This is a genomic window from Enterobacter cloacae complex sp. ECC445 (genome assembly GCF_021892025.1).
In the GTDB taxonomy this organism is placed as follows: domain Bacteria; phylum Pseudomonadota; class Gammaproteobacteria; order Enterobacterales; family Enterobacteriaceae; genus Enterobacter; species Enterobacter chengduensis.
In genome coordinates this window covers 113,642-158,242 of the sequence record NZ_JAKLRZ010000020.1, presented here as the reverse complement: position 1 = coordinate 158,242, position 44,601 = coordinate 113,642, and the positions used below count along the sequence as shown (strand labels likewise).

The 44,601-nt window shown below is 57.3% G+C and carries 35 protein-coding genes (1 of these 35 running past the window's edge); 20 read left to right on the top strand and 15 right to left on the bottom strand.

Translation table 11 applies throughout. The annotated features are described in order from the left end of the window. Positions 1 to 158 precede the first annotated feature (158 nt). Genes murB through L6R44_RS16030 form a run of 3 tightly spaced genes read left to right on the top strand, consistent with a single transcriptional unit; the run spans position 159 to position 3,155 of the window. A complete protein-coding gene (gene murB, locus L6R44_RS16040) occupies positions 159 to 1,187 on the top strand; it encodes a UDP-N-acetylmuramate dehydrogenase (protein WP_237424752.1) in 1,029 nt (342 codons plus the stop codon). Beyond that, entirely contained in the window at positions 1,184 to 2,146 is a 963-nt protein-coding gene (birA, locus tag L6R44_RS16035) for a bifunctional biotin--[acetyl-CoA-carboxylase] ligase/biotin operon repressor BirA (protein WP_237424751.1), read from the top strand. Before murB ends, birA begins: the two co-directional genes overlap by 4 nt. A 16-nt stretch (positions 2,147 to 2,162) precedes the next feature. Next, entirely contained in the window at positions 2,163 to 3,155 is a 993-nt protein-coding gene (locus L6R44_RS16030; RefSeq protein WP_237424759.1) for a glycosyl hydrolase family 8, read from the top strand. Between the two features lie 59 nt (positions 3,156 to 3,214). On the opposite strand, the gene bcsG is transcribed toward L6R44_RS16030, so the two are convergent. From bcsG to bcsE, 3 genes are read right to left on the bottom strand one after another with little or no spacing between them, the layout of a single operon-like run. Then, a complete protein-coding gene (gene bcsG, locus L6R44_RS16025; protein ID WP_032644640.1) occupies positions 3,215 to 4,894 on the bottom strand; it encodes a cellulose biosynthesis protein BcsG in 1,680 nt (559 codons plus the stop codon). Then, positions 4,887 to 5,084 carry a cellulose biosynthesis protein BcsF gene (bcsF, locus tag L6R44_RS16020; RefSeq protein ID WP_024908822.1) on the bottom strand — a complete coding sequence of 66 codons (198 nt, stop codon included), beginning with the start codon at positions 5,082 to 5,084 and terminating at the stop codon, positions 4,887 to 4,889. The genes bcsG and bcsF overlap by 8 nt, the downstream gene beginning before the upstream one ends. Next, positions 5,078 to 6,640, bottom strand: coding sequence for a cellulose biosynthesis c-di-GMP-binding protein BcsE (bcsE, locus tag L6R44_RS16015; RefSeq protein ID WP_032644639.1), 1,563 nt, complete (start codon positions 6,638 to 6,640; stop codon positions 5,078 to 5,080). The genes bcsF and bcsE overlap by 7 nt, the downstream gene beginning before the upstream one ends. Before the next feature lie 171 nt (positions 6,641 to 6,811). On the opposite strand from bcsE, the gene bcsR reads away from it, so the two are divergent. The 9 genes from bcsR (at position 6,812) to L6R44_RS15970 (ending at position 22,671) form a co-directional block, all read left to right on the top strand. Continuing rightward, positions 6,812 to 7,000 (top strand): cellulose biosynthesis protein BcsR, encoded by a 189-nt coding sequence (gene bcsR, locus L6R44_RS16010; RefSeq protein ID WP_008503237.1) that lies wholly within the window; start codon positions 6,812 to 6,814, stop codon positions 6,998 to 7,000. An 11-nt stretch (positions 7,001 to 7,011) separates the two neighbouring features. Next, positions 7,012 to 7,764 (top strand): cellulose biosynthesis protein BcsQ, encoded by a 753-nt coding sequence (gene bcsQ / locus L6R44_RS16005; protein WP_032644638.1) that lies wholly within the window; start codon positions 7,012 to 7,014, stop codon positions 7,762 to 7,764. Further along, positions 7,761 to 10,376 (top strand): UDP-forming cellulose synthase catalytic subunit, encoded by a 2,616-nt coding sequence (bcsA, locus tag L6R44_RS16000; RefSeq protein ID WP_237424750.1) that lies wholly within the window; start codon positions 7,761 to 7,763, stop codon positions 10,374 to 10,376. Before bcsQ ends, bcsA begins: the two co-directional genes overlap by 4 nt. Before the next feature lie 10 nt (positions 10,377 to 10,386). Continuing rightward, complete coding sequence (gene bcsB / locus L6R44_RS15995; protein WP_237424749.1) at positions 10,387 to 12,807, top strand: cellulose biosynthesis cyclic di-GMP-binding regulatory protein BcsB; 2,421 nt, start codon at positions 10,387 to 10,389, stop codon at positions 12,805 to 12,807. A 6-nt stretch (positions 12,808 to 12,813) separates the two neighbouring features. Beyond that, on the top strand, positions 12,814 to 13,920 hold the full coding sequence (gene bcsZ / locus L6R44_RS15990; protein ID WP_237424758.1) for a cellulose synthase complex periplasmic endoglucanase BcsZ: 1,107 nt from the start codon (positions 12,814 to 12,816) through the stop codon (positions 13,918 to 13,920). Continuing rightward, positions 13,902 to 17,384 (top strand): cellulose synthase complex outer membrane protein BcsC, encoded by a 3,483-nt coding sequence (gene bcsC / locus L6R44_RS15985; RefSeq protein WP_237424748.1) that lies wholly within the window; start codon positions 13,902 to 13,904, stop codon positions 17,382 to 17,384. The genes bcsZ and bcsC overlap by 19 nt, the downstream gene beginning before the upstream one ends. Positions 17,385 to 17,503: 119 nt before the next feature. After that, positions 17,504 to 19,510 carry a biofilm formation regulator HmsP gene (gene hmsP / locus L6R44_RS15980; protein WP_237424747.1) on the top strand — a complete coding sequence of 669 codons (2,007 nt, stop codon included), beginning with the start codon at positions 17,504 to 17,506 and terminating at the stop codon, positions 19,508 to 19,510. Between the two features lie 159 nt (positions 19,511 to 19,669). Next, positions 19,670 to 20,956 carry a dicarboxylate/amino acid:cation symporter gene (locus tag L6R44_RS15975; RefSeq protein WP_032644632.1) on the top strand — a complete coding sequence of 429 codons (1,287 nt, stop codon included), beginning with the start codon at positions 19,670 to 19,672 and terminating at the stop codon, positions 20,954 to 20,956. A 227-nt stretch (positions 20,957 to 21,183) separates the two neighbouring features. Further along, positions 21,184 to 22,671 (top strand): M16 family metallopeptidase, encoded by a 1,488-nt coding sequence (locus L6R44_RS15970; RefSeq protein WP_032644631.1) that lies wholly within the window; start codon positions 21,184 to 21,186, stop codon positions 22,669 to 22,671. A 61-nt stretch (positions 22,672 to 22,732) separates the two neighbouring features. Here L6R44_RS15970 and L6R44_RS15965 read toward each other — a convergent pair whose 3' ends face one another. Beyond that, a complete protein-coding gene (locus L6R44_RS15965; protein ID WP_237424746.1) occupies positions 22,733 to 23,662 on the bottom strand; it encodes a sugar kinase in 930 nt (309 codons plus the stop codon). A 229-nt stretch (positions 23,663 to 23,891) separates the two neighbouring features. Between L6R44_RS15965 and pdeH the strand changes: the two genes are divergently transcribed. Further along, on the top strand, positions 23,892 to 24,665 hold the full coding sequence (gene pdeH, locus L6R44_RS15960; RefSeq protein ID WP_032644629.1) for a cyclic-guanylate-specific phosphodiesterase: 774 nt from the start codon (positions 23,892 to 23,894) through the stop codon (positions 24,663 to 24,665). Positions 24,666 to 24,730: 65 nt separating this feature from the next. Then, positions 24,731 to 26,773: an AsmA family protein gene (locus L6R44_RS15955; protein WP_032644628.1), complete on the top strand. Its 2,043-nt coding sequence runs from the start codon at positions 24,731 to 24,733 to the stop codon at positions 26,771 to 26,773. 59 nt (positions 26,774 to 26,832) lie between these two features. On the opposite strand, the gene L6R44_RS15950 is transcribed toward L6R44_RS15955, so the two are convergent. The 3 genes from L6R44_RS15950 to L6R44_RS15940 all read right to left on the bottom strand — a co-directional run bounded on the left by L6R44_RS15950 (position 26,833) and on the right by L6R44_RS15940 (position 30,393). Then, complete coding sequence (locus L6R44_RS15950) at positions 26,833 to 28,155, bottom strand: MFS transporter (protein ID WP_032644627.1); 1,323 nt, start codon at positions 28,153 to 28,155, stop codon at positions 26,833 to 26,835. A 260-nt stretch (positions 28,156 to 28,415) separates the two neighbouring features. Then, complete coding sequence (gene yhjD / locus L6R44_RS15945) at positions 28,416 to 29,441, bottom strand: inner membrane protein YhjD (RefSeq protein ID WP_237424745.1); 1,026 nt, start codon at positions 29,439 to 29,441, stop codon at positions 28,416 to 28,418. 52 nt (positions 29,442 to 29,493) lie between these two features. Continuing rightward, positions 29,494 to 30,393: a LysR family transcriptional regulator gene (locus tag L6R44_RS15940; protein WP_032644625.1), complete on the bottom strand. Its 900-nt coding sequence runs from the start codon at positions 30,391 to 30,393 to the stop codon at positions 29,494 to 29,496. Between the two features lie 119 nt (positions 30,394 to 30,512). Here L6R44_RS15940 and L6R44_RS15935 point away from each other — a divergent pair, with 119 nt between their 5' ends. Continuing rightward, positions 30,513 to 31,271 (top strand): SDR family NAD(P)-dependent oxidoreductase, encoded by a 759-nt coding sequence (locus L6R44_RS15935; protein ID WP_237424757.1) that lies wholly within the window; start codon positions 30,513 to 30,515, stop codon positions 31,269 to 31,271. A gap of 173 nt (positions 31,272 to 31,444) precedes the next feature. After that, positions 31,445 to 32,047 (top strand): response regulator transcription factor, encoded by a 603-nt coding sequence (locus tag L6R44_RS15930; RefSeq protein WP_032644623.1) that lies wholly within the window; start codon positions 31,445 to 31,447, stop codon positions 32,045 to 32,047. Here the strand turns inward: L6R44_RS15930 and L6R44_RS15925 are convergent. Together L6R44_RS15925 and L6R44_RS15920 are read right to left on the bottom strand one after the other, a co-directional pair. Continuing rightward, positions 32,026 to 32,364: a lysozyme gene (locus tag L6R44_RS15925; protein WP_237424744.1), complete on the bottom strand. Its 339-nt coding sequence runs from the start codon at positions 32,362 to 32,364 to the stop codon at positions 32,026 to 32,028. The genes L6R44_RS15930 and L6R44_RS15925 overlap by 22 nt on opposite strands. A gap of 71 nt (positions 32,365 to 32,435) precedes the next feature. After that, a complete protein-coding gene (locus tag L6R44_RS15920; RefSeq protein ID WP_237424743.1) occupies positions 32,436 to 32,975 on the bottom strand; it encodes a GNAT family N-acetyltransferase in 540 nt (179 codons plus the stop codon). Positions 32,976 to 33,123: 148 nt separating this feature from the next. Between L6R44_RS15920 and L6R44_RS15915 the strand changes: the two genes are divergently transcribed. After that, entirely contained in the window at positions 33,124 to 34,713 is a 1,590-nt protein-coding gene (locus L6R44_RS15915; protein ID WP_237424742.1) for an STY4199 family HEPN domain-containing protein, read from the top strand. A gap of 61 nt (positions 34,714 to 34,774) precedes the next feature. On the opposite strand, the gene L6R44_RS15910 is transcribed toward L6R44_RS15915, so the two are convergent. The 4 genes from L6R44_RS15910 to L6R44_RS15895 all read right to left on the bottom strand — a co-directional run bounded on the left by L6R44_RS15910 (position 34,775) and on the right by L6R44_RS15895 (position 40,207). Further along, complete coding sequence (locus tag L6R44_RS15910; protein WP_237424741.1) at positions 34,775 to 36,424, bottom strand: alpha,alpha-trehalase; 1,650 nt, start codon at positions 36,422 to 36,424, stop codon at positions 34,775 to 34,777. Positions 36,425 to 36,623: 199 nt separating this feature from the next. Next, on the bottom strand, positions 36,624 to 37,805 hold the full coding sequence (locus tag L6R44_RS15905) for a glycoside hydrolase family 5 protein (RefSeq protein WP_237424740.1): 1,182 nt from the start codon (positions 37,803 to 37,805) through the stop codon (positions 36,624 to 36,626). A 135-nt stretch (positions 37,806 to 37,940) separates the two neighbouring features. Beyond that, complete coding sequence (gene gorA, locus L6R44_RS15900; protein WP_237424739.1) at positions 37,941 to 39,293, bottom strand: glutathione-disulfide reductase; 1,353 nt, start codon at positions 39,291 to 39,293, stop codon at positions 37,941 to 37,943. Positions 39,294 to 39,364: 71 nt separating this feature from the next. Beyond that, positions 39,365 to 40,207, bottom strand: coding sequence for a 23S rRNA (adenine(2030)-N(6))-methyltransferase RlmJ (locus L6R44_RS15895; RefSeq protein WP_047652937.1), 843 nt, complete (start codon positions 40,205 to 40,207; stop codon positions 39,365 to 39,367). Positions 40,208 to 40,414: 207 nt separating this feature from the next. Between L6R44_RS15895 and prlC the strand changes: the two genes are divergently transcribed. Then, positions 40,415 to 42,457: an oligopeptidase A gene (gene prlC, locus L6R44_RS15890; RefSeq protein ID WP_237424738.1), complete on the top strand. Its 2,043-nt coding sequence runs from the start codon at positions 40,415 to 40,417 to the stop codon at positions 42,455 to 42,457. A gap of 7 nt (positions 42,458 to 42,464) precedes the next feature. Continuing rightward, positions 42,465 to 43,229, top strand: a complete 765-nt coding sequence (gene rsmJ / locus L6R44_RS15885) for a 16S rRNA (guanine(1516)-N(2))-methyltransferase RsmJ (RefSeq protein ID WP_237424737.1) — start codon at positions 42,465 to 42,467, stop codon at positions 43,227 to 43,229. Positions 43,230 to 43,297: 68 nt separating this feature from the next. On the opposite strand, the gene uspA is transcribed toward rsmJ, so the two are convergent. Continuing rightward, positions 43,298 to 43,735 (bottom strand): universal stress protein UspA, encoded by a 438-nt coding sequence (gene uspA / locus L6R44_RS15880; RefSeq protein WP_003861223.1) that lies wholly within the window; start codon positions 43,733 to 43,735, stop codon positions 43,298 to 43,300. 283 nt (positions 43,736 to 44,018) lie between these two features. On the opposite strand from uspA, the gene uspB reads away from it, so the two are divergent. Next, complete coding sequence (uspB, locus tag L6R44_RS15875; RefSeq protein ID WP_003861224.1) at positions 44,019 to 44,354, top strand: universal stress protein UspB; 336 nt, start codon at positions 44,019 to 44,021, stop codon at positions 44,352 to 44,354. A 54-nt stretch (positions 44,355 to 44,408) separates the two neighbouring features. Here the strand turns inward: uspB and pitA are convergent, their stop codons facing one another. Then, positions 44,409 to 44,601, bottom strand: partial view of an inorganic phosphate transporter PitA gene (gene pitA / locus L6R44_RS15870; protein ID WP_008503116.1) — the final stretch only. The gene runs 1,307 nt beyond the window's last position; 193 of the gene's 1,500 nt are visible here — the last part of the coding sequence; its start codon lies beyond the right edge, outside the window; its stop codon occupies positions 44,409 to 44,411.

Sequence of the window (44,601 nt, the reverse complement as noted above, 5' to 3'; positions counted from 1 at the left end):
GGTCTCCCCATGTGAGAGTAGGGAACTGCCAGGCATCAATTAAGTGAAGAGGCCATCCGGAAGGATGGCCTTTTTGCATTTCTGCGCTATACAAACTAATCCCCCAACGCCCTGCTTATACGGTAAACTACCTGCGTTTTTGCATCAGGATAGCGTCTATGAACCACTCCCTTAAGCCCTGGAATACCTTTGGCATTCAACGTAATGCTAATCAAATTGTACGTGCCGATACCGCACAGCAGCTGCTGGATGCATGGCAACGCGCAACAGAAAAAAACGAACCCGTACTGATTCTGGGCGAAGGAAGTAATGTCCTGTTTCTCGACGATTTTGCGGGCACGGTAATCGTTAACCGCATTATGGGAATTGGTATTGAAGAGCGTGCAGATAGCTGGCATCTGCACGTGGGCGCTGGAGAAAACTGGCATCATCTGGTGCAATTTACCCTCGAAAAGGGGATTGCGGGTCTGGAAAACCTTGCGCTTATCCCGGGCTGCGCCGGATCGTCACCCATTCAGAACATCGGTGCCTACGGCATCGAACTGAAGCATGTCTGTGAATACGTCGACTGCATCGAACTGGCGACCGGAACGGCGACGCGTTTAACGGCAGAACAGTGCCGTTTTAGCTATCGTGACAGTATCTTCAAACATGAATATCAGGATCGCTACGTGATTGTCGCCGTGGGCCTGCGCCTGTCGAAGAACTGGCAGCCCGTACTGACCTACGGGGATTTAACGCGTCTCGACCCGTCTACCGTTACCGCTCGCGACGTTTTTGACTCGGTTTGCCATATGCGGATGACCAAGCTTCCCGACCCGAAAGTAAATGGAAATGCCGGAAGCTTCTTCAAAAACCCGGTTATCAGCGGTGAAAATGCGGAACGCTTTCTTGAAGAATGGCCAACCGCGCCACATTACCCTCAGGCGGATGGCAGCGTGAAGCTGGCTGCCGGATGGCTTATCGATCAATGCCAGCTAAAGGGCACTTCAGTCGGCGGCGCAGCCGTTCACCGACAGCAGGCGCTGGTGCTGATTAATCAACGCGATGCGACCAGCGACGATGTGGTACAGCTGGCGCATTATGTGCGTCAGCGCGTGGGCGAAAAGTTTAACGTCTGGCTGGAGCCAGAAGTCCGCTTCATTGGCCGCACTGGTGAAGTTAATGCCGTGGAGGCTATTGCATGAAGGACAATACGGTCCCGTTAACCCTGATTAGCATCCTGGCGGACGGTGAATTTCATTCCGGCGAGCAGCTGGGTGAGCAGTTGGGTATGAGCCGCGCCGCCATTAACAAGCATATCCAGACGCTCCGCGACTGGGGTGTCGATGTGTTTACGGTTCCCGGAAAAGGCTACAGCCTGCCGGAGCCAATTCAGTTGCTGGATGAAGACACAATACGTAGCCAGATTGGGCACGGCAATGTGGCGGTGCTGCCTGTGATCGACTCGACGAACCAGTATCTGCTGGATCGTCTGCCTGAGCTGAAATCCGGCGATGCCTGTGTTGCTGAATATCAGCAGGCCGGTCGCGGCCGTCGTGGCCGCAAGTGGTTTTCACCCTTTGGTGCCAACCTCTATCTGTCCATGTACTGGCGACTCGATCAGGGCCCGGCCGCTGCCATTGGCCTGAGTCTGGTCATCGGCATCGTCATGGCGGAGGTGCTTCACGATCTGGGTGCGGATCGGGTGCGTGTTAAATGGCCTAACGATCTGTACCTCAACGATCGTAAACTTGCCGGTATTCTGGTCGAACTGACGGGAAAAACGGGCGATGCGGCACAAATCGTCATTGGCGCTGGCCTCAATATGGTGATGCGCAATGTCCAGAATGATGTGGTGAATCAGGCCTGGACTAACCTCCAGGAAGCGGGGATCGCCATCGATCGTAACACCCTTGCCGTGCGTATGATTAAAGAGCTGCGCAGCTCGCTCACGCTTTTTGAGCAGGAAGGGCTGGCACCGTTCCTGTCTCGTTGGGAAAAGCTGGATAACTTCATCAACCGCCCGGTGAAACTGCTGATTGGTGATAAAGAGATTTACGGCATTTCCCGCGGTATTGACGCTCAGGGCGCGCTGCTCCTTGAAAAGGATGGCGCGATCAAACCCTGGATGGGCGGTGAGATTTCCCTGCGGAGTGCCGAATAACCGGATGGAGTGAATGATGCGAAAACCCGTCTGCATGACGCTTGCCGTCATGATGAGTGTGCTGTTCTCACCTCTCTCTCAGGCGGGTCAGGCCTGGGAGAGTTACAAGGCCCGCTTTTTCAAACCGGAAGGCCGCATCGTTGACACCGGCAATGGCGGCGTATCGCATACGGAAGGTCAGGGTTTTGCCATGATGATGGCGGTGGCTAATGACGATAAAGCCACGTTCGACAAGCTCTGGCAATGGACAGACAGCAAGCTGAAGAACAAAGAAAACGGTCTGTTTTACTGGCGTTATAACCCCGCAGAGTCCAATCCGGTTGCTGACAAAAACAATGCCGCCGATGGCGATGTGCTGATTGCCTGGGCGTTGCTCAAAGCCGATGCCCGCTGGCATGACAAACGCTACAGCGCCGCATCGGATGCCATTACAAAAGCGCTCGTTACCCATAACGTTATCCGCTATGCGGGCTACCGCGTGATGCTCCCCGGCGTCGAGGGATTTAAGCTTGACGGCGAAGTGGTCCTTAATCCTTCCTATTTTGTTTTTCCGGCCTGGCAGGCCTTCGCCGGACGCAGTCATTTGCCGGTCTGGCGCGATTTGATTAAAGACGGGAAACGCCTGCTGGAAAAAATGGGGTCGGGTAAAGCGAATCTGCCCCCTGACTGGGTTTCGCTGGCATCAGGCGGCAAGCTGGCACCCGCCAAAGGGTGGCCGCCGCGGATGAGCTATGACGCGATTCGTATTCCGCTGTACGTTGCCTGGTCTGATAAGCAAAGCCCGCTGCTGGCCCCGTGGAAAGCGTGGTTTGGTCAATTCCCCCGCGAACAAACGCCCGCATGGGTTAACGTCACCACCAACGAATACGCTCCCTACATGATGGAAGGTGGCCTCCTGGCCGTACGTGATTTAACGATCGGCCAGCCATCCGGCGAACCGGAAATCACGGCAAAGGACGACTACTATTCGGCAAGCCTGAAAATGCTGGTGTGGATTTCCGCGCAATAATAACGCACTGAAAATCCCCTCTCCCCAATGGGGAGAGGGCTAGGGTGAGCGGAAACCCGTTACTGCGGATACGGCACCCAATCGCCGCCGTTCAGGCGAACGTAAGGTTTGTTCTGGTATTGAATCACGACCGCGTTGGCATTCTCTGAGACTTCTGCCGTTTGCGGCAGGTTGCTGGTGAGCTGGTCCCAGTTCACGCTATCTTCCACAAACAGCTTCCCGTCAACGGCGCGGGCAACCAGTTCTGAGATGGCCAGATAGCTGGTCGGCTGGGTGATTTCAATCGGTGCGCCCTGATGCGGTGCCTTCATACCAAAGAATTTAATACCTGCAGGTACGTTGGTAATCGACGGGCTTGGGATGTCACGCAGACCGGACACCTGCATTCTGTCGCCCTTCAGCGCGCCGCCGTGCTCTGGCACCACAACCACCATCACCTTACGGCCTGATTTTTCCAGCTCCGTGAAGAACGCGTCCAGCTCGTCGAAAAGTTTTTGCGCACGCACTTTATAATCTGCCGTTTTGCTCACGCCCGGGAAGTGGTTACCGTCGTGGAGCGGCAGGGTATTAAAGAACGTCGCGCTGCGCGGGTTGCTGTCCTTTTCGATGGTCTGCAGCCAGCGCTGCAGGACAGCGGTATCGTCATAGACGGGCGAACCGTCGAAGCCCAGCAGGGAGACAGGAAGGCCGGTTTGATCCATCAGCGGCGCCTGCATGCCACCCTCTTCGCGCACCTCTTTCAGGAAGTTACCGAACTGGCCGTTATGCCCCAGCATCAGATGCTGCGTAAAGCCCAGTTTTGAGAGATTATCGAAGAGGTAACACTGGTTTCCAGCCGGCTGGTACAGGTTTTTATGCGATGGCTGACCGCAGCTTGCACGCAGGAGACGAATCGCCGCCGGGCCGCTGTACGAGGTGGCAGAGTTGAAATCTTTAAACTGAATATCGAAATGCGACCACAGCGGATGAGACATCAAACCGGCGGCATCCACGTCGGCCCAGGAGAGCGAACAGATGTTAATCACCAGCAGCTCAAACGGCTGAGCATCCGCCGGCAGCGCATCCGGGAATTTCGTCTGTCGCTTATCTTCCGCGGTATAGAAGCTGGAAAGCCACGCATTGAGGTTGGTGGAGGTCGGCGGTGCGGTCTGGGTTGGAATATCACCCACCACAGGCGTATCGCCTGCCGTGGTCACGGTTGCCGCTGCGCTTCCCCCGGTGGTGGTCACCGTGGTTGTCGGCTGTCCGGCAGGCCACAGCGAAAAGCTTGGTCCCGCCAGCGTCAGCACGTTAAGCCAGATCATAATCGCGACGACAAATACCGTGACGCGGATCCACTGTGACAGGAACAGCCAGGCCACCAGCAGGACAAAGATGGCACCGATCATCTGCCAGTTAATAAAGCGCTCAACCAGATCGAGCATGTAGTCCGTACTGAAGCCCGCGACCTGTGACCCCTGGCTCATTATGCTGTCCGGACCCGGCAGCCAGGTATCGTGCCAGAACAGCGCAAAGCCAACGGGGATGGCCACCCAGTGACGCAAGCGATGCAGCCTGATATTCGGCAGAGGCATCAGCAGGAAGGCCATAAACACCAGGTTTAGAAGGGGATGGAAATTCAGGTAGCCTGCCCACAGCAGACCAAACTTCACCAGAAAGTAGAAGTTCCAGCCGGAAAGGCCGCGCCAGTATTGCCAGAGCGGCGAGGGTGACGAAGCGGTATAGGTAGAATTAGTCATGTTTTCGGTCTGCCTTGACGTGTGATGCCCGTGTCAGTGTTCCGGCTGGTTTTACATAGCGAGGTTTGATAAACAGCACTCTGGCCGTATCACGGATACGGCGAATGGAATGGCGCGCGTAGTAGCCAAGCGGGAAAAAGATCAGCGCACAGAATATAACCAGTTGAATAATATCGCTGATATTCATGATGATGCGTTCTCCGCGTTGTCTGTTAATAAGCGAAGGGGTTCCGGCACCCGACGCCAGATGTGTCCATCATGTCTGGCATTGAGGATCGGTTTGGCATCGCTTGCGATAGCGAGCGGTTTAGCCCATTGCTCAGGCTGGAGCGCACGCATCTGAACCAGCTCCGCGCTGATGGTATTATCTTCGAACCAAATCATACGGTTCGAGAAAATATCCCCGGTAGGCAGGGGGAAGATATGGTTAAGCGCCGTATCGAGATCGTTAACCCGGCAGAAGGACAAAAACAGCACCAGGCGATTGTCGCCAATGGTCATAATGTCCCCTGTACGGTTCGGGCGACATAAGGTGAGGGCCTGCTCAACGCGGATCCCCGGGACAGGACGCAGGGCAACCATGACCCCTTTCCCGTCAGCGGGAAGTAGCGTATTGCTCATCATGTTGCCGACGGCGTCGCAGAAGGTATCCCATTTTTGGTAACCACGCAGCTTCATCGGCTGCGTCATGGAGAGCAGCGTGGAAATATCTTCCGGTACGTGGCGGCTAAACTGCTGGCCCTGAACGCTTTCGATAAGCGTCAGGCAGCGTGATAACGGCGCATTCCAGGGGATAACCATGTTGGCGCCGCAGCCCAGAAGCAGACGCTCATCGGTAGCGCGCAGGCTGGTGTTATTTTCGCGAACGATAATTTTCAACGCACTGCCGCGCTGGCGGCGTAAGGTGTGTATCTGCCTTGCCAGCGTTTCAATCTGGTTATTCTGCATCAATGAGAAAATAAGCGTAGCCGCCTGAGTTGTGCGGGCTTCGTGGAAAAGGGCTTCGTTAGATTCAAACAGTGACCAGTTTTCCGACAGGGCGGGTGCCCCCTCTAACACCGCGATGTGGCTCAGGATGCGCTTTTCATCACTGCGCGGTTGCACCACGGTTTCTTCCTGCTGTGCCAGATGCCACTTACCTTCGATATGTTTCAGCGTAAGCTGTTGCCTGGCGCTCACGCCTTTTTCATTACACCAGAATGCAATATCGTAGAGATAGCTCCCCACCTGGTCACGTACGCTTGCCAGGCCGAAAAGAGAGCGATATTCGCCCATTAAAAGCGAGAACAGCTTGTCATTATTACTGCCGGGATTGACTATCAATAGCGTGCAATTTTGAAATTTTGCCCATTTATTGATTTTTTCCAGCCATGACAGCAGTTTTTCCGTAGGGATATTTTGCAGGACGTTATTTGCACATTTAAGAATCACTAAATAGTGATCCGGATCAATCGTGCACTGAACGTCGCGGGACAAAAAGTATAGACTATCCGCTTCCGCCGACATAGAAAATAAGCGCACCGTCTGGGGACCGCGATCGTTTTCCAGCGTGATAATTTTCTTCGGATCTTCGCCCATGCTAATGACGGCCACGCGGGAATCCTTATCCTGGGCCGCAATTGTCTGGTTTACCAGACTGATAGCATCTTCATTACGATCCGTATTAATCCACCAGACTCCTCCGACTGGCATGTGGCTCAATTCGTCCCATAATGACTGGATGCCAATAGAAAATATGGAGTCCACGGTGTCCCTCTTTTCGACTAATTTATCTGTATCTCAGTTTACTAGCGAAAGCGTAGAAATAAACCTAACATTGAAATTAAAGAACATCAGATTTAGCATGTAAATCAAATTTGATGGGCAGGAAGCCTCGCTACTTCTGATCTTGCGATTTTACTCAAAGGGATAGAAAGAATGGATAATAATGAGCCCGGTACCCCAGTCGACTCAACCCTGGGCTACACATTCCAGAACGATTTTCTGGCGCTGACGCAGGCCTTTTCTTTACCTGAAATAGATTACACCGATATTTCCCAGCGGGAACAGTTGGCCGCGGCTATTAAACGCTGGCCGTTATTAGCTGAATTCGCCCATCAACAATAAGGGAGCCATTGATGGCCATACTCGGATTACAGGGTGTCCGTGGGGGTGTGGGTACCACATCCGTTACCGCGGCGCTGGCGTGGTCATTACAGCTTTTAGGTGAATCGGTGCTGGTTATTGACGCCTGCGCCGATAATTTGCTGCGTATGTCGTTTAACGTCGATTTTAACCGTGAAGAGGGCTGGGCCCGCGCGCTGCTTGACGATAAGGACTGGCGGGATGCAGGTATGCGCTATACCTCGCAGCTTGATTTGCTGCCGTTTGGCCAACTGACCACCACGGAACGCGAGAATGAGGCCGCGTACCAGCGCCTGTTTTCGCAGTTCACGCTTGCGCTGCAGGACCTGAAAGAAAAGGGACACTATAAGTGGATCCTGCTGGATCTGCCGCACGGTGCCGGCACGCTGACCCGACAGCTCATCGCGCAGTGCGACCATATCCTCTCGATCGTTAACGTCGATGCCAACTGCCATATCCGCCTGCATCAGCAGGGGTTACCGCAAAATGGCCATATCCTGATTAACGATTTGCGCGTTGGCAGCCAGATCCAGGACGATCTGTATCAGGTCTGGCTGCAAAGCCAGCGCCGCCTGCTCCCCATTGTCATCCACCGTGATGAGGGAATGGCGGAATGCCTTGCGTCGAAACAACCGCTCGGCGAATACCGCAGCGATTCACTGGCGGCAGAAGAGATCCTGACGCTGGCTAACTGGTGTCTGCTGAACTTCGCCAACAGGGCGGAGCATGCAGGGAGTGCTGTATGAGTCGTCTCGCCAGCTGGTTACTCATCCCACCGGTCAGTTCGCGCTTGAGCGAGCATTACCGGCATTTTCGCCGACACGGTGCGTCGGCGTTTAGCGCCGCGCTCGGCTGTTTCTGGATGATTCTGGCCTGGATATTTATTCCACTCGAACACCCGCGCTGGCAGCGCATACGTGCACGGCACGATGAGCTTTATCCGCACATTAATCCCGATCGGCCACGGCCTTTGGATCCGGCGCGCTATCTCATTCAGGCCGCCTGGCTGGTCGTGACCTCGTCGCGAAGAGAACGCCAGACGCCGCACTGGCGCAGCTTCTCCCGCGTACAGCAGCTTCGCGAACGCTATCATCAGTGGCTGGATAAACTGCCTGACAGCGTGACCGACAGGACCAGCCATCTGGATAATCAAAAAGAGCTCGGGCACCTCCACCCGGGCCTGCGGCGTTTTATCCTCGGCGTGATTGTCGTGTTCTCGCTGATTCTGGCGCTGGTCTGCATTACGCAGCCTTTCAACCCGCTGGCGCAGTTCACCTTCCTGATCCTGCTGTGGGGCGTGGCGCTGCTGGTTCGCCGTATTCCGGGCCGCTTCTCGGCGCTGATGCTGATCGTGCTGTCGCTAACGGTCTCCTGTCGCTACATCTGGTGGCGCTATACCTCCACCCTGAACTGGGACGACCCGGTCAGCCTGGTGTGCGGCCTGGTGCTGCTGTTTGCTGAAACCTACGCCTGGATTGTGCTGGTGCTGGGCTATTTCCAGGTCATCTGGCCGCTCAACCGCCAGCCGGTTCCGCTGCCGAAGGACACCACGACGTGGCCAACCGTCGATCTCTTCGTGCCGACCTACAACGAAGACCTGAGCGTGGTGAAGAACACCATCTATGCCGCGCTGGGCATCGACTGGCCAAAAGATAAGCTCAAGGTCTGGATCCTCGACGACGGCAACCGTCCGGCATTCCGCCAGTTCGCGGAGGAGGTGGGTGTCGAATACATCGCCCGTCCGACGCATGAACACGCTAAGGCGGGGAACATCAACAACGCGTTGAAGTATGCCACCGGGGAGTTCGTCTCGATCTTTGACTGCGACCACGTGCCGACGCGCTCGTTCCTGCAGATGACCATGGGCTGGTTCCTGAAGGAGAAAGAGCTGGCGATGATGCAGACGCCGCACCACTTCTTCTCGCCGGATCCGTTTGAACGTAACCTTGGCCGTTTCCGTAAGACCCCGAACGAAGGCACGCTGTTCTATGGACTGGTGCAGGACGGAAACGACATGTGGGACGCCACCTTCTTCTGCGGCTCGTGTGCGGTTATCCGCCGTAAACCGCTGGATGAAATTGGCGGTATCGCCGTCGAAACGGTCACCGAAGATGCGCACACCTCGTTGCGCCTGCACCGCCGTGGCTATACCTCGGCCTACATGCGTATTCCGCAGGCTGCCGGTCTGGCAACGGAATCACTGTCGGCGCACATTGGCCAGCGTATTCGCTGGGCGCGCGGCATGGTGCAGATTTTCCGTCTCGATAACCCGCTGATAGGCAAAGGGCTCAAGCTGGCGCAGCGTCTCTGCTACGTCAACGCCATGTTCCACTTTCTGTCCGGTATCCCGCGGCTGATCTTCCTGACCGCACCGCTGGCGTTCCTGCTTCTTCACGCCTATATCATTTACGCGCCCGCGCTGATGATTGCGCTGTTCGTTCTGCCGCATATGATCCACGCGAGCCTGACGAACTCGAAGATACAGGGTAAATACCGCCACTCCTTCTGGAGTGAAATCTACGAAACGGTGCTGGCCTGGTACATCGCGCCGCCGACCATGGTCGCGCTGATTAACCCGCATAAAGGGAAATTCAACGTCACCGCGAAGGGCGGTCTGGTGGAAGAGGAGTACGTCGACTGGGTGATCTCCCGTCCGTATATCTTCCTGGTTTTGCTGAATATTGTGGGCGTCATTGTCGGCGTCTGGCGTTACTTTTACGGCCCGGAAAACGAAATCCTGACCGTCTTCGTGAGTATGGCCTGGGTCTTCTACAACCTGATTATTCTCGGTGGCGCGGTGGCGGTGTCGGTGGAGAGCAAACAGGTTCGTCGCGCGCATCGCGTTGAAATCTGCATGCCTGCGGCGATCGCCCGTGAAGATGGCCATCTCTTCTCCTGTACCGTGCACGACTTCTCAGACGGAGGTCTGGGGATCAAAATCAACGGCCAGGCGAAAGTGCTGGAGGGGCAAAAAGTTAACCTGCTGCTTAAGCGCGGCCAGCAGGAGTATGTCTTCCCGACGCAGGTTGTTCGCGTGGTGGGCAATGAAGTCGGTCTGCAGCTGATGCCGTTGACCAAAAAGCAACACATTGATTTTGTGCAGTGTACGTTTGCCCGCGCGGATACGTGGGCTCTCTGGCAGGACAGCTTCCCGGAAGATAAACCTCTGGAAAGCCTGCTGGATATTCTGAAGCTGGGGTTCCGTGGCTATCGTCACCTTGCAGAATTTGCCCCGTCGTCGGTGAAAATAATTTTCCGGTCACTTACTTCGCTGGTTTCCTGGGTCGTGTCGTTCATTCCTCGTCGTCCTGAGCGAGATGAGGCGAAGCAGGCGGACCCGGTTATGGCTCAACAATGATGATAACGCGATGAAAACTAAACTTTCCTGGTTATGTGCAGTGGCAATGGGGATGAATGTCCTCCCCGCAACAATGGCTAACGCCGCTCCTGATAACGCAGCGGCTACGCCTGCGCCAACGGTACCCGTCGTTGCGCAAGCAACCGATCCGGTTGTCACTGCGGCACCCGGTCAAACAGAAAACATCATGCCGAACCAGCCAACGGAGGGGAACACCCTGCCAGCAGACGGCCAGGTTATTGGGCAGGTGATGCCGGGCGTGCGGGGGGCAAATGCGCCCGTCGTCGCGGACAATGCGCCGTCACGGGACGTGAAGCTGACCTTTGCGCAAATTGCACCGCCTCCGGGCAGCATGGTGCTGCGCGGCATCAACCCTAACGGCGGCATCGAGTTTGGCATGCGCAGCGATGAGGTGGTCTCTAATGCGGTGCTGAACCTTGAATACACCCCGTCACCATCGCTGCTGCCGACCCAGTCTCAGCTGAAGGTCTACCTCAATGACGAGCTGATGGAGGTGCTGCCCGTCACCAAAGAGCAGCTGGGCAAGAAAACCCTGGCTCAGGTGCCGATCAACCCGCTGTTCATCACTGACTTTAACCGCGTCCGCCTGGAATTTGTCGGCCACTACCGCGATGTCTGCGAAAACCCGGCCAGCAACACGCTGTGGATGGACGTCGGGCGCAACTCCTCGCTGCAGTTGACCTACCAGTCGCTGGCGCTGAAAAACGATCTCTCCGCGTTCCCGGTTCCGTTCTTCGATCCACGCGATAGCCGTCCGCTCACGCTGCCGATGGTGTTTGCATCGTCCCCGGACGTGACCCAGCAGCTGGCGGCCACTATCGTGGCGTCCTGGTTTGGTTCACGCGCGGGCTGGCGTGGTCAGAGCTTCCCGGCGATGTATGACAAACTGCCGGACAGAAATGCCATTGTGTTTGCCACCAACGCAAAACGCCCGGCGTTCCTGCGCGATCATCCGGACGTCAAAGCGCCGACCGTAGAGATGATAAACCACCCGGACAACCCGTACGTGAAGCTGCTGGTGGTCTTTGGTCGTGACGATAAGGATCTGGTGCAGGCCGCAAAAGCGATTGCCCAGGGCAACGTCCTTTTCCGCGGCGACAGCGTGGTGGTGGATGAGGTCAAGCCGCTGCTGGCGCGTAAACCTTATGATGCGCCAAACTGGGTGCGTACCGACCGTGCCGTCACCTTTGGCGAGTTGAAAACCTATGAAGAACAGCTGCAGGCGACGGGGCTTGAGCCTGCGCCGATTAGCCTGTCGCTGAATTTGCCGCCGGATCTGTACCTGCTGCGTACCAACGGCATCGATATCAACCTGAACTACCGTTATACCGCGCCGGCCACCAAAGACAGCTCGCGCATGGATATCAGCCTGAACAACCAGTTCCTGCAATCCTTCAGCCTGCAAAGCACCCAGGATACCAACCGCCTGATGCTTCGCCTGCCGGTGCTGCAGGGGCTGCTGGATGGGAAAACGGATGTCTCCATTCCGGCGCTGAAGCTGGGTGCGATAAACCAGCTGCGTTTTGACTTCCAGTACATGAACCCGATGCCGGGCGGCTCGGTTGATAACTGCATCACCTTCCAGCCTGTGCAGAACCACGTCGTGATTGGCGATGAGTCGACCATCGACTTCTCGAAGTACTATCACTTCCTGGCGATGCCGGATCTGCGCGCCTTTGCCAACGCGGGCTTCCCGTTCAGCCGCATGGCCGATCTCTCTGAATCCATTGTCGTGATGCCAAAAGCGCCGAACGAAGAGCAGGTCACAACCCTGCTGGACGCCATGGCGACCGTGGGTGGACAAACCGGACTACCGGCAATTAACGTCACGTTGACGGACGATGGCAGCCAGATTCAGAACAAAGATGCTGACATCATGATAATCGGTACCATTCCGGATAAGCTCAAGGATGACAAACGTATCGATCTGCTGGTGAAAGCGGCCCAGTCATGGGTTAACACGCCGATGCGCCAGACCGAGTTCCCGAGCATTATGCCGGACGTGAACGACCGTCAGGCCAGCGTGCAGACGACGGTTACGTCTCAGGGGGCGATGGCCGCGGTGGTGGGCTTCCAGTCACCTTACAACGACCAGCGTAGCGTGGTGGCTCTCCTGGCGGACAGCCCGCGCGGATATGAACTGCTCAATACGGCCATGAACGACAGCGGTAAACGTGCCGCGATGTTTGGCTCCGTGTCGGTGATCCGTGAGTCCGGCGTCAACAGCCTGCGCGTGGGTGACGTGTACTACGTGGGCCATCTGCCGTGGTTCGAACGCCTGTGGTATGCGCTGGCTAACCATCCGGTTCTGCTCGCCATCCTGGCGGCGGTCAGCGTGGTCTTGCTGGCCTGGGTGCTGTGGCGTCTGCTGCGAATCATCAGCCGTCGTCGTCTGAATCCGGATGAGTAAGTTGTGATGAAAGCCTTTCGCTGGTGTGTATTAGCAGCGGTGATGCTGGCGGCGCTTCCTCTTCGCGCCGCCTGTACCTGGCCTGCCTGGGAGCAGTTTAAAAAGGACTACATCAGCGAGGGCGGGCGCGTCATTGACCCCAGTGACGCGCGCAAAATTACGACCTCGGAAGGGCAAAGCTACGCCCTGTTCTTTGCCCTGGCGGCGAACGATCGCAAAGCCTTTGACCAGCTGCTGACGTGGACGCGCGATAATCTTGCCGGCGGCGATCTCAACGACCATTTGCCTGCCTGGCTATGGGGTCAGAAAGAGAAAGAGACGTGGGCGGTGATTGATACTAACTCCGCCTCTGACGCCGATGTCTGGATTGCCTGGTCCCTGCTCGAAGCGGGTCGTCTGTGGAAACATCCCGACTATACCCGCACGGGTCAAGCGCTGCTGAAACGCATTGCCAGCGAAGAAGTGGTGAAAGTGCCGGGACTCGGCGCAATGCTGCTGCCGGGTAAAGTCGGTTTTGCCGATGAACACGCCTGGCGCTTTAACCCAAGCTATCTTCCTCCGCAGCTGGCGGCGTATTTCACGCGTTTTGGTACCCCGTGGGCCCAGCTGCGTGAGACCAATCTACGCCTGCTGCTGGAGAGTGCGCCAAAAGGTTTTTCGCCGGACTGGGTGCAGTATCAGAAGAACAGAGGCTGGCGTTTACAGCAGGACAACGCGCTGGTGGGGGGCTATGACGCCATCCGCGTGTATCTCTGGGTGGGCATGATGAGTGATAAAGATCCTCAGAAAGCCCGGCTGCTGGCGCGCTTCCAGCCGATGGCGACAAAGACGATAAAACGGGGTATGCCGCCGGAGAAAGTGGATGTCGCGACGGGGAAACGCACCGGCGACGGCCCGGTTGGGTTCTCAGCCGCTATGCTGCCGTTTTTACAACAGCGTGACGCTCAGGCGGTTCAGCGCCAGCGCGTTGCGGACCATTTTCCCGATAACAATGCCTATTACAGCTACGTGCTGACTCTCTTTGGGCAAGGATGGGATCAGCATCGTTTTCGCTTCACCGCAAAAGGTGAATTAATACCGGATTGGGGCCAGGAATGCGCAAGTTCACAGTAAATCTACTCACTTTATCGCTTGGCCTGGCGCTTATGCCGTGGGCCCAGGCCGCCAACTCTCCGCAGCAGAAACAGCTGCTGGAACAGGTTCGGCTGGGCGAATCGACACAGCGTGAGGATTTGGTTCGTCAGTCGCTCTATCGTCTCGAGCTGATTGACCCGAACAATCCTGACGTCATTGCCGCCCGCTTTCGCTACCTGCTGCGCCAGGGCGATAACGCCGGCGCGCAAAAAGAGCTGGATCGCCTGAAAGGGATTGCGCCGGGGTCGAGTGCGTACCAGTCATCACGCAACACGATGCTGCTTTCCACCCCGGATGGCCGCCAGCAGCTCCAGCAGGCGCGATTGCTCGCCACCACGGGACACACGCAGGAGGCGATTGCCGCCTATGACAAGCTGTTTGACGGCAACCCGCCGGGCGGCGACGTGGCAACGGAATACTGGAACGTCGTCGCGAAAGACCCCGCTCGCCGGAATGCAGCCATTAACCAGCTCAAGAAAATCAATGCCAGCAGCCCGGGGAATGCGCAGCTGCAGTCGACGCTGTCCCAGCTTTTGTTCCAGAGCGGACGCCGTGATGAAGGCTTCGCGGTATTGCAGGAGATGGCTAAATCGACCAATGGCCGTAACCAGGCGTCTGATATGTGGTATGACCAAATCAAGGGCCAGCCTGCCAGCAGCGCCAGCGTCAGCGCGCTGCAAAAATACCTGAGCGTATTCAGCGGCGGCGACAGCGTCGCGGCGGCGCGCGCCCAGCTTGAAGCCCAGCAAAAACAGCTCGCCGATCCGGCGTTCCGCGCGAAAGCGGAAGGGCTGGCGGCGGTAGATGCCGGGCAGGGGAGTAAGGCGGTGGCCGAGCTGCAAAAGGCCGTCAGCGCCAACCATGCCGACAGCGAAGCGGTGGGCGCCCTTGGACAGGCTTATTCCCAGAAAGGCGACCGCGCCCGCGCGGTGGCCCAGTTTGAAAAGGCGATTGCCCTCGATCCCCAGAGCGACAACCGGGGGAAATGGGACAGCCTGCTGAAGGTTAACCGCTACTGGCTGCTGATCCAGCAGGGCGATGCCGCGCTGAAGGCGAATAACCCGACGCAGGCGGAGCGCTACTATCAGCAGGCGCGCAGCGTCGACAATACCGATAGCTATGCCGTGCTGGGGCTGGGCGATGCCGCCGCGGCGCGTAAAGATAACGACGCGGCGGAACGCTATTATCGTCAGGCGCTGCGCATGGACAGCGGCAACAGCAATGCGGTTCGCGGCCTGGCCAATATTTACCGCGCGCAGTCGCCGGAGAAAGCCTCGCAGTTTATCCAGTCTCTCTCCGCCAGCCAGCGCCGAAGCATAGATGATATTGAACGTAGCCTGACCAACGAGCAGCTTTCCGCCCAGGCAGAACAGCTGGAGAATCAGGGGAAATACGCCCAGGCGGCAGAGATCCAGCGCCGTCGTCTGGCGCTCTCTCCCGGCGACGTGTGGATAACCTACCGTCTCTCGCGCGATCTCTACAGCGCGGGCCAGCGCAGCCAGGCGGATACCCTGATGCGCCAGCTTGCCAGCCAGAAACCGTCCGACCCGGATCAGGTGTATGCCAACGGGCTCTATCTCTCCGGAAACGACCAGGACCGGGCCGCGCTGGCGCATCTGGACACGCTGCCGCGCAGCCGGTGGAACGGCAATATCCAGGAGCTTGCCGACCGTCTGCAAAGCAACCAGGTGCTGGAAACCGCCAACCGTCTGCGCGACGGCGGCAAAGAGCAGGAGGCGGAAAACCTTCTGCGTCAGCAGCCAGCCTCCACCCGCATCGACCTGACGCTGGCGGACTGGGCGCAGCAGCGCGGCGATCTGAACGCGGCGAAAACGACGTACAGCGCCGTTCTGCAGCGTGAGCCGCAGAACGAAGACGCGATCCTCGGCCTGACCGAGATTTACAGCGCGCAGGGTAACAAAGATGCCGCGCGCGCAGAGCTGGCGAAACTGCCCGCCGCGCAAAACGGCCAGCCGCCGTCCCTCAACATGCAGCGCCGGATCGCGATGGCGCAGGCAGGGCTGGGCGATTCCGCTGCCGCCGAGCAGACCTTCAACAGCATCATTCCGCAGGCCAAATCGCAGCCTGCCTCGATGGAAAAAGCGCTGGTGTTACGTGATGCCGCGCGTTTCCAGGCGCAAAACGGCCAGCCTCAGCAGGCGCTGGACACCTATAAAGACGCCATGGTGTCGTCCGGCATCACGACGACCCGCCCGGCCGACAACGACAGCTTTACCCGTCTGACGCGTAATGATGAAAAGGATGACTGGCTGAAGCGCGGCGTGCGCAGTGATGCCGGTGATTTGTACCGTCAGCAGGACGTTAACGTCACGCTGCAGCACGACTACTGGGGCTCCAGCGGCACGGGCGGCTATTCCGATCTGAAAGCCCATACCACTATGCTGCAGGTGGATGCTCCGCTCTCTGACGGGCGCATGTTCTTCAGAAGCGATCTGGTCAACATGGACGCCGGTTCATTCGATAACAATAACGGGACTTACGATCCTAAATGGGGGACCTGCTACGACACACCGTGTAGCGGCAGCACCCATCAGAGTGACAGCGGCGCGAGCGTTGCCGTTGGCTGGCAGAACAAAACCTGGTCGATGGATATTGGCACCACGCCGATGGGCTTTGACGTCGTCGACGTGGTGGGCGGCATCAGCTATAGCAGCGATCTGGGCCCCATTGGCTATACCGTTAACGCCCATCGTCGGCCCATCTCCAGCTCTCTGCTGGCGTTCGCCGGGCAGAAAGATACCAACACCGGCACCACCTGGGGGGGCGTACGCGCCACCGGCGGCGGCGTAAGCCTGAGCTACGATAAAGGGGAAGCGAACGGCGTCTGGTCAAGCCTGAACGCGGAAACGCTGACGGGTAAAAATGTGGAAGATAACTGGCGCGTCCGATGGATGACGGGTTACTACTACAAGCTCATTAATAAAAACAACGAGCGCCTGACGGTGGGCGTCTCCAATATGCTCTGGCACTACGACAAAGACCTGAGCGGATATACTCTGGGTCAGGGCGGCTACTACAGCCCGCAGGAGTATGTCTCCTTCGCGCTGCCGGTGACCTGGCGTAAACGCACGGAGAACTGGTCATGGGAGCTGGGTGGCTCGGTGTCCTGGTCTCACTCCAAAACGAATGACGAGCTGCGCTACCCAATCCAGAATCTGATCCCGACCGATGAGCCAGACCGCTATACCGACCGGGGCGCGATGGAAACCGGCAGCAGCTCCTCGGGCACGGGCTATACCGCGCGGGCCATTATCGAACGCCGCGTAACGTCCAACTGGTTTGTGGGCATGGGCGTGGATATTCAGCAAGCGAAAGACTATACCCCAAGCCACGCGCTGATTTATGTGCGTTACTCTGCCGCAGGCTGGCAGGGCGATATGGACTTACCGCCGCAGCCGCTCATTCCTTACGCGGACTGGTAATCGGATTTTCCTTAATCCATTTGTAAGTCTCTCTTAATAGCACAGCAATCGGGTATACTCAGGCGCGCCAGGTTTACACCCTGGCGCGCCCTGCGCTTCGAGTTTTGTGGAGAGTCATTTTGCGTGTCAGCCGTTCCTTAACGATCAAACAGATGGCGATGGTTTCTGCCGTTACCCTGCTGTTTGTCCTGCTCTTCTGCGTCATTTTGCTGTTTCATTCCGTACAGCAGAATCGCTATAACACGGCTTCGCAGCTAGAAAGCATCGCCCGCTCGGTACGCGGCCCGCTTTCTGCCTCTATCCTGAAAGGGGATATTCCCGAAGCGGAAACCATTTTAAAACGCATTCAGCCTGCCGGCGTCGTGAGCCGCGCCGACGTTGTCTTGCCTAACCAGTTTCAGGCGCTGCGGATGAGCTTTATCCCGGAGCGCCCCGTCCCGATGATGGTGATGCGCCTGTTTGAGCTGCCGGTGCAAATTTCGCTGCCCGTATATTCACTCGAACGCCCTGCCAATCCGCAGCCGCTGGCCTACCTGGTACTACAGGCGGACTCCTACCGCATGTATAAATTCGTCATGAGCTGGGTGGTTACGTTAGTGACCACTTGCTTACTTATGACGCTCATCCTCAGCGTGGCGCTCACCTGGTGCATCAACCGGTTGATTGTCCATCCCCTACGCCGTATCGCCCGTGAGCTGAATAACCTTGCGCCGCAGGATCAGATGGGACATCAGCTTGAGCTGCCGCGTCTGCATCATGACGATGAGATCGGCATGCTGGTGCGCAGCTATAACCTCAACCAGCAGCGCATCCAGCGACAGCAGGATGAACTGAACAGTAGCGCCACCCGTTTCCCGGTGTCGGAATTGCCCAACAAAGCGTTTCTGATGGCCATGCTGGAGCAAACCGTAGACCGCCAGCAAACCACGGCGCTGATGGTCATTGCCTGTGAAACCCTGCAGGACACGGCTGGGGTGCTGCAGGAGAGCCAGCGCGAAATGCTGCTGCTCACCCTGGTGGAAAAGATCAAATCTGTCCTTTCCCCGCGCATGGTGCTGACCCAGGTCAGCGGTTATGACCTGGTGGTGATCGCCAACGGCGTCAAAGAACCCTGGCATGCCATTACGTTAGGTCAGCAAGTGCTCACTGTCATTAATGAGCGGCTGCCGATTCAGGGTATCCAGCTTCGCCCAAGCGCCAGCATCGGGATTGCCATGTTCTATGGCGATCTGACTGCGGAACAGCTTTATCGCCGCGCGTTCTCGGCGGCGTTTACCGCCCGGCGCAAAGGCAAAAACCAGATCCAGTTCTTCGACCCGGAGCAGATGGAAAAGGCGCAGCAGCGCCTCACGGAAGAGAGCGACATCCTGACCGCGCTGGATAACCGTCAGTTTGCCCTCTGGTTACAGCCGCAGGTGGACCTGCGGACGGGCGAGGTGAAAAGCGCCGAGGCGCTGCTGCGCGTGCAGCAGCCGGATGGTTCATGGGCGCTGCCGGAAGGGCTGATTGAGCGCATCGAGTCCTGCGGATTGATGGTCACCGTCGGCTACTGGGTGCTGGAGGAGTCCTGCCGTCAGCTTGCCGCCTGGCAGGCGCGCGGCGTGACGCTGCCGCTGTCGGTCAACCTGTCTGCCCTGCAGCTTATGCACCCGACCATGGTTTCTGAGATGCTGGAGCTTACCCATCGTTACCGAATCAAGCCTGATACGTTAACCCTGGAAGTGACGGAGAGCCGACGCATTGACGACCCCAACGAGGCGGTCGCGATTCTCAAGCCGCTGCGTAACGCCGGTATTCGCATTGCGCTGGACGATTTTGGCATGGGATACGCCGGGCTGCGCCAGCTTCAGCACATGAAAACCCTGCCGGTGGATGTGCTGAAAATTGACAAAGCGTTTGTCGACGGCCTGCCGGGCGACTGCAGCATGGTGCAGGCGATTATCCAGATGGCACGCAGCCTCAACCTGCACCTGATTGCCGAGGGGATTGAAACCGACGCACAGCGCGCATGGCTGGCAGAGGCGGGCGTGGAGAGCGGGCAGGGCTTCCTGTTTGCCCCCGCAGTGCCTTCGGATGTCTTTGAACAACGATACCTTTCTGACGCTGACAATAACGCAAAAGTGTAATTTTGTTGCTGGCTTGTGCGAGCCAGCTCAAAGTTCTTAACATTTGTGTTTCAAATTTGAACTGAGTTTATTTCTGTCCTGTTATGTGGGTGTTATTTTAAAGCCGCAGGTTAACCATAACCTTACAAAGCCTGTGGTTTTTCTTCCCAAGGACACCTTATGAAAACCTCACTCTTCAAAAGTCTTTATTTCCAGGTCCTGACAGCCATCGCCATCGGTATTCTGCTGGGTCACTATTACCCTGAACTGGGCGCGCAAATGAAACCGCTTGGCGACGCGTTCGTTAAGCTCATTAAAATGGTCATCGCGCCGGTGATCTTCTGTACCGTCGTGACGGGCATCGCCGGCATGGAAAGCATGAAGGCGGTCGGTCGTACCGGTGCGGTGGCGCTTCTCTATTTTGAAGTGGTCAGTACCCTTGCGCTGATTATCGGTCTGGTCATCGTCAACGTGGTGCAGCCGGGCGCGGGGATGAACGTCGACCCGTCGACGCTGGATGCCAAAGCGGTGGCGGTCTATGCCGAGCAGGCGAAGGATCAGGGCGTGGTCGCCTTCCTGCTGGACGTTATTCCGGGTAGCGTCATTGGCGCGTTCGCCAGCGGAAACATCCTCCAGGTGCTGCTGTTCGCCGTGATGTTTGGCTTTGCCCTGCACCGACTGGGCAGCAAAGGCCAGCTTATCTTTAACGTGATCGAAAGCTTCTCCCAGGTCATTTTCGGCATCATCAACATGATCATGCGCCTGGCGCCAATCGGGGCCTTCGGTGCGATGGCCTTCACCATCGGTAAGTATGGCGTCGGTACGCTGGTGCAGCTGGGCCAGCTGATTATCTGCTTCTATATCACCTGTATCCTTTTCGTGGTGGTGGTGCTGGGCTCCATCGCCCGCGCGACCGGTTTCAGCATCTTCAAATTTATCCGTTACATCCGCGAAGAGCTGCTGATTGTTCTGGGCACCTCCTCGTCAGAATCGGCGCTGCCGCGCATGCTCGACAAGATGGAAAAGCTCGGATGCCGTAAATCGGTGGTCGGGCTGGTGATCCCGACGGGCTACTCCTTCAACCTGGACGGCACGTCGATCTACCTGACCATGGCGGCGGTGTTCATCGCGCAGGCGACCAACAGCCATATGGATATTTTCCATCAGATTACCCTGCTGGTGGTGCTCCTGCTCTCCTCTAAAGGCGCGGCAGGCGTAACGGGCAGCGGCTTTATCGTGCTGGCGGCCACCATTTCTGCGGTGGGGCATCTGCCGGTGGCGGGTCTGGCGTTGATTCTCGGTATTGACCGCTTCATGTCAGAGGCGCGCGCGTTAACCAACCTGGTGGGTAACGGCGTGGCTACGGTGGTGGTGGCGAAATGGGTGAAAGAGCTGGATCACAAAAAGCTCGACGATACTCTGAATAACCGTACAACCGACAGCAAAAATCCTGGCTTAACCTCTTAATCTTGTCACAAATGCCCGTATTCCCTTGTCGGGATGCGGGCTCCTGCGCATAATAACTGTTCATACCTGTCATAATTCGACAAGATTTTTTTTGGGTATATTTCACTTCGGACCGTGACGTTTTGCCGAACGCGCGGTCTAATCGACGTGTTTTCATCGTCATCTTTAAGAGTGAAGCGCGTCGCGAGACACTCTTTTTTAACCAGGAATGTTGATCAGGGGTTCACATGCAGGGCACAAAAATTCGACTCTTAACCGGCGGTTTGCTGATGATGGCAGCAGCCAGTTATGTGCAGGCAGATGCGCTCCAGCCAGACCCGGCCTGGCAACAAGGGACATTAGCGAACGGTTTTCAGTGGCAGGTGTTAGCCACGCCGCAGCGTCCAAGTGACCGTATTGAAATCCGTCTGTCTGTTAATACCGGCTCCCTCACGGAAAGCACCCAGCAAACCGGTTTTAGCCACTTTATTCCCCGGCTGGCGCTCACGCAGAGCGGCAGCCTGCAAGCCGTTCAGGTGCGTTCACTCTGGCAGCAGGCCATCGATCCGAAACGCCCGCTTCCTCCGGCTGTTGTCTCCTATGACTACACCATGTTTAACCTGAGCCTGCCTAATAACCGCAACGACCTGCTTAAAGAAGCGCTGACCTATCTCTCCGATGCCTCTGGCAATCTGGCGATTACGCCGGACACCGTCAACTATGCGCTGAGCAACAGCGACATGGTCGCGACGTGGCCTGGGGATACCAAAGAGGGCTGGTGGCGTTATCGCCTTAAGGGCTCAACGTTGCTGGGTCACGATCCGGCCGAACCGCTGAAACAGCCCGTGGACGCCGAACAGGTCAAATCGTTCTACCAGAAGTGGTACACCCCGGACGCGATGACGCTGATTGTCGTGGGTAACGTGGACAGCCGCGCGGTGGTTGAGCAGATCAACAAAGCGTTTGGCGATTTGAAAGGCAAGCGTGAAACGCCTGCCCCGGTTCCGACACTCTCTCCGCTGCGCGCCGAGCCTGTCAGCATCATGACGGACACCGTGCGTCAGGACCGACTCTCCGTGATGTGGGATAGCGCCTGGCAGCCCATCCGCGAGTCCGCCGCGCTGCTGCGCTACTGGCGTGCCGACCTGGCGCGTGAGGCGCTGTTCTGGCACGTCCAGCAGACGCTGAGCAAAAGCAATATGAAGAATATCGGTCTTGGCTTTGACTGCCGCGTGCTGTTCCAGCGTGCGCAATGTGCCATTAACGTTGAATCACCGGGCGATAAGCTGAATGCGAACCTGGGCGTGGTCGCGAAGGAGCTGGCAAAAGTGCGTAAAGAGGGCCTCTCTGAAGAGGAGTTCAACGCGCTGGTGGCCCAGAAAAAACTGGAGCTGCAGAAGCTGTTTGCGACCTACGCGCGCGCCGATACCGATATTCTCATCAGCCAGCGCATTCGCTCCCTGCAGAATCAGGTGGTGGACATTGCGCCTGAGCAGTACCAGAAGCTTCGTCAGGACTTCCTGAACGGTCTGACCGTGGATATGATCAATCAGGATTTACGTCAGCAGCTGTCGCAGGATATGGCATTGATCCTTATGCAGCCGAAAGGCGAGCCGGAATATGACATGAAGGAACTTCAGAAGACCTGGGATTCCATTATGGCTTCCGCGCCGCAGCCGGCGACCGCAGCGGATGATCTACACCCGGACGCGACGGATATTCCGCAAGGGCAGTAATCCCCTCACCCCGTCCTGTTCATTGTTCCCTCTCCCTTGGGGAGAGGGTTAGGATGAGGGGTTAAGCAGGCATCGCCTCGCGCGGAATAATCGCCCCGCGATACTGAATCACGGTGCTGGCCGTCAGGTGCCCACGCTGTGCCGCCGCTTCCGGCGTTCCACCCGTCAGACGTACCGCCAGATAACCCGCGCTGAATGAATCGCCTGCCGCCGTGGTGTCAATCACGTTCTCTTTGGCCAGCTTCACCGCCGGAACCTCAACCACCGCGTCACCCGCCACCGCGACCAGGCACGACTCCGCACCGCGCTTAATCACCACTTCGCTTACGCCTGCCGCCTGCGTGCGTGCAATCACGTCCTCTACCGGTTTCTCATCCCACAGGGCGTCTTCATCGTCGAGCGTCAGGAAGGCGATGTCGGTACACTCCAGCATCTGCTGATAGACCTGCTGCGTCTCTTCACGGCTGGCCCACAGGCGCGGGCGATAGTTGTTGTCGAAAATAACCTTACCGCCGTTGGCACGACACTCGCGCAGCAGCGAGAGCAACTTTTCACGGCTGGCAGGGCTGAGGATAGCCAGGCTGATCCCGCTCAGATAGAGATAGTCAAAGCTTGCCAGCGCTTCACAGATGGCCGTGGCCGCGTCGGTCTCCAGCCAGAACCTGGCCGCAGCTTCGTTACGCCAGTAATAAAACGTGCGTTCACCGGTGCTGTCGGTTTCGATGTAATAAAGCCCCGGAAGGCGGTTTTCCATACGCTGAATCAGCGACGTATCAACATGTTCACTCTGCCACGCCTCCAGCATTTGCTGGCTAAAGCTGTCCGTGCCCAGGGCGGTGACGTAGTTCACGGTGAGCGCCTCCGGCGCAACCTGACGGGCAATATAAACGGACGTGTTTAACGTATCGCCACCGAATCCGCGGCTGACTTCCGCGCCTTTTTGTGACAGCTCAATCATGCATTCGCCAATCACGGCAATTTTTTTGGACATAGTCGTGAACCTGAACAGAAGAATTATCAGCAGTGTGCGCTGAGTGAATTAACCGGTCAACTATATTAAAACAACGTTCCATTATTTTATTTGAGCCAGCGCGTGTTCCTGCGCATTTCTGTCATCTTAATTTCATTTTCCCGGCAAATTGAACATAAAGTTCTCAATTGTCGCGCCGATAATCCTGTGACGAGTCCAGAAAGGCTATCCCAACAACAGGACATCTGAAATGAAGTCAGAGCAGGTTATCCAGCGGCTGAGCACTACGCCTGAGGCAAGTATTGAGAACTTGCAGGAGCATCGCTACTGGCTGCAATGCGAGCGTGCGTACACCTATCAGCCGATCTACCGAACAGACGGTCGACTGATGGCCATTGAAATTTTGACCGTCGTGACGCATCCCTCCAACCCTACCCAGCGCATCGCGCCGGATCGCTATTTTGCCGAAGTTGCCGTCCGCCAGCGTCTGGACGTGCTGGAAGAGCAGCTTCGTATGCTGGCGACGAAGCACGCCTTTTTCGAGCAGCACAATATCCTCGCCTCGGTGAACGTCGATGGCCCAACCCTGCTGGCGCTGCGGCAAAACGCGAAGCTGCAGGCGCTGATCGCTACTCTGCCGTGGATGCGTTTTGAGCTGGTGGAGCACGTCCGCCTGCCGCAGGATTCCTCGTTTGCTTCCATATGCGAGTACGGCCCGCTGTGGCTGGACGACTTTGGCACCGGCATGGCGAACTTCTCAGCCCTGAGTGAAGTGCGTTACGACTACATTAAAGTGGCCCGCGATCTTTTCATCATGCTGCGTCAGACCCCGGAAGGGCGGAATCTGTTTACGCTGTTATTACAGCTGATGAACCGCTATTGCCAGGGCGTGATTGTGGAAGGTGTGGAAACGCTGGAAGAGTGGCGCGATGTGCAAAACTCCCCCGCAGCGGCGGCGCAGGGCTATTATCTCTCCCGCCCGGTACCCATGGATCGCCTCGATAACGTGATAACGACCCTCTGATAAGCCCGCTTCCCTTTGTCTGGACTATAGTTTTACAGAACAGGTCATCATGAAAGGGGATAAAAATGACAAGAACAACCAGGGTGATCTCCTGGACAGCAGGGATTTTCTTGTTGTTGATCGTGGTCGTCGCCATCATCATTGCGACGTTTGACTGGAACCGTCTCAAGCCGACCATCAACCAGAAAGTCTCAACCGAACTGAACCGCCCCTTCGCCATACGCGGCGATTTGGGTGTGGTATGGGAGCGCCAGAAAGAGGAGCCCGGCTGGCGTAGCTGGATCCCCTGGCCACACGTTCATGCCGACGACATCATTCTCGGCAACCCGCCGGATATCCCGGACGTCACCATGATCCACCTGCCGCGCGTTGAAGCCACGCTGGCTCCGCTGGCGCTCTTCACCAAAACCGTCTATCTGCCGTGGATCAAACTTCAGCAGCCGGACGCGCGCCTGATCCGTCTCTCGGAAAAAAACAACAACTGGACGTTTAACCTGGCCAGCGACGGCGAAAAAGATCCAAATGCCCAGCCTTCTTCCTGGTCGTTCCGTCTCGACAATATTCTCTTCGATCGCGGGCGGATCGCCATCGACGATAAGGTCAGCAAGGCCGACGTGGAGATCCTGGTCGATCCGCTGGGCAAGCCGCTGCCGTTTAGCGAGGTCACGGGCACGAAAGCCAAAGGTGACAAGGCAAGCGTAGGCGATTATGTCTTCGGCCTGACGGCGAAAGGGCGCTACAACGACCAGCCGCTCAGCGGTAAAGGGAAAATCGGCGGCATGCTGGCGCTGCGCAGCGAAGGCACCCCGTTCCCGGTGCAGGCGGACTTCCGTTCCGGTAACACCCGCGTGGCGTTCGTGGGGACGGTTAACGACCCGATGAACATGGGCGGCGTCGATCTGCAGCTGAAATTTGCCGGTGATTCGCTGGGCGAGCTGTATGACCTCACCGGTGTACTGCTGCCGGATACCCCGCCGTTTGAAACGGACGGGCATCTGGTCGCTAAAATCGACACCGAAAAATCGTCCGTTTTTGACTACCGGGATTTTAACGGCCGGATCGGCGACAGCGACATCCACGGCACGTTGACCTATACCACCGGAAAACCGCGCCCGAAACTGGAAGGGGATGTCGAGTCCCGACAGCTGCGGCTGGCCGATCTCGGCCCGCTGATTGGCGTGGATTCGGGCAAAGGCACAAAGTCGAAAGAGGTCAAAAAGGACGTTCAGCCTGCGGGTAAAGTATTGCCTTACGATCGTTTCGAAACCGACAAATGGAACGTGATGGATGCCGATGTGCGCTTCAAAGGCGGAAAAATTGAGCATGGCAGCACGCTGCCGATCAGCAATCTTTCAACCCATATTCTCCTCAAAAACGCCGACCTTCGCCTGCAGCCGCTGAAGTTCGGCATGGCGGGCGGGACGATTTCCTCGAACATTCACCTGGAAGGCGATAAGAAGCCGATGCAGGGCCGGGCGGAGATCCAGGCTCGCAGGCTGAAGCTGAAGGAGCTGATGCCGAACGTCGAGCTGATGCAGAAAACCCTCGGCGAAATGAACGGAGATGCCGACATCCGCGGCGTGGGGAACTCGGTAGCGGCGCTGCTGGGCAGCGGCAACGGTAACCTGAAGCTGCTGATGAACGACGGGCTGGTGAGCCGCAACCTGATGGAGATCCTGGGGCTGAACGTCGGCAACTTTGTCATCGGGCAAATTTTCGGCGATGACGAGGTGCGGGTGAACTGTGCAGCGGCCAATCTCGATTTGGTCAACGGCGTGGCGCGCCCGCAGATTTTTGCCTTCGACACGGAAAACGCGGTGATCAACGTGACCGGTACCGCCAGCATGGCCTCGGAGCAGCTGGATTTGACCATCGATCCGGAAAGTAAGGGGATCCGCATCATCACCCTGCGCTCGCCGCTTTACGTACGCGGCACCTTCAAAAATCCGCAGGCGGGCGTCAAGCCCGGACCGCTGATTGCGCGCGGTGCGGTGGCTGCGGCCCTTGCGACGCTGGTCACCCCGGCTGCCGCGCTGCTGGCGCTGATTTCGCCGTCAGAAGGTGAGGCCAACCAGTGCCGGACGATTTTGTCGCAGATGAAGAAGTAACGCCTTTCGCCCTCTCCCTGTGGGAGAGGGCCGGGGTGAGGGCATCAGGCCGCAGTCAATTACAGAGCCTGGTGCTTAGTCTCATGCGTCAGCAGCAGCGCAATCAGCGTCAGCGCCGCCATCGCCGCCAGATAAACCCCCACGTAGAACAGACCATAGTTCGCCTGCAGCCAGGTGGCGATATACGGTGCGACGGACGCACCCAGAATAGACGAGACGTTATAGGAGAACGACGCGCCGGTATAACGCACTTCCGTTGGGAACAGCTCGGGCAGCAGCGCGCCCATCGGGCCGAAGGTCAGCCCCATCAGGCTCAGGCCAATCAGCAGATAGGCCATCACCAGCGCCGGACTGCCTGAACCCAGCAGCGGCGGGAAGACGAACAGAGCAAAGAGAATAATCAGCGTGGTGATGGTAATCATGCTCGCGCGACGACCGAACTTATCCGCCAGCAGGCCCGCAATCGGAACCATCACGCCAAACCCGATCACCGCCATCATCAGCATCCACAGCACTTCGTTACGCGGCAGCCCCAGCCCAACCGGCGCGGCGGCGGTACTGAAGGTCATGGAGTAGACGGTCATGATGTAGAACAGCGTATACGTTGCCAGCATGATAAACGTGCCCAGCACGGTCACGCGGAGATGTTTGGTCAGCAGCGTGCCCATCGGCACTTTCACCTGCTTGTTCGCCGCGGCCACTTTCGCGAAAACAGGCGTCTCATGCAGGGAAACGCGCACATACAGGCCAATCAGCACCAGTACGGCTGAGAAGATAAACGGAATACGCCAGCCCCAGCTCATGAACTGTTCGTCCGTCAGCAGCCAGGAGAGCAGCAGGAACGTCCCGTTGGCGAAGAAGAAGCCAATCGGTGCGCCAAGCTGCGGGAAGGAACCATACAGCGCGCGCTTGCGCGCCGGGGCGTTCTCGGTGGCCAGCAGCGCCGCGCCGCCCCATTCACCGCCAAGGCCCAGACCCTGACCAAAACGCGCCAGCGCCAGCAGGACCGGCGCCAGAATGCCAATGGTTTCATAGGTCGGCAGCAGGCCGATGGCGACGGTGGAGATCCCCATCGTCAGCAGCGAGGCCACCAGGGTGACTTTGCGGCCAATGCGATCGCCAAAGTGTCCAAACAGCGCTGAGCCAATAGGACGCGCAACAAACGCGATCGCAAAGGTCGCCAGCGACTGCAGCGTGGCCGCCGTCGGGTCGCCCTGCGGGAAGAAAATATGCGGGAAAACGATGACCGCCGCGGTGGCGTAAATGTAAAAGTCGAAGAACTCGATGGCGGTGCCAATCAGCGAGGCGACGACAACTTTATTGCGCGAATTTACCGGAACGCTTTCCGTTTCTGAGTCGAGTGTGGTGGCGGTTGCTTGCATAATATTTTCTTATTTTTGTCGAACGAAAGGCCATATTACGCACAGCAAAAGCGACATTTCAATCTGTAACAAAGCTGCGTGCTGGTGATAAAAGCAACAAAAAGCGGATAATGTTCAGACCAGCCAAAAGACGTCTATGAAATGCTTCACAGATTTTAAATATCAGCCGTTTAAACTGGTTTTTGGTTAAATAAAAGTTACGGACTGGATTTATATGCTGAAATGATGAATCGGGCTGAAATTTCAGCCCGAACGTGGGGTTACCGGTGCGTTTTACCCGGCATTCTTGGGTCGTCTTTATACTCGGCGGTGGCAATCCACGCCGCGCAGAACAGGGTCAAACGCGCAAAGAAGTAGAAGAACGCCATCAGCCCCAGCACCGAGCCAAACGCCGCGCCGGAAGGGGATTTAACCAGTGACGGCAAGGTGTAGGTCATCACGATTTTAATCACCTCAAAGCCGATCGCCGCAATCAGCGTGCCGCGGATCAGCGCCTTCTTACGCGGACGATGGCGTGGCAAGCGCCAGAAGATCCAGAAGAACAGCAGGTAGTTGGCAAAGACGGAAATCGCCAGCCCAATGCCGCGCCAGGCGGGCTTCAGCCATTCGATGTAGTCAAGGTAGAGCGCGGAGATGATCATCTGCTGCGCCGAGCCCGCCACCGAGGTAATGGAAAGCGTCACGATGAGCGCGACCAGCAGGCCAATCAGCGAAACAAAATCGCGAAGATACTTAACCCAAATTTTCTCCTGGTCCTGCGGCTTACGCTCCCAGACGTCGCGCGACTGGGCGCGAATGGCCTCGCGCAGGTTGCCCATCCAGTTAACGCCGGAGTAAAGGGCGATCAGCAAGCCGACGATGCCGACGGTAGTACGCTGCTGAACGGCGGTATTGATGGTGCTTTTGAGCGTGCCGGCAAGGGTCGGGTCGCTGACGTTATTCAGGATCTTATTGAAAATATCCTGCAGCAGCGTCGGGTGCGACGCGAGTACAAAACCGGCCGCCGCAAACGACACCATCAGGATCGGGATCATCGACAGGAAGGAAAAATAGGTGATGGCCGCGCCAAACTGGTTTCCCATGCGGTCGTTGAAGCGTTCGGTCGCGCGTATCAAATGCGCAACCATGGGAAACTGCTGAATTCTCGCGGCGATGCCGGTAACGGTCCCCAGCGCTTTGCTGGCGGTACCCGGAGACCTGTCCTCCTCAGGCCCGGTCTCCATCTTTTTGACGGGTTCATATTCTAAATGTTGGGTGGGTCGTTGCGGGTTCTTTTCCGACGTCACGCGTCTTTTCCTTTTCGTTTGGCTGGATGTGTTTTTGAATTATAGCCTGCGGCTAGTCCACGTAAGCTTTTGTGAGCTCAGTCAGCCACTCCATGAACAGATGTACCCGGCGGGAGAGGTTGCGCCGGTGGGGGTAAATCAGGGAAACAGGCATCGGTTCGGCCCGGTATTGCGGGAGGATTTCAATAAGTTTCTTCGCGCGCAGTAAATCACGCACGCCGACCCGCGGAACCTGAATAATGCCCAATCCGGCGAGACAGGCGGCCTGGTAAGTTTCGGTGCTGTTGACGGTCAACACCCCGCCCGTTTTTATCCACTGCGCCGCACTGCCGTTATAAAACTCAAAGCCCTGGGGGCGAGTTCCCAGCATCGCGGTATAGTGGATCACGGCGTGCGAGCCTAAATCATCCAGCGTTTCCGGATAGCCAAATCGCGCCAGATAATCCGGACTGGCGCAGTTAATCACCGACAGCTTGCCCAGCGGGCGGGCAATCAGCCCCGAATCCTTCAGCGTGCCGACGCGGACGACGCAATCAAACCCTTCGCGGATCACGTCCACCAGACGGTCGCTGCTGCTGAGTTCCAGTTCAATGCCCGGATAGTGCTGCAGAAAAGCAGGCAGTTTAGGTATGACTAAATTTCGAGCAACGGCGACGGGCATATCCACGCGGAGCCGTCCGCTGATGCTGGAGGGATCGTGCTGAAACATTCCGTCGAGCTCATCAAGGTTTGCCAGCAGATCTTTTGCCCGCTCGTAATAGACCATGCCGTCCTGCGTCAGGCTGACGCGGCGCGTGGTGCGGTGCAGTAGCTGGGTGCCAAGCCGGTTTTCCAGGGCCTGAATCTGCCGTGACACGCTGCCTTTCGGCAGGGTGAGCGTTTCTGCCGCGCGGGAAAAACTCTCCAGTTCCGCGACGCGGACGAACAACTGCATTGCGTGAATTTTATCCATAGAGGAAGCTCATTGTTGTTTCTGATGAAACAGTGAAGCGTTTTTACCCATCTTTATTGATTTTCTATCACCTAATAAGCTCTTTCTCAATCTCCATAACAGCCAAAACGAGGTTTATGATGAGTGAACGTATCGCATTAGTGACGGGTGGTAGCCGTGGTTTAGGTAAAAACGCGGCGTTAAAGCTGGCGGCAGACGGCACGGGAATTATCCTGACCTACAACCGTAGCCAGCAGGAAGCGCTGGACGTTGTGCATGAAATTCAGGAAAAAGGCGTTAACGCGGCGGCATTACAGCTCAATGTCGGGGATATCACGCGTTTTGACGATTTTGCCCGACAGCTTCAGGAAACCCTTCGGGCCGTCTGGCAGCGCGAAACATTTGACTATTTATTAAACAATGCCGGAACGGGTTTATATGCGCCCTACGCCGACACCACGGAAGCCCAGTTTGATGAGGCGCTAAACATCCACTTCAAAGGACCGTTCTTCCTGACCCAGCGCCTGCTGCCGCTGCTTAACGACGGAGGACGGATCCTGAACGTCTCCAGCGGGCTGGCCCGCTTTACCCAGCCGGGCTCGGGGACCTACGCGGCCATGAAGGGGGCGATGGAAGTGCTAACGCGTTATCAGGCGAAAGAGCTGGGCGCGCGAGGAATTTCCGTCAACATCATCGCGCCCGGCGCGATAGAGACCGACTTTGGCGGCGGACGCGTGCGCGACAATGCGGATTTGAATAAGCTGCTGGCCTCGCAGACGGCGCTGGGGCGCGTAGGGCTGCCGGACGATATTGGCGATGCGATTGCGGCACTGCTTAGCGATAGGCTGGGCTGGATGAATGCGCAACGTATTGAAGTCTCAGGCGGCATGTTCCTGTGATGCATGGGCTTAAGGGGAAGGAACCCCTTAAGGATTTCCTTAATATGAATGTGTCTAAATACGGGCAGATATAAAGAATGCTGAGGGATTTGTAACGTCTCCATTCGTTGAGTTTTTTCTTAAATACCCCCTCTGTAGAATCCCCCCTCGCTATTATCAGTGGGAGAAAAACGATGCGAGTAATCATGTTTGACAGGCAGTCACTCTTTATTCACGGAGCGATACACAGTCTTCAGGCGTTAATTCCGGAAATAGATATCACAGGGACCTGTCAGGCAGACGATTTATGGGCGCAGGTTTCCGATTCGCCGTCAGCTATCGTCATGATTGACGGCAATGTCATCCAGGATGACGGGATCGCTTTGCTGGAAACGTTGACGCAACGCTTTCCGGCGATACGCGTGGTACTGGTTTTGGCGAAAAAAGAGGCCAGATGGGTTGAGCAATTGCGGCAGCGAAACGTCATGGCCATTATTCCCCGAAATGCCCACCCCGAGCGGTTTTCCGCCGTGCTGGATTCGGTATCCAGAGGGATGGTCTGTTTTCCGGGCGAGTGGGTCAAAGAGCCGTCGTCGCCCCAGGCGTTATTATCCCTGAGCGAACGTCAGCGCGACGTGTTGAAATTGCTGGCAGCGGGAGAGTCAAACAAAGAGATTGGACGCAATCTCAACATTAGCGCGGCCACGGTGAAAGCGCACCTCGAGGCGCTTTTCCGGCGGCTGGACGTGAAAAACAGAACGCAGGCAGCGCTGTACTACACCCGGGCGACGGCCTGAAAAATCGCGTTTGGGAGCGAAGGCATCTCTCCGAAACTGAATATCATCATAACCAGCGCATCATGCTGCTGTTGGGTTAATGGACGGGCCACACTTTCCCGCAGCAGCGTCTCACACCGCTGAATATCGTCATGCAGCAAATCCTCTGCCTCGGCTGGCGTGATGGGGCCGTGAAAATGCGCCCGATCGCGGATGACGTGGCCATAGCCGATAACCCATAAACCGCTTTCGTCACGATATTTCTCCAAAGAAAGACCCTGATGTTTTTTTATTAACGCAATGGCGGCAGAAGATATTTTCAGCGCATGACCTTTCATATTCATTTCCTCTTAATAGCGACACTCTAGAGGAAATGACGTCCGAGAAATATCCGCCAAATGGCTGTTGATCAGAAATTATAATTCAGGTATTCCTGCTGTAATAAACCAAATAACCAGTCATTTTGCCAGCGCCCCGCAAGGTAATAGCTCTCGCGTAATTCGCCTTCCAGACGAAAGCGGTTTTTTTCCAGCAGGCGTCTTGACGCAAGGTTCCCCGCGGTGACGGTGGCGGTGAGCCGACGTATCCCGCCCTGATGAAAAGCGTAATCGCAAAGCGCTTTCAGGGATTCAAAGCCGTAACCTTTCCCCTGCGCCTCGGGTGCAAAAAGGAAGCCCACTTCGGCGCAATCCTCGTCCCGATGAATATACCCGGTGACGCCCAGCGGGGTCTGTGAGGCTGTATCACGTACGACGAGACAAAGCCAGTGCGCGCTGCCCGGGACCCAGGGCGTCAGGCGCGAATCAAACGCCTCGCGGATCGCCGCGACGGGGCGGTCTTGCGCCACAAAGCGCATAACGTCGGGATGCTGCTGCAATGCCAGAAAAAAAGGCCAGTCTTGTTCCTGCAGGGGCGAACAGGTCAGGCGAGGGGTAATTAAAACCGGCATTTGGATTCTCCTGAAACATTTTAAATGATTTTAGGGTTGTCACTTTATTTCAACAGAAAGTCAGGTATGGTTAACCGCGTATAAATAAAAAGAAAAAAGGCCGTCACGTGCCCATTCCGGATGTCTTCGTTGTCGCTTAAGGAAAACAATGACTCTCAGTACATCACATCATATTCGCGAACAGTTCGAACACTGTCTGGCGGTCATTCGCCAGGCATCGGTGGAAATTTTGCTCCTTCTGAATGTACATGCTTCCGAGGGCAAAGATCCACGCTGGTTCCTGGAACAACTCGACAGCGCGCGATTAGCTCTGGGCGGTTGGGGAGCCGTGGCGAAAAAACTCAACCTGAATGATGCCGAGATGTCGGAATTTACGCTCCAGCTGCGCCTGCTCCAGCAGCGCGTTCCGCAGTATGAGAGCGGGCAGGATGTGAGTGAAAACCAGCTGATAGCGGCGATGCGGTTTGTCACCGCGCTGGAACATCTTCGCCTGCAGCAGCCGCTTTTGACCTACAGTACTGACCTGGCGCCGGGAAGCGAACTACAGCAGCAGCAGGCGCACAAGCAGGTGCGCGCGATAGAGCTGATGATTAAAGGGCTTATACAGCAGGCCTGGCCCGATCAGGTCAAGCTGAACAACCATCTTAAGACCCTGTTTAACGCTGACCGCGTCCGGCGCTGGCTGAAGCTTGGCGAGATCAACGATGTGCTGAGCGGCATGATGTTCAGTGAACTGGCGCAGATGCTGGTCGATAAAAAAGAGTTCAGCCGCTATTACGCTTCGCTGTTCAGGGACCCGTCCATGCTGACGCTGCTGGTTGAACCGCGCAAAACGCTGCAAACCTTCCTCGATGACATTCGGCAGATCCGCAACAGCATCACCGTTCAGAAAACGCTAAGCTCGGCGCAAATTCAGCTGCTGGATAACTACTACGCGCAGATTGCACGGCCCGTTCAGCGCGCGTTTGAAGAGGGGAGAACCCGCGTCAATCCCGCCGGATTCATGGCGGTCGATGCCAGCGAATTGCATACCTTCTGGGAAAAGGCGCAGAAAATGGATCGGGTCACCGGTGGAGATCTGTTTGAGGTCCGTGACACCATTGAAAAACCGACCCAGCGCGCGCCGCGCACCCCGGAACAGCGCGAGCAGCTCATCTCCGGCGCGCTGTGGGGCGCGGTTGGCGTGATGGTGATTGCCATCGTGGCGGGGGGATTCTGGCTGGTGACCAGCAGCAAACCGCAGCCTGCGACCGCCCGAGCGGCAGAGGCGGCGGCTCCCCAGGAAATGCGCGAGACGCCTTCCTCGCGCGAAACGCTCACGCGCATGGGCGTGACCTGGGATGAGAATAACTTCCGCTCGGCCGTTAACCGCAACGATACCCGCGTGGTGCAGCTTTTTTTACAGGGGGGAATGGACTGGAAGCTGTCCTGGACCGAGGAGGCGATGTCGGCACGGCATGATGATGTCCTGGAGCTGATGTTACGCTATCGGCAGAACATGGTAGAGGAGAAGCCGTGTCGTCGTTTTATCAACACGCTCAGCCACGCGATGTCGAACGGCGAGTCGCTGACCTCGGTACGTAAAGAGTATCTCAAAGCTTTCTGCACCGTGCCCGCCGTGGTGAAACGCCAGCAGCACGATCTCGATATGGCCACACGCCGCGCGCAGTCACAGCCGGATGCCACCAACAAAAAATGGCAGTCTATCCAGACGGCCATTTACGAGGTGATTCGCTAACGTTTTCCCCTCACCCCAGCCCTCTCCCCAGAGGGGAGAGGGGGAAAAGACCGCACCCCACTTAAGGCTCCCCATACAACCCAATCAGCCGCCGCACCACGCCGTTGGTCCAGCCGAAGCCGTCCTGCAGCGGGTATTCACCCCCGCCCCCTTCGCGCGGCGTACTGCTGGCGATGTGGTACTTCTCAATCAGCTTGTGATGCTTCTGATAAAAATGGTTCACCGTATGCAGCCAGCTCCAGGCGATTTCATCTCCCAGCGAGTCGTTGCCGTACTGCTTAAACCCCTGGATCGCCATCCACTGCAGCGGCGCCCAGCCGTTGGGTTTATCCCACTGCTCGCCGGTTTCGTACTCGGTCGCCAGAATGCCGCCCGGGGTCAGAAGTCGCGCCTTGACCGCATCCGACAGGCGCTCGGCCTGCTCGTGGGTCGCCATACCGACATACAGCGGCACAATGCTGGCGGCCGAAAACAGCGCCAGCTCTTCGCGTCGCCAGTCGTAATCGCGGTAACACCCGCTCTCATCATCCCACAGATAGCGGTTTACCGCCGCGCGGCGATCGTTGGCCTTCTGGCGAAACGCCTCTGCCGTCTCTTTATCCCCTTTCGACGCGGAGATGTTGGCGATCGCGCTTTCCAGCTTGAACAGGAAGGCGTTCAGGTCAATAGGGATAAACTGGGTTGTACGAATGCTGGCGAGCCGCGACGGATCGCGCAGCCAGCGGGACGAGTAATCCCAGCCGGAAGCCGCCCCCGCGCGCAGGTCGCGATACACCTCGTTAGGCGGACGACCCGAGTGGCGGGCGGTTTCCACGTCCTCAATCCACGACTCATCGCGCGGGGTATCGCGGTCATCCCAGTAGCGGTTGAGCAATGAACCGTCCGGCATGCGCACCGCGCTGCGGTAGGCCTGGTTGAGCAGCAGCGACTCCGCGCCGTCCATCCAGAAGGCGTACTCCATTTTGAGGTGATCCAGATAGCGTTTCGCCCCGCGCACGCCGTCCTCCTCGAACAGCTCCACCATCAGCGCAAAGACCGGGGGCTGCGAGCGGCTGAGATAGTAGGTACGGTTGCCGTTGGGAATATGCCCGTAGCGTTCAATCAGCCAGGCGAAGTTGTCCGCCATACACTTGAGCAGATCGTTACGGCCGCTCTCCGCCAGCCCCAGCATGGAGAAATAGGAATCCCAGTAGTAGGTCTCGCTGAACCGTCCCCCGGGCACGATATAGGCCTGCGGCAGCGCCAGCAGGGAAGACCAGGGAATATGATCCTGCGGTTCGCGCGTCAGCACCGGCCACAGATTGTCAATGTGCTCCTTCAGGGAGAGTCCCGGGTCGGAGACATATTCTGTGCCGTAGGTTTCTGGCATCCAGAAGTGGTTGTCCACAAACTGGCGCAGGTCGAAATCCCGGTGGCGTCTGACCTTGCGGTAGCGGATCAGGATATCCAGCGGATCCATCTTCGGCGCGCAGTCGGGGAAGGTTTTACTGTCCGCAAACAGCCGTGACGACTGCACGTGTTCGAACAGTTCAAGGTAGCGGTCTGCGGGCGTCAACGCATCGGAGGCGGGTAGCCCCTCGATCATTTCGGGTTCCGGCTCCGCCTCAATCATTTCATCCAGTTTCAACTCGCAGGGATCGGTCTCGTAGCGCAGCTCTTCTGCAATCTCGAACTCGATGTTTTCGGTAGCCTGTAGTTTCTGGTTGAACATGGTGATAGGGACCTCCGGTTGTGTGTTCAAAAGACAGGTTTTTCCGGGCGTCTTATAAGCGTAGACATTCGCTTCGGTAGATGTGGAGGGATATGTGCGGTAGATCACTCTTTTCGGAGCATTCGTTTTGCAACGATTTATGTATGTTAACAGTAGCCTCGTCAAAAAAGACTACTGAACAAGAGGCCGGCTCCGCGTATCACCGGCCTTGTTTTAGCCGCTTTGCAATCGGTTCGAATTCCTCGGTGGAATGGCGCGGGAGGGTATCAGGCGCATTATCGTCGATGGCTTTCCAGTAGGCCCACGGCACCGGTTTTTTTCCCAGCTCATAGTCCATGGCGTCCCAGGCATCTTCACGAAAAGCATAGAATGCCCAGTGTGCACGATGCTTGTCGAGGACGGTCAGAACATCATTAAGCCACTGCTTACAGCCCGGCAGCGTGCGAACGCAGCCAAACTCTCCCGCGACAACCCGGTTGGCAGGAATGCCGTTCTGCTTCGCCCAGTCAAAGGGCGCGTTCATCCATTTTTCTATGGCCGCAGCGTCCCATTTCACCTTTTTACCGCCGAACGTGACCATGCCGGGATAGTCGAACGGCACCTTGCGGCGCGCATTTGGCGCGCTGGTGAAATCATAGGGCTCGTACATGTGGAAGCTGTACAGCACCCGCTTATCCTCAAGCGCGGACGGCCAGCCGGAAAAACCGCGCGCGGAGGCGTACCAGCCTCCATCGACCATAATCGGTGTGGTGGCATCGACCTCGCGGATAGCGGCGACGATCTGATTGTAGAGTGCGGGGAGGTTACGCGCCGTGCTTTGCTGCTGCTGATACCAGGCTTTTAACGCCTCAGGCGATGCCTGCTCGCTAATGTTGCCTCTTTTTTCGGGCGCGGGTTCATTGATCAGATTCCAGGCGGCGATGCCCGGTTCGTCCTTCAGGGCCTGGGCTAAATCACGCCAGAACCGGGCCGCTTCCTGCCAGTATTTTTTGTCCTGCCAGATGCGGTCGTCAAACTGATTATTGTTATTTTGCGCCCAGCGCATGCCCGGTAAAGAGAGGGGGGCAATGACGACCTGTAGCCCGGCCGCGTGTGCTTTTCTGATGGCGTCTTTGAGCGTCGCGAGGTCTGCGGCCTCGAGCCCGCGGTAGCCGTCGGCGTTGCCGAGAAGGAAATCTCTCCCGGCAGGCTTCCATTTGTCATAAGACAGGCGAACCCACGTCGCGCCATAGCCGCGCAGCGCGTCGTAGTATTCCTGCGTGGGCGGCAGGCGGTTAAAGCTGTTTCCACCGTGCTGAGGGGTATCCCAGAAGGCCATTTGGTCAGACGAGGAGGCGGCAAAGCAAAAAAGAAGCAGGGTCAACCCAATAAGCGCTTTCATCTCAATTCCTTTTTAGCGTGCTGATGGTTTTGTATTCACTGGGATGATGATGCTTTGCCTTTAAATTATCGAGCCATAAAAAAAACTGGCCCGCGAAGGCCAGTTTTTTATGACGTACTTTCCTGCGAAAAGCCCTTAACGCATGGTCACGAACTCTTCCGCCGCCGTTGGGTGGATGGCCACCGTGTTGTCGAAGTCTTTCTTGGTTGCGCCCATCTTCAGCGCCACGGCGAAGCCCTGCAGGATCTCGTCCATGCCGAAGCCGATGCCGTGGATACCGACAATCTTCTCGTCCGGGCCGACGCAGACCAGCTTCATGCGGCACGGCTGACGGTGAGAGGTGACGGCGGTGTACATCGCGGTGAACGCCGATTTATACACTTTCACCTGGTCGTCGCCATACTGCTCGCGCGCCTGCGGCTCGGTTAAGCCAACGGTGCCGATTGGCGGATGGCTGAAGACCACGGTCGGGATGTTGCTGTAGTCCAGATGTTCATCCGGCTTATTGTTAAACAGGCGTTCAGAGAGGCGACGACCCGCCGCAACGGCCACCGGGGTCAGCTCAACCGCGCCGGTGTTATCGCCGACTGCGTAAATGCCCGGAACGCTGGTGTTCTGGAACTTATCAACGATGATGTAGCCTTTTTCGTCGGTTTTCACGCCGGTGACGGCCAGGTTGAAGTTGTCGTTCGCCGGTTCACGGCCAATCGCCCAGATCAGGCAATCGACGGTCTGGCTACGGCCATCCTCCAGCTCCAGCGTCAGGCTGCCGTCCGCGTTTTTCACCACCGCTTTTGGCACGGCGTGGGTGTGCAGGGTCGGGCCTTCGGCGTTCATCACTTCAACCAGGGTGTCGACAATCAGCGGGTCAAAGCTGCGCAGCGGCGCGTGTTTACGCACGAACAGGTGCGCTTCCGCGCCCAGGCCGTTAATCACGCCCGCCAGCTCTACCGCGATATAGCCCGCGCCCACCACGGCAACGCGCTTGGGCAGGGCCGGCAGTTCAAAGAAACCGTCGGAATCAATGCCGTATTCCACGCCCGGGATGTTCGGGTGGCTCGGACGACCGCCGGTGGCGATCAGGATGTGATCGGCGGTGATCGTCTCACCGTTCACTTCGATCGTTTTCGCGTCCACAAAGCGGGCGAAGCCGCGGATCACGTCGACGTTGTTCTTGCCCAGCACGTTGTCGTAGGAGGTGTGAATACGGTCGATGTAGGCGGTACGGCTGGCGATCAGCTTGTCCCAGTCGAAGTGGTTAAGGGTGGTGTCAAAGCCGTAGTCCGGGCCATACATATGGATCGCTTCGCGGATTTGCGCCGCATGCCACATCACTTTCTTCGGTACACAACCCACGTTTACGCAGGTGCCGCCAAGTTCTTTGGCTTCAATCAGCGCGCACTTCTGGCCGTACATGGCCGCACGGTTGATGGAGGCGATGCCGCCGCTGCCGCCGCCGATTGCGATGTAGTCATAATGCTTAGTCATAGCTTTTGTCCTTAATCGTGAATTGCCGCGATTGTATACCTGAAATCAATAGTTTCCACCGATGGCTGCGATTACTCCGGCACAATCCAGCTGACGGTAGCGTGGCCCGTACCGGCCGGCACCAGCGTTTTGTGCAGCCACGGCAGCACGTTGTTCATCTGTGCTTCGAGCTTCCACGGTGGGTTAATGACGATCATGCCCGAGGCGGTCATGCCGCGCTGGTCGCTGTCCGGACGAACCGCCAGCTCGATCTGCAGGATTTTGCGGATGCCGGTGGCTTCCAGATCCTTGATCATGCGCTTGATTTGCGCACGCAGCACCACCGGATACCACAGGGCGTATGTCCCGGTGGCGAAGCGTTTGTAGCCTTCGTGGATGCCGGTCACCACCGCCTGATAGTCGGTTTTAATTTCGTAAGGCGGGTCGATCAGCACCAGGCCACGGCGGGAAACCGGCGGCAGCTTGGCCTTCAGCTGCTGGTAGCCGTCGGCTTTTTCCACGCGCGCGCGGCTGTCTTTCTGGAATTCAGACCGCAGCAGCGGGAAGTCGCTCGGATGCAGCTCGGTCAGCTGAATGCTGTCCTGTTCGCGCAGCAGCTGGCGGGCAATCAGCGGCGAGCCCGGATAATAGCGCAGCTGGCCGTTGCGGTTGAAGTGGTTCACCACGCCGATGTACGGCTCCAGCTCGGCAGGCAGGTCGTCCTGCTGCCAGATGCGGGCAATCCCTTCCAGATATTCACCTGTACGCTCGGCATGCTCGCCGCTCAGCTGATAACGGCCCGCGCCCGCGTGCGTGTCCAGATAGAGAAACGGCTTCTCTTTCTCTTTGAGCGATTCGATGATCAGGCTCTGAACGGTGTGTTTGAGGACGTCGGCATGGTTGCCAGCGTGGAAGCTGTGGCGATAACTGAGCATGGGTAATGATTTTCCGCTGAATTGACGATTTGCCACAGTTTACAGCAGAACGGCACAGATTACCCGTAGGCCCGGCAAGCGTCGCGCTACCGGGCGCTTTTCCCCGACGTCCGGCATTGAAATCCTCTACACTTAACCCCATTCTAGATCCCATATGCACAGCGCCGGATGCGCGCTTCATTCACCTATTTCAACAGGACAGCGCTTATGACCAATCCATTACTGACGCCTTTTTCGTTGCCGCCGTTTTCTAAAATCCTCCCCGAGCATGTGGTTCCAGCCGTGACGCAATCGCTGGACAACTGCCGCGCGGCGGTAGAAAGCGTGGTAGCGCAGGGCGCGCCGTACACCTGGGAAAATCTGTGTCAGCCGCTGGCCGAAGTGGACGACGTGCTGGGGCGTATCTTCTCCCCGGTGAGCCACCTGAACTCGGTAAAAAACAGCCCGGAACTGCGCGAAGCCTACGAACAGACCCTGCCGCTGCTCTCTGAGTACAGCACCTGGGTCGGCCAGCACGAAGGGCTCTACAAAGCCTACCGCGACCTGCGCGACGGCGACCACTACGCCGAGCTGAATACGGCGCAGAAAAAATCGGTCGATAACGCCCTGCGTGATTTCGAGCTGTCCGGTATTGGTCTGCCAAAAGAGAAGCAGACCCGCTACGGTGAAATTGCCGCGCGCCTGTCCGAGCTGGGGAACCAGTACAGCAACAACGTGCTCGACGCTACCATGGGCTGGACGAAGCTGATTACCGACGAAGCGGAGCTGGCGGGCATGCCGGAAAGCGCGCTGGCGGCAGCGAAAGCTCAGGCCGAAGCGAAAGAGCAGGACGGCTACCTGTTAACGCTGGATATCCCGAGCTATCTGCCGGTGATGACCTACTGCGACAACCAGGCCCTGCGCGAAGAGATGTACCGCGCCTACAGCACCCGCGCCTCCGATCAGGGGCCGAATGCCGGTAAGTGGGACAACAGCCCGGTGATGGCGGAAATCCTTGCCCTGCGCCACGAGCTGGCCCAGCTGCTGGGCTTTGAAAACTACGCCGACAAATCTCTCGCCACCAAAATGGCGGAAAACCCGCAGCAGGTACTCGACTTCCTGACCGATCTGGCGAAACGCGCCCGTCCTCAGGGTGAGAAAGAGCTGGCCCAGCTGCGCGCCTTTGCGAAAGCGGAGTTTGGCGTGGACGAGCTGCAGCCGTGGGATATTGCCTACTACAGCGAAAAACAGAAGCAGCATCTCTACAGCATCAGCGACGAGCAGCTGCGCCCGTATTTCCCGGAAAACAAAGCCGTTAACGGCCTGTTTGAAGTGGTGAAGCGCATCTACGGCATCACCGCGAAAGAGCGTACCGATATCGACGTCTGGCATCCGGACGTGCGCTTCTTCGAACTGTATGACGAGAAAAACGAGCTGCGCGGCAGCTTCTACCTCGATCTCTACGCGCGTGAGAACAAGCGCGGCGGGGCGTGGATGGACGACTGCGTGGGCCAGATGCGTAAAGCCGACGGTTCCCTGCAGAAGCCGGTTGCCTACCTGACCTGTAACTTTAACCGTCCGGTAAACGGCAAATCCGCGCTGTTCACCCACGACGAAGTGATTACCCTGTTCCACGAGTTTGGTCACGGCCTGCACCACATGCTGACCCGCATCGAAACCGCAGGCGTCGCCGGCATCAGCGGCGTGCCGTGGGATGCGGTCGAGCTGCCAAGCCAGTTTATGGAAAACTGGTGCTGGGAGCCGGACGCGCTGGCGTTTATCTCCGGCCACTATGAGACCGGTGAACCGCTGCCGAAAGAACTGCTGGATAAAATGCTGGCGGCGAAGAACTACCAGGCGGCGATGTTTATCCTGCGTCAGCTGGAGTTCGGCCTGTTCGACTTCCGCCTGCACGCCGAGTTCAGCCCGGAGCAGGGGGCGAAAATCCTTGAAACGCTGGCCGAAATTAAAAAGCAGGTTGCCGTGATCCCTGGGCCAACCTGGGGCCGCTTCCCGCATGCGTTCAGCCACATCTTCGCGGGCGGCTACGCGGCGGGTTACTACAGCTACCTGTGGGCCGACGTGCTGGCGGCAGATGCCTTCTCTCGCTTCGAAGAAGAGGGGATCTTCAACCGCGAAACCGGGCAGTCGTTCCTCGACAACATCCTGACCCGCGGCGGTTCCGAAGAGCCCATGGAGCTGTTCAAACGCTTCCGCGGCCGCGAGCCTCAGCTGGATGCGATGCTTGAGCATTACGGGATCAAAGGCTGATTGTTACGTGAAGATCTGCTTAGTGGATGAAACAGGCGCCGGAGACGGCGCCTTATCCGCTCTGGCCGCCCGCTGGGGGCTGGAGCACGATGATGAAAACCCGATGGCGCTGGTGATGACGCCAGAGCATCTTGAATTACGCAAGCGCGACGAGCCGAAGCTTGGCGGGATTTTCGTCGATTTTGTTGGCGGCGCGATGGCGCACCGGCGCAAGTTCGGCGGCGGTCGCGGCGAGGCGGTAGCCAAAGCGGTGGGCATTAAAGGGAGCTATCTTCCGGACGTGGTCGACGCCACGGCGGGGCTGGGGCGCGATGCCTTTGTGCTGGCATCTGTCGGCTGTCGCGTGCGGATGCTGGAGCGTAATCCGGTGGTGGCGGCCCTGCTCGACGACGGTCTGAACCGCGGTTACGCGGACCCGGAGATCGGGCCGTGGCTGCAGGAGCGGTTGCAGCTGATCCACGCGTCAAGCCTGACGGCGCTGACCGACATCACCCCGCGTCCGCAGGTGGTCTATCTCGACCCGATGTTCCCGCATAAGCAGAAAAGCGCGCTGGTGAAGAAAGAGATGCGGGTGTTTCAGTCGCTGGTGGGGGCGGATTTGGATGCCGATGGCCTGCTGGAGCCGGCTCGTCAGCTCGCGACGAAGCGGGTGGTGGTGAAGCGCCCTGACTACGCGCCGCCGCTGGCGGACGTGGCGACAACTAACGCGGTGACCACCAAAGGGCACCGGTTTGATATCTATATCCCCTCACCCCAACCCCTCTCCCCATAGGGGCGAGGGGCTCGATCGTTCCCTCTCCCCTATGGGGAGAGGGTTAGGGGGAGGGGAATTTAACGCACTTACTCGTCTTCTTCGTCACGCAGCGGAACAATCAGCATATCCACGTGAACGGTATTGATCAGCTGACGTGCGGAAGACATCAGCTTGCTCCAGAAGTCCTGGTGGTGACCGCACACGACCAGGTCCATATCGTATTTCTTGATTGCATCAACCAGCACCTGGCCGAGGTCGCCGCTGCCGCTCAGGGTCTCGGTAATCGGGTAGCCCGCGTTGGTGGAGAGTTCGCTCAGGGCGTGGTGCGTCTCTTCGGAGATACGCTTCTGCATATCGCCGAGATTCACGTCGATCAGACCGGTGTAGAGGTCGGAGTAATTCACATCAACGTGAATCAGAGAAACTTTCGCGTTGTAGGGACGTGCCATGGATACCGCTTTATCAACCAGCACTTTGCTCTCTGGTGAGAGGTCTACCGCGATGAGAATGTGTTTGTAAGCCATAGTGTTACTCCTTCCTTAAGTTATCGATGACTAAATGAGAATGCCGTCGTCTGATACTTTCATTACGGCCCAGTTAAACATATTTTTCAAGCTTTGGTGTTGATAACGATTAACCTTGTGGCAAAAAAATTAACGGATCTCCTACACTATTAAATGAGCCGTTCGGATATTAAAACGCGAACCGGATCGACTTTTGGTCATTCTTTCACTGAACTGTCTGTCAGGGCATTGGGGTGCGGTAGCTCAGAAGCCTTGCTTCGTGGGCGGACGCCGGGGAGGATGTATGATTAGCACCGTCGCATTGTTTTGGGCGTTATGCGTGGTTTGCATAGTGAATATGGCGCGCTACTTCTCATCGTTACGCGCGCTGTTAGTGGTACTTCGTGGTTGCGATCCGTTGCTTTATCAGTATGTGGACGGTGGAGGGTTCTTCACCTCGCATGGACAGCCCAGCAAACAGATGCGTCTGGTGGGATACATCTACTATCAGCGCTACCGCGATCATCACGATGAAGAGTTTATCCGTCGCTGCGAGCGCCTGCGTCGTCAGTTCATTTTGACCAGCGCCCTGTGCGGGCTGGTCGTGGTCAGTATGATTGCATTGATGATTTGGCACTGAGCATAAAAAAAGCGGGTCAGTTTCCTGACCCGCTTTTTTATCGCCATCAATCGATTAAATCAGCTTCAGCGAAATCCAGTACAGACCGCCAGACAGCAGGATAGAGGCCGGAAGGGTGAACACCCAGGCCATCAGAATGTTGGTTACGGTTTTGCGCTGCAGGCCGCCACCGTCAACAATCATGGTACCTGCCACAGACGAAGAAAGTACGTGGGTGGTTGAGACAGGCATACCGGTGTAGCTCGCC

Excerpts from the sequence above, each read along its gene's own strand:
- murB (WP_237424752.1), top strand. The coding sequence starts at position 159 with ATGAACCACTCCCTTAAGCCCTGGAATACCTTTGGCATTCAACGTAAT.
- birA (WP_237424751.1), top strand. The coding sequence starts at position 1,184 with ATGAAGGACAATACGGTCCCGTTAACCCTGATTAGCATCCTGGCGGAC.
- L6R44_RS16030 (WP_237424759.1), top strand. The coding sequence starts at position 2,163 with ATGCGAAAACCCGTCTGCATGACGCTTGCCGTCATGATGAGTGTGCTG.
- bcsG (WP_032644640.1), bottom strand. The coding sequence starts at position 4,894 with ATGACTAATTCTACCTATACCGCTTCGTCACCCTCGCCGCTCTGGCAA.
- bcsR (WP_008503237.1), top strand. The coding sequence starts at position 6,812 with ATGGATAATAATGAGCCCGGTACCCCAGTCGACTCAACCCTGGGCTAC.
- bcsQ (WP_032644638.1), top strand. The coding sequence starts at position 7,012 with ATGGCCATACTCGGATTACAGGGTGTCCGTGGGGGTGTGGGTACCACA.
- bcsA (WP_237424750.1), top strand. The coding sequence starts at position 7,761 with ATGAGTCGTCTCGCCAGCTGGTTACTCATCCCACCGGTCAGTTCGCGC.
- bcsB (WP_237424749.1), top strand. The coding sequence starts at position 10,387 with ATGAAAACTAAACTTTCCTGGTTATGTGCAGTGGCAATGGGGATGAAT.
- bcsZ (WP_237424758.1), top strand. The coding sequence starts at position 12,814 with ATGAAAGCCTTTCGCTGGTGTGTATTAGCAGCGGTGATGCTGGCGGCG.
- bcsC (WP_237424748.1), top strand. The coding sequence starts at position 13,902 with ATGCGCAAGTTCACAGTAAATCTACTCACTTTATCGCTTGGCCTGGCG.
- L6R44_RS15975 (WP_032644632.1), top strand. The coding sequence starts at position 19,670 with ATGAAAACCTCACTCTTCAAAAGTCTTTATTTCCAGGTCCTGACAGCC.
- L6R44_RS15970 (WP_032644631.1), top strand. The coding sequence starts at position 21,184 with ATGCAGGGCACAAAAATTCGACTCTTAACCGGCGGTTTGCTGATGATG.
- L6R44_RS15965 (WP_237424746.1), bottom strand. The coding sequence starts at position 23,662 with ATGTCCAAAAAAATTGCCGTGATTGGCGAATGCATGATTGAGCTGTCA.
- pdeH (WP_032644629.1), top strand. The coding sequence starts at position 23,892 with ATGAAGTCAGAGCAGGTTATCCAGCGGCTGAGCACTACGCCTGAGGCA.
- L6R44_RS15955 (WP_032644628.1), top strand. The coding sequence starts at position 24,731 with ATGACAAGAACAACCAGGGTGATCTCCTGGACAGCAGGGATTTTCTTG.
- L6R44_RS15950 (WP_032644627.1), bottom strand. The coding sequence starts at position 28,155 with ATGCAAGCAACCGCCACCACACTCGACTCAGAAACGGAAAGCGTTCCG.
- L6R44_RS15940 (WP_032644625.1), bottom strand. The coding sequence starts at position 30,393 with ATGGATAAAATTCACGCAATGCAGTTGTTCGTCCGCGTCGCGGAACTG.
- L6R44_RS15935 (WP_237424757.1), top strand. The coding sequence starts at position 30,513 with ATGAGTGAACGTATCGCATTAGTGACGGGTGGTAGCCGTGGTTTAGGT.
- L6R44_RS15930 (WP_032644623.1), top strand. The coding sequence starts at position 31,445 with ATGCGAGTAATCATGTTTGACAGGCAGTCACTCTTTATTCACGGAGCG.
- L6R44_RS15925 (WP_237424744.1), bottom strand. The coding sequence starts at position 32,364 with ATGAAAGGTCATGCGCTGAAAATATCTTCTGCCGCCATTGCGTTAATA.
- L6R44_RS15920 (WP_237424743.1), bottom strand. The coding sequence starts at position 32,975 with ATGCCGGTTTTAATTACCCCTCGCCTGACCTGTTCGCCCCTGCAGGAA.
- L6R44_RS15915 (WP_237424742.1), top strand. The coding sequence starts at position 33,124 with ATGACTCTCAGTACATCACATCATATTCGCGAACAGTTCGAACACTGT.
- L6R44_RS15910 (WP_237424741.1), bottom strand. The coding sequence starts at position 36,424 with ATGTTCAACCAGAAACTACAGGCTACCGAAAACATCGAGTTCGAGATT.
- L6R44_RS15905 (WP_237424740.1), bottom strand. The coding sequence starts at position 37,805 with ATGAAAGCGCTTATTGGGTTGACCCTGCTTCTTTTTTGCTTTGCCGCC.
- gorA (WP_237424739.1), bottom strand. The coding sequence starts at position 39,293 with ATGACTAAGCATTATGACTACATCGCAATCGGCGGCGGCAGCGGCGGC.
- L6R44_RS15895 (WP_047652937.1), bottom strand. The coding sequence starts at position 40,207 with ATGCTCAGTTATCGCCACAGCTTCCACGCTGGCAACCATGCCGACGTC.
- prlC (WP_237424738.1), top strand. The coding sequence starts at position 40,415 with ATGACCAATCCATTACTGACGCCTTTTTCGTTGCCGCCGTTTTCTAAA.
- uspA (WP_003861223.1), bottom strand. The coding sequence starts at position 43,735 with ATGGCTTACAAACACATTCTCATCGCGGTAGACCTCTCACCAGAGAGC.
- uspB (WP_003861224.1), top strand. The coding sequence starts at position 44,019 with ATGATTAGCACCGTCGCATTGTTTTGGGCGTTATGCGTGGTTTGCATA.